The sequence below is a fragment of the Erwinia sp. PPS120 genome, assembly GCF_047918655.1.
Classification (GTDB): Bacteria; Pseudomonadota; Gammaproteobacteria; order Enterobacterales; family Enterobacteriaceae; genus Erwinia; species Erwinia tasmaniensis_A.
The window spans coordinates 1-57,671 of the sequence record NZ_JBLREF010000001.1; the positions used below are offsets into that span (position 1 = coordinate 1).

At 53.9% G+C, this 57,671-nt stretch carries 52 protein-coding genes (1 of these 52 running past the window's edge); 21 read left to right on the top strand and 31 right to left on the bottom strand.

Annotated elements, in window-relative coordinates:
• Positions 1–555: 555 nt before the first annotated feature.
• The 13 genes from lpxP to acuI form a co-directional block, all read right to left on the bottom strand.
• Positions 556–1,476: a kdo(2)-lipid IV(A) palmitoleoyltransferase gene (gene lpxP, locus ACLRGG_RS00005; RefSeq protein ID WP_416247834.1), complete on the bottom strand. Its 921-nt coding sequence runs from the start codon at positions 1,474–1,476 to the stop codon at positions 556–558.
• Positions 1,477–1,674: 198 nt separating this feature from the next.
• Positions 1,675–1,971, bottom strand: coding sequence for a DNA-binding transcriptional regulator Fis (gene fis, locus ACLRGG_RS00010; protein WP_000462905.1), 297 nt, complete (start codon positions 1,969–1,971; stop codon positions 1,675–1,677).
• A gap of 24 nt (positions 1,972–1,995) precedes the next feature.
• Positions 1,996–2,961 carry a tRNA dihydrouridine synthase DusB gene (dusB, locus tag ACLRGG_RS00015; RefSeq protein WP_067710254.1) on the bottom strand — a complete coding sequence of 322 codons (966 nt, stop codon included), beginning with the start codon at positions 2,959–2,961 and terminating at the stop codon, positions 1,996–1,998.
• 304 nt (positions 2,962–3,265) lie between these two features.
• Entirely contained in the window at positions 3,266–4,048 is a 783-nt protein-coding gene (locus ACLRGG_RS00020; protein ID WP_416247835.1) for a carbonic anhydrase, read from the bottom strand.
• A 79-nt stretch (positions 4,049–4,127) separates the two neighbouring features.
• Positions 4,128–5,018 carry a 50S ribosomal protein L11 methyltransferase gene (prmA, locus tag ACLRGG_RS00025; protein WP_416247836.1) on the bottom strand — a complete coding sequence of 297 codons (891 nt, stop codon included), beginning with the start codon at positions 5,016–5,018 and terminating at the stop codon, positions 4,128–4,130.
• Between the two features lie 11 nt (positions 5,019–5,029).
• Positions 5,030–6,484 (bottom strand): sodium/pantothenate symporter, encoded by a 1,455-nt coding sequence (gene panF / locus ACLRGG_RS00030; protein ID WP_416247837.1) that lies wholly within the window; start codon positions 6,482–6,484, stop codon positions 5,030–5,032.
• Positions 6,474–6,716 (bottom strand): YhdT family protein, encoded by a 243-nt coding sequence (locus ACLRGG_RS00035; RefSeq protein ID WP_416247838.1) that lies wholly within the window; start codon positions 6,714–6,716, stop codon positions 6,474–6,476. The genes panF and ACLRGG_RS00035 overlap by 11 nt, the downstream gene beginning before the upstream one ends.
• A gap of 79 nt (positions 6,717–6,795) precedes the next feature.
• Positions 6,796–8,145 carry an acetyl-CoA carboxylase biotin carboxylase subunit gene (gene accC / locus ACLRGG_RS00040; RefSeq protein WP_416247839.1) on the bottom strand — a complete coding sequence of 450 codons (1,350 nt, stop codon included), beginning with the start codon at positions 8,143–8,145 and terminating at the stop codon, positions 6,796–6,798.
• Between the two features lie 11 nt (positions 8,146–8,156).
• Positions 8,157–8,627 (bottom strand): acetyl-CoA carboxylase biotin carboxyl carrier protein, encoded by a 471-nt coding sequence (gene accB / locus ACLRGG_RS00045; protein WP_067710217.1) that lies wholly within the window; start codon positions 8,625–8,627, stop codon positions 8,157–8,159.
• A 21-nt stretch (positions 8,628–8,648) separates the two neighbouring features.
• Positions 8,649–9,101: a type II 3-dehydroquinate dehydratase gene (gene aroQ, locus ACLRGG_RS00050; RefSeq protein ID WP_416247840.1), complete on the bottom strand. Its 453-nt coding sequence runs from the start codon at positions 9,099–9,101 to the stop codon at positions 8,649–8,651.
• Between the two features lie 238 nt (positions 9,102–9,339).
• Positions 9,340–9,942 (bottom strand): protein-methionine-sulfoxide reductase heme-binding subunit MsrQ, encoded by a 603-nt coding sequence (gene msrQ / locus ACLRGG_RS00055; protein WP_416247841.1) that lies wholly within the window; start codon positions 9,940–9,942, stop codon positions 9,340–9,342.
• Complete coding sequence (gene msrP, locus ACLRGG_RS00060) at positions 9,942–10,946, bottom strand: protein-methionine-sulfoxide reductase catalytic subunit MsrP (RefSeq protein WP_416247842.1); 1,005 nt, start codon at positions 10,944–10,946, stop codon at positions 9,942–9,944. The genes msrQ and msrP overlap by 1 nt, the downstream gene beginning before the upstream one ends.
• A 114-nt stretch (positions 10,947–11,060) precedes the next feature.
• The gene (acuI, locus tag ACLRGG_RS00065; protein ID WP_416247843.1) at positions 11,061–12,038 is read right to left on the bottom strand and encodes an acrylyl-CoA reductase (NADPH); all 978 of its coding nucleotides are present in this window, start codon (positions 12,036–12,038) and stop codon (positions 11,061–11,063) included.
• A gap of 222 nt (positions 12,039–12,260) precedes the next feature.
• Here acuI and csrD point away from each other — a divergent pair, with 222 nt between their 5' ends.
• The 8 genes from csrD (at position 12,261) to tldD (ending at position 24,760) form a co-directional block, all read left to right on the top strand.
• A complete protein-coding gene (gene csrD / locus ACLRGG_RS00070) occupies positions 12,261–14,210 on the top strand; it encodes an RNase E specificity factor CsrD (protein ID WP_416247844.1) in 1,950 nt (649 codons plus the stop codon).
• 310 nt (positions 14,211–14,520) lie between these two features.
• Entirely contained in the window at positions 14,521–15,564 is a 1,044-nt protein-coding gene (gene mreB, locus ACLRGG_RS00075) for a rod shape-determining protein MreB (RefSeq protein ID WP_067710229.1), read from the top strand.
• A gap of 66 nt (positions 15,565–15,630) precedes the next feature.
• Complete coding sequence (mreC, locus tag ACLRGG_RS00080; RefSeq protein ID WP_416247846.1) at positions 15,631–16,719, top strand: rod shape-determining protein MreC; 1,089 nt, start codon at positions 15,631–15,633, stop codon at positions 16,717–16,719.
• A complete protein-coding gene (mreD, locus tag ACLRGG_RS00085; RefSeq protein ID WP_067710233.1) occupies positions 16,716–17,204 on the top strand; it encodes a rod shape-determining protein MreD in 489 nt (162 codons plus the stop codon). The genes mreC and mreD overlap by 4 nt, the downstream gene beginning before the upstream one ends.
• Positions 17,205–17,212: 8 nt before the next feature.
• On the top strand, positions 17,213–17,806 hold the full coding sequence (locus ACLRGG_RS00090; RefSeq protein ID WP_416247847.1) for a Maf family protein: 594 nt from the start codon (positions 17,213–17,215) through the stop codon (positions 17,804–17,806).
• The gene (gene rng, locus ACLRGG_RS00095) at positions 17,796–19,265 is read left to right on the top strand and encodes a ribonuclease G (protein ID WP_416247848.1); all 1,470 of its coding nucleotides are present in this window, start codon (positions 17,796–17,798) and stop codon (positions 19,263–19,265) included. Before ACLRGG_RS00090 ends, rng begins: the two co-directional genes overlap by 11 nt.
• Positions 19,266–19,424: 159 nt before the next feature.
• On the top strand, positions 19,425–23,231 hold the full coding sequence (yhdP, locus tag ACLRGG_RS00100; protein WP_416247849.1) for an AsmA2 domain-containing protein YhdP: 3,807 nt from the start codon (positions 19,425–19,427) through the stop codon (positions 23,229–23,231).
• Positions 23,232–23,314: 83 nt separating this feature from the next.
• The gene (gene tldD / locus ACLRGG_RS00105; RefSeq protein WP_416247850.1) at positions 23,315–24,760 is read left to right on the top strand and encodes a metalloprotease TldD; all 1,446 of its coding nucleotides are present in this window, start codon (positions 23,315–23,317) and stop codon (positions 24,758–24,760) included.
• Positions 24,761–24,800: 40 nt separating this feature from the next.
• Here tldD and aaeR read toward each other — a convergent pair whose 3' ends face one another.
• Positions 24,801–25,718 (bottom strand): HTH-type transcriptional activator AaeR, encoded by a 918-nt coding sequence (gene aaeR / locus ACLRGG_RS00110; protein ID WP_416247851.1) that lies wholly within the window; start codon positions 25,716–25,718, stop codon positions 24,801–24,803.
• 278 nt (positions 25,719–25,996) lie between these two features.
• On the opposite strand from aaeR, the gene aaeX reads away from it, so the two are divergent.
• Genes aaeX through ACLRGG_RS00135 form a run of 5 tightly spaced genes read left to right on the top strand, consistent with a single transcriptional unit; the run spans position 25,997 to position 30,841 of the window.
• The gene (gene aaeX, locus ACLRGG_RS00115) at positions 25,997–26,200 is read left to right on the top strand and encodes a p-hydroxybenzoic acid efflux pump operon protein AaeX (protein WP_013204079.1); all 204 of its coding nucleotides are present in this window, start codon (positions 25,997–25,999) and stop codon (positions 26,198–26,200) included.
• A 7-nt stretch (positions 26,201–26,207) separates the two neighbouring features.
• Positions 26,208–27,140 (top strand): p-hydroxybenzoic acid efflux pump subunit AaeA, encoded by a 933-nt coding sequence (gene aaeA, locus ACLRGG_RS00120; protein WP_416247852.1) that lies wholly within the window; start codon positions 26,208–26,210, stop codon positions 27,138–27,140.
• A 13-nt stretch (positions 27,141–27,153) separates the two neighbouring features.
• Complete coding sequence (gene aaeB, locus ACLRGG_RS00125) at positions 27,154–29,112, top strand: p-hydroxybenzoic acid efflux pump subunit AaeB (protein WP_416247853.1); 1,959 nt, start codon at positions 27,154–27,156, stop codon at positions 29,110–29,112.
• A 26-nt stretch (positions 29,113–29,138) separates the two neighbouring features.
• Positions 29,139–29,351 (top strand): hypothetical protein, encoded by a 213-nt coding sequence (locus ACLRGG_RS00130; protein WP_416247854.1) that lies wholly within the window; start codon positions 29,139–29,141, stop codon positions 29,349–29,351.
• A gap of 35 nt (positions 29,352–29,386) precedes the next feature.
• Positions 29,387–30,841, top strand: coding sequence for an NAD-dependent succinate-semialdehyde dehydrogenase (locus ACLRGG_RS00135; RefSeq protein ID WP_416247855.1), 1,455 nt, complete (start codon positions 29,387–29,389; stop codon positions 30,839–30,841).
• A gap of 223 nt (positions 30,842–31,064) precedes the next feature.
• Here ACLRGG_RS00135 and yhcN (ACLRGG_RS00140) read toward each other — a convergent pair whose 3' ends face one another.
• The 3 genes from yhcN (ACLRGG_RS00140) to argR form a co-directional block, all read right to left on the bottom strand.
• Positions 31,065–31,334 carry a peroxide/acid stress response protein YhcN gene (yhcN, locus tag ACLRGG_RS00140; protein ID WP_416247856.1) on the bottom strand — a complete coding sequence of 90 codons (270 nt, stop codon included), beginning with the start codon at positions 31,332–31,334 and terminating at the stop codon, positions 31,065–31,067.
• Positions 31,335–31,533: 199 nt separating this feature from the next.
• The gene (gene yhcN, locus ACLRGG_RS00145) at positions 31,534–31,797 is read right to left on the bottom strand and encodes a peroxide/acid stress response protein YhcN (RefSeq protein ID WP_416247857.1); all 264 of its coding nucleotides are present in this window, start codon (positions 31,795–31,797) and stop codon (positions 31,534–31,536) included.
• Positions 31,798–32,243: 446 nt separating this feature from the next.
• Entirely contained in the window at positions 32,244–32,714 is a 471-nt protein-coding gene (argR, locus tag ACLRGG_RS00150) for a transcriptional regulator ArgR (protein ID WP_067705916.1), read from the bottom strand.
• 443 nt (positions 32,715–33,157) lie between these two features.
• Here argR and mdh point away from each other — a divergent pair, with 443 nt between their 5' ends.
• Entirely contained in the window at positions 33,158–34,096 is a 939-nt protein-coding gene (mdh, locus tag ACLRGG_RS00155) for a malate dehydrogenase (RefSeq protein WP_416247858.1), read from the top strand.
• 51 nt (positions 34,097–34,147) lie between these two features.
• Here mdh and degS read toward each other — a convergent pair whose 3' ends face one another.
• From degS to zapG, 3 genes are all read right to left on the bottom strand, one after another.
• Positions 34,148–35,206, bottom strand: coding sequence for an outer membrane-stress sensor serine endopeptidase DegS (gene degS, locus ACLRGG_RS00160; protein ID WP_416248022.1), 1,059 nt, complete (start codon positions 35,204–35,206; stop codon positions 34,148–34,150).
• Between the two features lie 77 nt (positions 35,207–35,283).
• Positions 35,284–36,660 carry a serine endoprotease DegQ gene (gene degQ, locus ACLRGG_RS00165; protein WP_416247859.1) on the bottom strand — a complete coding sequence of 459 codons (1,377 nt, stop codon included), beginning with the start codon at positions 36,658–36,660 and terminating at the stop codon, positions 35,284–35,286.
• Positions 36,661–36,778: 118 nt separating this feature from the next.
• Positions 36,779–37,183: a Z-ring associated protein ZapG gene (zapG, locus tag ACLRGG_RS00170; RefSeq protein WP_416247860.1), complete on the bottom strand. Its 405-nt coding sequence runs from the start codon at positions 37,181–37,183 to the stop codon at positions 36,779–36,781.
• A 186-nt stretch (positions 37,184–37,369) separates the two neighbouring features.
• Between zapG and zapE the strand changes: the two genes are divergently transcribed.
• From zapE to sspB, 5 genes are all read left to right on the top strand, one after another.
• Positions 37,370–38,494 carry a cell division protein ZapE gene (gene zapE, locus ACLRGG_RS00175; RefSeq protein WP_416247861.1) on the top strand — a complete coding sequence of 375 codons (1,125 nt, stop codon included), beginning with the start codon at positions 37,370–37,372 and terminating at the stop codon, positions 38,492–38,494.
• A 232-nt stretch (positions 38,495–38,726) separates the two neighbouring features.
• Entirely contained in the window at positions 38,727–39,155 is a 429-nt protein-coding gene (gene rplM, locus ACLRGG_RS00180; RefSeq protein ID WP_416247862.1) for a 50S ribosomal protein L13, read from the top strand.
• 15 nt (positions 39,156–39,170) lie between these two features.
• Complete coding sequence (gene rpsI / locus ACLRGG_RS00185; RefSeq protein WP_067705931.1) at positions 39,171–39,563, top strand: 30S ribosomal protein S9; 393 nt, start codon at positions 39,171–39,173, stop codon at positions 39,561–39,563.
• 318 nt (positions 39,564–39,881) lie between these two features.
• Entirely contained in the window at positions 39,882–40,523 is a 642-nt protein-coding gene (gene sspA, locus ACLRGG_RS00190; RefSeq protein ID WP_345829164.1) for a stringent starvation protein SspA, read from the top strand.
• 5 nt (positions 40,524–40,528) lie between these two features.
• Positions 40,529–41,029, top strand: a complete 501-nt coding sequence (sspB, locus tag ACLRGG_RS00195; protein WP_416247863.1) for a ClpXP protease specificity-enhancing factor — start codon at positions 40,529–40,531, stop codon at positions 41,027–41,029.
• Between the two features lie 63 nt (positions 41,030–41,092).
• Here the strand turns inward: sspB and ACLRGG_RS00200 are convergent, their stop codons facing one another.
• Both ACLRGG_RS00200 and gltB read right to left on the bottom strand, forming a co-directional pair.
• Complete coding sequence (locus ACLRGG_RS00200; protein WP_416247864.1) at positions 41,093–42,511, bottom strand: glutamate synthase small subunit; 1,419 nt, start codon at positions 42,509–42,511, stop codon at positions 41,093–41,095.
• Positions 42,512–42,520: 9 nt separating this feature from the next.
• Positions 42,521–46,981: a glutamate synthase large subunit gene (gltB, locus tag ACLRGG_RS00205; RefSeq protein WP_416247865.1), complete on the bottom strand. Its 4,461-nt coding sequence runs from the start codon at positions 46,979–46,981 to the stop codon at positions 42,521–42,523.
• 930 nt (positions 46,982–47,911) lie between these two features.
• On the opposite strand from gltB, the gene arcB reads away from it, so the two are divergent.
• Together arcB and mtgA are read left to right on the top strand one after the other, a co-directional pair.
• A complete protein-coding gene (gene arcB / locus ACLRGG_RS00210; protein WP_416247866.1) occupies positions 47,912–50,254 on the top strand; it encodes an aerobic respiration two-component sensor histidine kinase ArcB in 2,343 nt (780 codons plus the stop codon).
• Between the two features lie 918 nt (positions 50,255–51,172).
• Positions 51,173–51,889 (top strand): monofunctional biosynthetic peptidoglycan transglycosylase, encoded by a 717-nt coding sequence (gene mtgA / locus ACLRGG_RS00215; protein ID WP_416247867.1) that lies wholly within the window; start codon positions 51,173–51,175, stop codon positions 51,887–51,889.
• 65 nt (positions 51,890–51,954) lie between these two features.
• Here the strand turns inward: mtgA and npr are convergent, their stop codons facing one another.
• The 9 genes from npr to kdsC form a co-directional block, all read right to left on the bottom strand.
• Positions 51,955–52,227, bottom strand: coding sequence for a PTS phosphocarrier protein NPr (gene npr / locus ACLRGG_RS00220; protein ID WP_416247868.1), 273 nt, complete (start codon positions 52,225–52,227; stop codon positions 51,955–51,957).
• Entirely contained in the window at positions 52,224–53,078 is an 855-nt protein-coding gene (rapZ, locus tag ACLRGG_RS00225; protein WP_416247869.1) for an RNase adapter RapZ, read from the bottom strand. The genes npr and rapZ overlap by 4 nt, the downstream gene beginning before the upstream one ends.
• Before the next feature lie 116 nt (positions 53,079–53,194).
• On the bottom strand, positions 53,195–53,674 hold the full coding sequence (gene ptsN / locus ACLRGG_RS00230; protein WP_416247870.1) for a PTS IIA-like nitrogen regulatory protein PtsN: 480 nt from the start codon (positions 53,672–53,674) through the stop codon (positions 53,195–53,197).
• A 220-nt stretch (positions 53,675–53,894) separates the two neighbouring features.
• Positions 53,895–54,182 (bottom strand): ribosome hibernation promoting factor, encoded by a 288-nt coding sequence (gene hpf, locus ACLRGG_RS00235; protein WP_416247871.1) that lies wholly within the window; start codon positions 54,180–54,182, stop codon positions 53,895–53,897.
• Between the two features lie 22 nt (positions 54,183–54,204).
• Entirely contained in the window at positions 54,205–55,635 is a 1,431-nt protein-coding gene (rpoN, locus tag ACLRGG_RS00240) for an RNA polymerase factor sigma-54 (RefSeq protein ID WP_416247872.1), read from the bottom strand.
• Positions 55,636–55,683: 48 nt separating this feature from the next.
• A complete protein-coding gene (gene lptB, locus ACLRGG_RS00245; RefSeq protein ID WP_416247873.1) occupies positions 55,684–56,409 on the bottom strand; it encodes an LPS export ABC transporter ATP-binding protein in 726 nt (241 codons plus the stop codon).
• On the bottom strand, positions 56,409–56,957 hold the full coding sequence (gene lptA, locus ACLRGG_RS00250; protein WP_416247874.1) for a lipopolysaccharide ABC transporter substrate-binding protein LptA: 549 nt from the start codon (positions 56,955–56,957) through the stop codon (positions 56,409–56,411). The genes lptB and lptA overlap by 1 nt, the downstream gene beginning before the upstream one ends.
• The gene (lptC, locus tag ACLRGG_RS00255) at positions 56,929–57,504 is read right to left on the bottom strand and encodes an LPS export ABC transporter periplasmic protein LptC (RefSeq protein WP_416247875.1); all 576 of its coding nucleotides are present in this window, start codon (positions 57,502–57,504) and stop codon (positions 56,929–56,931) included. Before lptC ends, lptA begins: the two co-directional genes overlap by 29 nt.
• On the bottom strand, positions 57,501–57,671 hold the 3' portion of the coding sequence (gene kdsC / locus ACLRGG_RS00260) for a 3-deoxy-manno-octulosonate-8-phosphatase KdsC (protein WP_416247876.1). It continues 396 nt past the right edge of the window; 171 of the gene's 567 nt are visible here — the last part of the coding sequence; the start codon falls outside the window, past its right edge — the gene reads right to left on this strand; its stop codon occupies positions 57,501–57,503. The genes lptC and kdsC overlap by 4 nt, the downstream gene beginning before the upstream one ends.

The window sequence follows — 57,671 nt, forward strand, 5'->3', positions numbered from 1 at the left end:
CCTTCTTCAAAAAAAAAAACGACACACTAGATATGAGAACCAGTCTCGTGGGCTCGGAGATGTGTATAAGAGACAGGCCCCACGGGCAGGCCTGTTACATTCAGAGCCAGCTCAGCTGACTGCGGTCGCTGGAGATAATCTTATCAATCCTGTACGAACAAAACCCATTTTATGCATGCCACACAACAGGACGATATCGTCCTCAGCCAGCTTAAACATCGTATACGAGACATCATCTATCCAAGAACGAACTTCTTTGTCATGAAACCGGCTGAGCTGCGAGCATGTATGCCGGACATCTGCCATAAGCTGATTATCTCTGACGTCTCTTCTTCAGATGGTGTAAGACATACGTTGAGTTTTAAGGTATCAAGCTGAAGCAGTACGAGCCCATAGAGAGACTGTCCAGATAACAACAAGCGCATTATCAAGTGACGGTAAACCTCTACAGATTAGAACGTGGTACAGAGTAGGAGAGAAGTAAAGGGCAGGAGATGATAAAGAGAGGAGGGATATTAAGCCAGCTAAGCAGCTGGCTCGGGTCATAGAGAAAAATCAGTACAGCGAAGTGGTTCCGGCTGGGCGCGTTTTGAAACGGCGATGTAGCCACATGTACTGATCAGGAGCACGCATAATTTCGCGCTCAATGACCTTGTTCATATAAGCAGCGGAGCGCTGCTCATCATCAATCGGGTAATCCTTGAGCTCCGGTTGGATTACCAGCTCATAGCCGCCACCGTCTTCATTACGAATGAGTACCACGGTTATCATCGCGGGCTTTGCCATACGGGCTATCATCCAGGTACCACTGGTCGTTGCGGCTTCAGGCACGGCAAACAGCGGAGCAAATACGCTGCCTTTGGGGCCATAATCCTGGTCTGGCGCAAACCAGACGGCTTCTCCCTGCTTAAGTGCATGCACCATGCCTCGCAGGTCACGACGGTTGATCATCGCCTTATTTGAGCGCATGCGTCCTTTGGTTTGGACCCACTCCATCAACTTGTTATTGTGAGGGCGATACATTGCCATCATCGGCTGACACAGGCCCATTGCCCGGCCACCCAGCTCAAGTGACATAAAATGTACGCCGATAATCAGAGCGCCACGCCCATTCTGCTGAGCCTCGCGAAGATTATGCAGGCCGTTGACTTTAAACCAGCGTCGAACGCGGCGATCGGACCAGAACCAGGCCATACCCGTCTCCAGCAAACCCATACCGAGTGATTCGAAGTTCTTCACGATACGTCTTTCAAGCTGATCCGCAGGCATATCAGGGAAACAAAGTTCCAGATTACGTCGGGTAATACGAATACGGCGCTTAAGAAAGCGCATAGAGGTCCGGCCCATCCACGTACCCAGCTTCTCGAGGAAAGGGAAGGGCAACTGAACAAGTACAAACAGCAGTCCCAGTCCAATCCACGTAACAAAATAACGGGGATGCATCAGGCCTAAGGTAAAACGAGGTGAAACCTTCATATTTCTCTCTTTTAGCGTACAAGGGGAGGTAGCGCCAAAAGATATACATCACCAGCGATACATGAATTTTGACAACTGTATCGTCAGGAAGTTAGTTCGGCAAACGGCACTTTACACAAACAAGACAATTCTGAGGAAGAATAACCTGTAAAAAAGGCGCTAACAGTACGGTAGCGCCTTGATGACAATAAACCCGAGTTAGTTCATGCCGTATTTTTTCAGTTTTTTACGCAGCGTACCGCGGTTGATACCCATCATCAGGGCTGCACGTGTCTGGTTGCCACGGGTGTATTGCATCACCATGTCCAACAGTGGCTGTTCAACTTCAGCCAATACCAGCTCATACAGGTCATTCACATCCTGACCATTCAGTTGAGCAAAATAGTTCTTCAGTGCCTGTTTGACCGAATCACGAAGTGGCTTTTGAGTCACCTGATCCTGTGAGTTCACGGTGGAAACGGTCAGTACGTCAGAATTTACGCGTTGTTCGAACATAGTTCTGTCAGCTCTTTATTTCTATTACGCAAGATTTTCGAAGTATGCCTCCAACGCCTCCAGCTGTTCGCTGGCATCCTCAATGGCGTTGAATGTGCGCCGAAACTGGTCGTTTGGGGCATGCTCCTGGAGATACCAGGAGACGTGCTTTCGGGCAATACGATATCCTTTGCGTTGACCATAAAAATCATGCAGTTCCCGTAGGTGCCCGATAAGCAAGCGCTTAACTTCAGCCAGTGGCATCGGTGCCAGCAGCTCCCCAGTGTCCAGATAGTGCTGGATTTCCCGGAAGATCCAAGGTCTCCCCTGAGCCGCTCGTCCTATCATCAGGGCATCAGCCCCCGTATAATCAAGAACGGCTCTGGCTTTATGCGGGTCAGTAATGTCCCCATTCGCGATAACGGGAATGGAAACGTTCTGCTTAACTGTCCGAATGCTGTCGTATTCAGCGTTGCCGTTGAACATACAGGCACGAGTACGGCCATGTATGGTCAAAGCCTGAATGCCACAGCGCTCAGCCAATTGGGCAATCTCTACACAGTTGCGGTTGTCTGTGTCCCAGCCGGTGCGAATTTTCAGCGTAACAGGAATATCTACCGCGTTCACCACCGCAGAGAGGATAGACTTCACCAGTTCCGGATGCTGTAACAGGGCGGATCCCGCCATCTTACGATTCACTTTTTTGGCCGGACAACCCATATTAATGTCGATAACCTGCGCGCCAGATGCAGCATTAACGCGTGCGGCTTCAGCCATATCTACCGGGTCACAACCGGCAATTTGCACGGTACGAATACCGGGCTCGTCACTGTGTACCATGCGCAGCCGTGATTTATCGCTTGCCCAAACTTCAGGGTTTGACGACAGCATCTCGGATACGGTCATACCAGCACCCATTGCATAACAAAGAGTCCGGAAAGGCCTGTCGGTAATCCCGGCCATTGGTGCTGCAATCAGACGATTGCGAAGCTGGTGATTTCCTATGCGCATGAAAAAAAAGTGACCATTGTGTGTCCGCAAGGCGGCGTATATTACGCATTTTTTCAGTAAGATGAAAGGCCAAACTTTGAACAATTGTCTTTAACCAAGCGTGGTCAGAACAGAGTGACCGGAAAATTGACATTTTAGCCATATATATCAATACATTAAAAATATATGGTTAAAATATCATCATATTATTTCTTTTTGTATGTATGCCGATCCGCATAAAAAGCATCACATCTGCCTTTTACCGGCAGATGTGATGATAGAAAGCGTGAAAAGCAGTGGATCCCACCAGGAATGGGCGAAACTGTTAATGAATAACGACCCGGCCGTTGAGCGGTTGTACTGGACGACTGTTTTTCTGTGCCAGCGCCGCCTCAAACGCAGCGATTTGTGCTTTAGAAGCATATACCGGGTCTTTCATCACCAGCCAGCGAACGCCTTCAGTGCAGGGCGGGGTGGTGAGAGATCCGCTAAAGCGGTAATAGTGTTTGTCGCCCGGCATTAAGTTCGCGAGTGCAAGCGGTTTACTCAGCTTCTGCGCCTGATTAATCCGCGCAGGAATATTATTCAAAATATCAGCGATGACGGGGTTCTCCTGCCCTTCATCAATCATTACGCCGATCACCGCCAGCTCCCCCTGGGGACTGCTGTTCACAAAGTGAACTTCAAGCGGGTAGGTCCGCCCATCAATAAGATTTTCAGACGGCGTGTGGAAATGAAACTGTTTCAGGGTAAAAGTAGTGCCATCTACCACTAAATGATCGCCATCATTGACGTCGATCTGGATAGTATGCCCATTATTAATAATGGATTTATCCTTAGCGTTGAAGGACATAGACAGGGGGGGGAGCTCACCTTTAATGGTTTTCTGTATATCAATCGGTGACTGATTAAACCCCTTCTCACAGGTGGCAAAGGCATGGTTAAGCGTACCCCATTTGTCTGGTGCACTTTCCCCGGAGTATGACCATTTGCCGTGAGCGTCAGCATGAACGAACGGGGCAGTAAGAAGTGCTAAAACTAACGTGCAGGAGTTGATTTTAAATTTCATAGTAACTATCCAAAAAAAGCCGCGAACAACGACGTTCACGGCGGGATTGGGATGCTAATAACTCATTGTTACTATTTCAATATGTATATTACTAAAGCGTAACCATGTTTGATTTTGATCAATTTTTAGACACTGTGGTGCCCGTTATTCTGCACCATTCCTCTTTTTCTGCCACAGGATCCAGGATAAACGCCTGTTCATAAGCTTTACATACGCTTTCTGCCTGACTCGCCAGTATCCCTGAAAGACCCAGATGACCCCCTGCTTTTGGCAGCACGCTAATCAGGGGCGCAAGTTCACGGAGTGGACCAGCAAGAATATTTGCGACCACCACATCGGCACTGAGGTTATCAGGCTGTTCATGCGGCAGATAAAGCGTCAGGTTATCTGAAACGCCGTTACGTTGCGCATTATCCCGACTGGCCTGAATCGCCTGGGGATCGATATCAATCCCAATCGCCTTCGCGGCCCCCAGCTTTAATGCTGCGATTGCCAGGATCCCGGAGCCGCAGCCAAAGTCGATCACCGTTTTGCCCGCCAGATCCAGACCATCAAGCCAGGAGAGACAAAGCGCCGTGGTAGGATGGGTACCCGTACCGAATGCCAGGCCTGGGTCCAGCATCACATTCACCGCGCTGGGATCGGGAACATCTCGCCAGCTTGGGCAGATCCACAGGCGTTGGCCAAAGCGCATAGGATGGAAATTTGCCATCCATTCACGTTCCCAGTCTTTATCTTCAATCTGTTCAATTCTATGCAAAAAGTTTGCGCCCAATAGCGGAAGCTGTGATAAGCCCGTAATCACGTTCTGCATCTCGGTTTCGGCATCAAACAGACCAATGACGTCTGTATCACCCCACAGACGGGTTTCCCCGGGAAGGGGTTCAAATACCGGGTTATCATGAGTATCCTGAAAGGTTACTGATACGGCGCCATTCTCGAGCAGCGCATCGCCCATCTCTTCAGCCTGAGCGCCGGTGGTGTTGATTTTCATTTGTATCCAGGGCATTGCATTTCTCTTTATTTAAACGGGGTTGACGCCACCGCGGATGACGTGTCGGTATGACCAAAGCGGTTTCCAATGACGAATGCGGTCAGGCTTATCAGCAGTGACGGCACGATAGGATGAAAGCCCCAGGGCTGAAGCGACAGGCTGGCAAGCAGCGTGTAGCAGCCTGCGCCGGAGATCATACTGCTCAGGGCGCCTGCTGCATTGGCTTTCTCCCAGTAAAGACCGAGCACCAGTGGCCACAGGAAGACGGCTTCCAGGCCGCCAAACGCCAGCAGGTTAAGCCAGATAATCATCTCAGGTGGCTTCCACGCTGCACCCAGCAGCAGCAGGCCCAGCACAAGGGTAATGATGCTGGACATCCGCTTCATTAGCCGCTCATTATCCATCTGCTGCGGGCGAACCCGCAAATAAAGATCTTTTACGATCGTTGCAGAAGATTGCAGAAGCTGGGCATTGATGGTCGACATAATGGCGGCCATCGGCGCGGCGAGAAAGATCCCCGCCGCCAGCGGCGGCAGCACATGGATCATTAGCGTGGGGATCACACTATCGGGGATCGTCAGGTCAGGCATCACGGCCCGGCCCAGCGCGCCAGCAAGGTGCATGCCGAACATCAACACGGCTACCACGAGAGTGCCGAGGATCATTCCCCGATGCACGGCCTTACTGTCTTTATAGGAGATGCAGCGCACCGCCGTGTGCGGTAGCCCCACGACGCCGAAACAGACCAGCACGGAAAACGAGGCGAGAAACGTTGGGCTAAGGATATTATCCACGCCGCCCGGGGAGAGTAGCTGAGGATCAATCTGCTGAAGCTTATTAACGGCGCTATGGAGGCCGCCAGCGGCATGAATCACCGCAAAAAGCAGCAGGAAAGTGCCAGCCAGCATCACTACACCCTGCATGGCATCATTCAGTACGCTGGCGCGAAAGCCGCCAAACGCGGTATAGAGCGCGATCGCGCCGCCAAAGATAAGCAGCCCCGTATCGTAGGGAATACCAGCCGCCGTCTCCAGCAGGCGTGCGCCGCCAATGAACTGGACGGTCATCGCGCCTATAAACGCAATCAGCAGGCTCAGGCTGGCAAACCAGACCAGCAGCGGACTGCGATAGCGTCCATACAGCATATCGTTCAGGGTTACCGCATTATAGCGTCGCGCAAGAATGGCAAATTTCTTGCCGAGAATGCCCAGCGACAGCCAGACGGCGGGTACCTGTACCATCGACAGCAATACCCAGCCCAGGCCATATTTATAGGCCGCCCCTGGTCCACCGATAAACGAGCTGGCGCTAATGTAGGTGGTGGTCAGCGTCATTGCCAGCACGAAACCGCCCATTGACCGGCTTCCCAGGAAATATTCCGTCAGAAAATTACCGTTCTGGCGCTTACGCATGGCATAGACAGAAAGCCCGGCTACCAGCAGCAGATAGGCGATAAGCGGCAGAATGATCTCAAGTCTCACTCTTGTCCTCCAGAGGAATGTCACGAAAGACCAGCCTGACCATCAGCCAGCACAGGAGTATAAATACGCCGGGAACCAGCATGCAGGCCATTTCAAACCAGTGTGGCAACCCGGTGAAGCCGGATTTACTGTCGGGAAGCCAGGCCATCAGTGACCAGGCTATTATATAGCCGACGGCCAGCCAGAGGGACCAGCGGGCCTCGCGATGAGCCTGAACAAAGCGTTTGTCCATGTCGATACCTCACCTGGTACTTTTATACGTAAAGAAAAAGGCCGGTCAGACCGGCCTTTTTGGCGAAACATCAGGCTAATCAGGTTTCCTGAAGACCAAGCTTCTTCTCCAGGTAGTGGATGTTGGTTCCACCCTGCTGGAAGTTTTCGTCGCTCATAATCTTCATCTGTAGCTCAACGTTAACTTTGATGCCGTCGATGATAAGCTCGGCCAGCGCATTCTTCATGCGAGCAATAGCCACCTCACGGGTTTCACCGTAGGTGATAAGCTTGCCGATCATGGAGTCGTAATACGGCGGCACGGTATATCCAGCATAGATATGCGACTCCCAGCGAACGCCAAAACCACCTGGCGCATGGAAGCGGGTGATTTTACCCGGGCTGGGCAGGAAGGTATTCGGATCTTCTGCGTTGATACGGCATTCAACCGCATGACCGCGAATAATCACGTCTTCCTGTTTGATCGACAGTGGCTGACCGGCAGCAATCCGCAGCTGCTCTTTGATCAGATCCACACCGGTGATCATCTCCGTTACCGGGTGTTCAACCTGAATACGGGTGTTCATCTCAATAAAGTAGAACTCACCGTTTTCAAACAGGAACTCAAAGGTACCCGCACCGCGATAGCCGATGTCGATACAGGCTTTTGAACAGCGCTCACCGATAAAGCGGCGCATCTCTTCGGTGATGCCTGGCGCTGGCGCCTCCTCAACCACTTTCTGATGGCGACGCTGCATTGAGCAGTCGCGCTCGGCGAGATAGATAGCGTTGCCCTGACCGTCTGCCAGTACCTGAATCTCGATATGGCGAGGGTTTTCCAGGTACTTCTCCATATAGACCATGTCGTTGTTGAAAGCCGCTTTCGCTTCCGCACGGGTCATATTAATGGACTGTTCAAGGTCTTTATCGTGACGAACGACACGCATACCGCGACCGCCGCCGCCGCCGGAGGCCTTAATGATCACCGGATAACCGATACGCTTCGCAAAGGCACGGTTTTTATCCATATCATCGTTCAGCGAACCGTCTGAACCGGGTACGCACGGAACACCAGCTTTTTTCATCGCGTTGATGGCGGAGACTTTGTCACCCATCAGACGGATAGTTTCAGCTTTAGGACCGATAAAGATAAAGCCTGAACGCTCAACCTGTTCGGCAAAGTCCGCATTTTCGGACAGGAAGCCATAGCCGGGGTGAATCGCCACGGCGCCGGTGATCTCCGCTGCGGAGATCAGTGCAGGGATATTCAGGTAACTTTTAACGGACGGTGCCGGGCCGATACATACGGTTTCGTCCGCCAGCAGTACATGTTTTAAATCGCGGTCAGCGCTTGAGTGTACGGCAACGGTTTTGATGCCCAGCTCTTTACAGGCGCGCAGGATGCGCAGTGCAATTTCACCGCGGTTAGCAATTACAATTTTTTCCAGCATGGTTCGCCTCGTTATTCGATGACTACCAGCGGCTCGTCAAATTCAACGGGTTGGCCGCTTTCGACCAGGATCGCTTTCACTACGCCGGATTTATCGGCTTCGATCTGGTTCATCATTTTCATCGCTTCAACGATGCACAGCGTGTCGCCAGCGTTAACTTTTTGACCCACTTCCACAAATGCTTTGGCATCCGGGCTTGGTGTACGGTAGAAGGTACCGACCATTGGTGAACGTACGATATGACCACTGATCTCAGCAGCAGCAGGCGCTTCCATCGCCGGAGAGGTTGCAGGTGCAACGGCTGTTGCCAGGGCGGGCTGCTGCATCATTGGCGCTGCATAAGCCTGCTGCATCATTGGGTAGCCCGTATTCACAGGCGCACGACTGATGCGAACGGACTCTTCCCCTTCAGAAATTTCCAATTCAGCAATGCCTGATTCTTCAACCAGTTCGATCAGTTTTTTAATCTTACGAATATCCATGAGTGTGGTTCCGTACTCTGTTTAATGAGATTGTGACAGGCGTTTGACCGCCGTCTGTAAAGCCCAGGTATAACCGTCGACACCAAGTCCACAAATTACGCCGGCAGCAATATCAGAAAGATAAGAATGGTGGCGAAACGGTTCGCGAGCATGCACGTTAGAGAGATGCACTTCAATAAACGGGATGCTGACTGCAAGCAGGGCATCACGAAGTGCAACGCTGGTGTGCGTGAAGGCGGCCGGATTAATGACGATATAATCAGTATTGCCTCTGGCCTCATGAATACGGTCAATCAGAGCGTATTCTGCATTCGACTGAAGATGGCTTAGCTTCACCTGAAGCGCGTCAGCCTGCGAAGTTAATTCGCTGACGATCTCTGCCAGAGTGGTTGTACCGTACTTCTCAGGTTCACGCGTACCGAGAAGGTTAAGGTTGGGACCGTTCAAAAGCAGTATGTGAAACTTATCGGCCATCTTGCTGCTATCTCCTGCGATAAATAGGGCATCGGACAAAATACATCGGCAAAAGCCATTTGTCACCTATAAGGATGAAAATTGGCACGCACGCAGGTTTAAAGCCGGGCATTATAACGATTTCGGGGCAATTAGCAGCTAAATACTGGTCGTATCAGCGAAGATTATCAACTGCCCTTCTGAAATCAGGGGCAGTTAATTTTACATTATGCGGGATCGGACACACTCCTGACGGGCGCTAGCGCAGCCACTGGCGGAACTTTTTATAGCGTAGTGCCAGCAGGATCGCGGCAATAAACGCATAAATCCATGGCTGCGGAGAAAAGGTTTTGACCGACCACAGATAGTGCACGGGTGCCAGCACGGCCACAAGGTAGATGAAATTATGCAGAGTTTGCCAGCGCTTACCCAATTTTCGCTGCGCTTTCTGCCACGAGGTTGCAGCCAGCGCCGTCAGTATTATCCAGCTGATAATCCCCAGCGTCAGGTAAGGACGGGAAATCAGCTCCGAACCTAACATGCCCAGATTACTGATACCCAGCTCCAGCACCGAATAGCTCACCAGATGCAGCGTCGCCCATGCAAAACACCACAGGCCCAGCAGGCGACGTACGCGAATAAGCAACGGCTGCCTGGCATAGCGGGCCAGCGGCGTTACCAGCAGCGAGGCCAGCAGGAATTTTAGTGCCATCCGGCCGGTAAAGTGCTGAATGTCTTTGGCCGGATCGGCACTGAGCCAGCCCTGATCGATCGATAAAAACAACCACAGCAGCGGAAGAAATCCTGCCAGGTGCAGCAGCACTTTAAACGCCGTTATCTGCCTGAGCGTCAGACGCTTCACTAAAAATTCTCCCGCAGATCAAGGCCATGGTAGAGCGAGGCCACCTGACTGGCATAGCCGTTGAACAGCAGTGTCGGCTGGCGTTTCACGTCCAGAATACCGCCCGACCCAATAAAGCGCTCGGTGGCCTGCGACCAGCGAGGATGATCGACATGCGGATTCACATTGCCATAGAAACCGTATTCATTAGATGCCAGCTGATTCCAGGTGGTGGGGGGCATATCTCTTACCAGAGTGATTTTAACAATCGACTTAATGCCTTTAAAACCATATTTCCAGGGTACCGTCAGGCGGATCGGCGCGCCATTTTGCGGTGGAAGGGCTTTACCATACACGCCGGTCGTTAACAGGGTCAGGGGATGCATTGCCTCATCAAGTCTGAGCCCCTCCACGTAGGGGTAGTCGATGCCCCCGCCGATAAAGCGATCCTTCTGGCCGGGCATTTCATCGGGTGCATAGAGGGTCTGGAACGCCACATAGCGGGCGTTACTGGTCGGCTCTGCCGCCCGCAGTAGCTTACCCAGTTCAAAACCAACCCACGGCACAACCATCGACCAGGCTTCCACGCAGCGCATGCGATAAATGCGCTGCTCAAGAGGGAAGCGTTTGAAGATGTCGTCCATGTTCAGCGTCAGGGGTTTTGCCACCTCGCCGCCAATTTCAATTTTCCAGTCGGTGGTTTTAAGCGTACCCGCATTGGCGGCAGGATCGGCTTTGTCCAGGCCAAACTCGTAGAAATTATTGTAACCGGTCACTTTGTCTTCAGGCGTGAGGGGCAGGGCCGTCTGGTAACGCTCAGGTTTGCTAAAGTCCAGCGCTTTGCCTGGGGGCGCTTTAGGGCGATCGTTGCCTTTGAACCACGAAAGAACGTCAGCCTGCGCAGCAGGGGGGATAGAGAGAGCTGCGGCACTAATTCCCAGCGTTTTCAGCAGCTGGCGGCGCTGAGCGTTGAACACGCTTTCTGGTGTGACGTCATTTTCAGTAAGTTTATCAACATGTTTCATCGGGCGCGCTCCACTGGCGAATAGTTCTACAATACCTATCATGCGCAAAGATTTCGGAAACTGCGAGTCTGGCCGCAAAAATGTGTCATTGCGATCTGTCGCCTCCGTCCCCGCTTAGCGAATTTTTACCAGCGTGCGCCCGGTAAGGCCGTTATTGAGCAGTTTTGCTGCGCTTTCTGCCGCTTCATGCAGGGTGATTTCGCGCGCCGCCTGCTGGTAAAAGGCTGCAGGAAGGGTTTTCACTACTCTTCGCCAGGCGTCGGTGCGACGGGCGAAAGGGGTATTAACGGAGTCGATGCCCTGAAGGCGAATATTCCGCAGAATGAAAGGCATCACCGTGGTGTTCAGTCCGAAGCCGCCCGCAAGCCCACAGGCTGCCACCACACCGCCATAATTTGTCTGCGCCAGTATGCTGGCCAGCGTACGGTCTCCTGCCGTATCGACGGCCCCCGCCCAGCGCTGTTTTTCAAGCGGCCGCGTCTCTTTATCAACATCAGCGCGTGAGAGGATCTCTGTTGCGCCCAGCTGGCGCAGGTAATCATGCGTCGATGCCCGTCCACTGACTGCCGTTACCCGATAGCCCAGCGCGCTCAGCAGCGCCACTGCTGTGCTTCCCACGCCGCCGCTGGCACCGGTCACCAGGATATCTCCCTGACCGGGCAGCACGCCACCCTCCTCAATGGCCATCACGCAAAGCATTGCGGTCAGACCCGCCGTACCGACTATCATCGCTTTTCTGCCATCCAACCCTTCAGGCATGGGCACCAGCCAGTCACCCTTCACCCGGGCCTGCTCTGCAAGTCCGCCCCAGTGATTCTCGCCGACGCCCCAGCCGGTCAGGAGAACGTCTTGTCCCGTGTGAAAGCGGGGATCTTCGCTGTGATGAACCCTACCGGCGAAATCTATGCCGGGCACCATCGGAAACTTACGCACAATTTTCCCTTTGCCCGTTATCGCCAACGCGTCTTTATAATTCAGCGATGACCAGTCGATATCTACGGTGACCTCTCCTGCGGGAAGCGCGTCCGGCGAAAGGGGCCTCACGATAGCAGTGGTACGGCCTTCTGACTGTTCAAGAACCAGAGCCTGCATAGGAATCTCCTGAATTAACGTTAGGTAAGGATAAAAAAAGCACGCTGCCAGCCTACTTTACGTAATAACCACTATTCTGATATCAGGCAAACAACTATCTGACGGAGCAGGTACTTCCATGCGAAAACCCGTAATCTGACGTATTGTTGGCCCCACAGCCATTCTATACGCTGACAGAACGGATATGGCATATCTTTAACTGCGGTAAATATGGGCACAGGGATGCGATTAACGACCAGACTTTCTGCAATTTTCACCCTTCTAAGCATACTGGCAATGCTTCTTATGCTGGTGGGGTGCGTACTGAGCTTTTTCTATCTTAGCAATCTCCGGGCAGAGCACCGGCTACAGGAGCTGGCAGGTGAGGTGGACAGTGCGCTACTCACTCAGTCACCCGACCACATTGCGGCCTGGATGCAGCCAATGATGGGGCCCCTGCAAATCACCCGGATTGAGTTAACGGAGGCGAGTGGATCTCGTTTTAATCTACAGCGTCATCAAAATGCAGTACTCCACGATGAGCCCAACAAAATTCGTCATAGCGTATTCCCGCTGCCTCTTCACCCCCACAGTTCGCTGAATCTTTGGTGGGTGGACTCGACAAAAACCTGGCTAAATTCATTTATAGGCAGTTTTATCCTGACGGTTATTGCCACTATCGTCGTGGTCATGACGATAGCGCTGCTGCTTTTTCACCGCTGGCTTTACCGGCAGTTGAAAGGGATGGAGCGGCTTGAGCTACGCGCAGGTGACGTGCTGAAGGGCGAACGTAATCGGGTCAGTCGGGGGTCGATACATGAATGGCCCCCTAAGGCGAGTTCGGCTATTGATATGCTGCTGGCCGATCTTTATGTTGCGAGCGAGCAGCGTAACCGTATAGACACGCTGATCCGCGCTTTTGCCGCGAAAGATGCGAAAACGGGGCTCAATAACCGGCTTTTTTTTGACAATCAGCTGGCGACCATGCTGGACGATTCTGAAACGGCAAGTGCGCACGGCATGGTCATGATGATCCGGCTGCCTGACTTTGACGCCCTGCGCGAAAGCTGGGGACATACGCAGACTCAGGATTATCTTTATGCAATGATTAATTTGTTGTCCACCTTTGTGCTTCGCTATCCGGGAGCCCTGCTGGCGCGCTATTTCCGCAGCGATTTTGCCGTGCTTCTGCCTCACCGCAGCCTGAAAGATGCAGACAGCATGGCCTCACAGCTGATCACCGCCGTCGACGCTCTTCCTCCCACCCCCATGCTGAATCGCGAAGATATGATTCATATTGGTATCAGCGGCTGGCACAGCGGCCAGACTACCCAGCAGGTAATGGAAAGTGTTGAGATGGCGACACGTAACGCGGTGCTGCTAGGGGGGAATGGCTGGTCAGTGGGGGAGGCGCCCACGCAAGAGCTGGCGCGCGGCAGCGTGAAATGGCGGACGCTGCTGGAGAATACGATTGCACGGGGCGGGCCGCGCCTGTATCAAAAGCCCGCCGTGCTGAGCGATGGCACTGTGCACCACCGGGAGTTGATGCCAAGAATTTTCGACGGTGACAAAGAGCTGCTCGCCGCAGAGTATTTGCCGCTGGTGCAGCAAATGGGGATGGCAGAGATATACGACCACCAGCTGGTCACCCGCATTCTCGCGCTGCTGCCGCTCTGGCCGGATGAGACGCTGACGATCCCCCTGACGGTGGATGCGTTATTACAACAATCTTTTCAGCACTGGCTGCGCGATATGCTGCTGCAATGCATTAAATCGCAAAGAAATCAGATTTTATTTGAACTTGCAGAAGCAGATGTGTGTCAACACATCAATCGTCTGCGGCCTGCGCTTCGCTTACTTAAGGGGTTTGGCTGTCGACTTGCCATCAACCAGGCCGGCTTAACAGTGGTCAGTACGTTCTACATTCAGCAGTTTGCTGTTGAGCTGATAAAACTGCATCCGGGTCTGGTACGTAGCATTGATCGCCGCACCGAGAATCAACTTTTGGTGCAAAGTCTGCTTGAGGGCTGTAAAGGGACGGCGACGCGTGTTTTCGCCGCTGGCGTACGTACGCGTGAAGAGTGGCAAACCCTTACTGAACTGGGTGTTGAAGGCGGACAGGGCGATCTGTTTGCCCCTTCTGAACCTCTTAGCAGCAATGTGAAAAAATATTCGAAAAGATATCGAGTTTAGCCTGCCGTTAAGCAGGATTTCACGTAGAATAGCCGCGCGGCTGTGGTGCCGGCAAAGGGTGCCCCTGACAGTCCGGGCACCGTTAAATGTAAAGTTTCATGTACGTTATGTCCGCTTACCAACGTTGAAATAGGGCGAGAAGCTCGCAGACAGGCGCTCTGTTTGCCCCTGGTTTTTCGGGTTGTGACGCAGGTGTGAGATAGCGTTTTTTTCACCGGAGCAGACTGTTTTTGCGCCTTGTCGCTGCTTCGCGTGGTTGGTAAAGTAAGCGGATTTTTTCCGCCCCCAGCTTGCAGGATTATCCTTTAGTATGTTTAAAAAATTCCGTGGCATGTTTTCCAACGACTTGTCCATCGACCTGGGTACCGCCAATACCCTGATTTACGTGAAAGGACAGGGTATCGTTCTGAATGAGCCCTCTGTTGTTGCTATACGTCAGGATCGTGCCGGTTCTCCTAAGAGCGTTGCGGCAGTGGGTCATGGCGCTAAACAGATGCTGGGGCGTACCCCCGGTAATATCGCCGCTATCCGGCCAATGAAAGATGGCGTTATCGCCGATTTCTTTGTGACCGAGAAGATGTTGCAGCACTTTATCAAACAGGTTCACAGCAACAGCTTTATGCGCCCAAGCCCGCGCGTACTGGTATGCGTACCCGTGGGTGCAACTCAGGTTGAACGTCGCGCTATTCGCGAGTCGGCGCAGGGCGCTGGCGCACGTGAGGTGTTCCTGATAGAGGAGCCTATGGCAGCCGCAATCGGTGCCGGCCTGCCGGTGTCAGAAGCGACCGGCTCCATGGTGGTTGACATCGGTGGCGGTACGACAGAAGTAGCGGTGATTTCCCTCAACGGCGTGGTCTACTCCTCCTCCGTACGCATCGGCGGCGACCGTTTTGATGAAGCCATTATTAATTATGTGCGCCGTAACTATGGCTCGCTGATTGGTGAAGCGACCGCTGAACGTATCAAGCACGAAATTGGCTCGGCCTATCCTGGCGATGGCGTTCTCGAAATTGAAGTGCGTGGACGTAACCTTGCTGAAGGCGTACCGCGCGGCTTTACGCTTAACTCCAATGAAATCCTGGAAGCACTGCAGGAGCCTCTGACCGGTATCGTTAGCGCCGTGATGGTTGCCCTGGAACAGTGCCCGCCAGAGCTGGCGTCTGATATATCAGAACGCGGTATGGTATTGACCGGCGGGGGCGCACTGCTGCGTAATCTTGATCGCCTGCTGATGGAAGAGACCGGCATTCCGGTTGTGGTTGCTGAAGATCCGCTGACCTGCGTTGCTCGTGGAGGCGGTAAAGCACTGGAAATGATCGACATGCACGGCGGCGATTTGTTCAGCGAAGAATAATTTGCCTGAAGGGGTGTGGGATTTCCTACACTCCTTTTTCATGTTGTCGAGGAAAACGCCGAGTTTATGAAGCCGATCTTCAGCAGGGGACCATCCCTGCAGTTACGCTTATTTTTAGCGGTACTGGTAGCGATAGGTGTGATTATCGCCGACAGCCGCATGGGCGCTTTTACCCAGATACGTACCTATATGGATACTGCGGTCAGCCCCTTCTATTTTCTGGCCAATGGGCCACGTCAAATTCTGGACAACGTTTCTGAAACGTTGGCCTCCCGCCAGCAGCTTGAGCTGGAAAACAAAGCGCTGCAACGTGAGTTGATGATCAAAAACAGCGAACTGCTGATGCTGGGACAGTACAAGCAGGAAAACGCACGTCTGCGTGAACTGCTTGGCTCACCGCTGCGTCAGGACGAGCAGAAGATGGTCACTCAGGTGATTTCCACCGGCACCGATCCCTATACCGACCAGGTCGTGATCGATAAGGGCAGCGTCAATGGCGTTTACGAAGGCCAGCCGGTTATCAGCGACAAAGGTGTGGTCGGCCAGGTGGTTGCCGTCGGCAAAATTACCAGCCGCGTGATGCTGATCTGCGACTCGTCGCACGCGCTGCCCATTCAGGTGCTCCGCAACGATATCCGCGTGATTGCTGCGGGTAACGGCTGTACCGAGGATTTGCAACTGGAACACCTGCCGGGCAACACCGACATCCGTCCCGGCGACGTACTGGTTACTTCCGGTCTGGGTGGACGTTTCCCGGAAGGCTATCCGGTCGGTGTGGTATCCAGTGTTAAGCTCGATACGCAGCGCGCCTATACCGTTATTCAGGCCCGGCCTACTGCGGGGCTGCAACGCCTGCGCTACCTGCTTTTACTGTGGGGAGCCGATCGTAACGGCACTATGCCGATGGCACCGGACGAGGTTCACCGGGTTGCTAACGAGCGTCTGATGCAGATGATGCCGCAGGTGCTACCCGCCGCCGGTGAGATCACTGGGCCACCAGCACCGGGTGCCTCCCATGACGGCAGCGGGACGTCTTCGGCCACTCAGCCTGGCACCGCCACTCAGTCTGGCACTCCTGCCGCCAGTCAGTCCGGTGCGTCTGCAGCCCAACCGGCCGGGGTATCGCCCTCAGCCCCGCGACGGAGTCAGCCTTGAGTAGCTATCGTGGCCATGGAAGGTGGGTAATCTGGCTGTCATTTCTGCTCGCGCTGGTTCTGCAAATTATGCCCTGGCCGGAACAGCTCTATATGTTCCGGCCATCCTGGCTGCTTCTGATTTTAATCTACTGGGTGCTGGCACTGCCACACCGGGTGAATGTCGGTACGGGCTTTGTGATGGGATCTATAATGGATCTTATCTCTGGCTCGACGCTGGGCGTTCGTGCGCTGGCGTTGAGTATCATTGCGTACCTGGTGGCGTTCAAATTCCAGCTGTTCCGCAACCTTGCGCTTTGGCAGCAGGCACTGATGGTAATGGTGCTGTCGCTGGCAATGGACGTCATTGTATTCTGGGCTGAATTTTTAGTGATAAACGTCTCGTTCCGACCAGAGATTTTCTGGAACAGCGTAATAGACGGTATCCTCTGGCCCTGGCTGTTTTTACTGATGAGAAAAATACGCCGCCAGTTCGCCGTACAATAAGGAAGATTATGGTATCCCTTTATCTGGCCTCTGGTTCCCCGCGCCGTCGTGAGCTGCTGACGCAGCTTGGCCTGCGGTTTGAGCGTCTCTCCACGCAGGTTGAAGAGCAAAAATACCCTGCCGAAACCGCCGAAGCCTATGCCCGCCGTCTTGCGGGTGAAAAAGCACGGGCAGGTGTCGCCGTTGCGGAAAGCGATCTGCCCGTGCTGGGCGCGGATACTATCGTCGTTCTGCATAATGAGGTGTTGGAAAAGCCGGCTGACGAGGCCGCCGCCGCCGCGATGCTGACGAAGCTTTCAGGGCAAACCCACCGGGTGATCACCGCTATTGCCCTGGCCGATCGCCGCCAGCAGCTGGACTGTCTGGTAGAGACCGAGGTAACGTTCCGCATTCTTACCCCTGAAGATATCGCGGCTTACATTGCCAGCGGTGAACCGATGGATAAAGCGGGTGCCTACGGCATTCAGGGGTTGGGTGGAAATTTTGTGCGGAAAATCAACGGCAGCTATCATGCCGTCGTGGGATTACCGCTGGTAGAAACTGCGGAGCTGTTCAGCAATTTCACCGCGATGCGTGAGGCAAAAGCAAACAATGACGGCTGAACTGCTGGTAAATATTACCCCATCGGAAACGCGCGTTGCCTATATTGACGGCGGGATCCTGCAGGAGATCCACATTGAGCGTGAGGCGCGTCGGGGCATCGTCGGCAATATTTATAAGGGCCGCGTCAGCCGGGTATTACCGGGGATGCAGGCAGCCTTTGTCGATATCGGTCTGGAAAAGGCCGCTTTTCTGCATGCGTCTGACATTATGCCGCACACGGAGTGCGTAGCCGGGGAGGAGCAGAAAAACTTCTCGGTGCGCGATATCTCCGAGCTGGTCCGTCAGGGGCAGGATCTGATGGTTCAGGTGGTGAAAGATCCGCTGGGCACAAAAGGGGCGCGTCTGACTACCGATATCACGCTGCCCTCACGCTATCTGGTGTTTATGCCTGGCGCATCGCACGTTGGCGTTTCACAGCGTATTGAAAGCGAAGCGGAACGCAACCGGCTCAAGGCCGTCGTCTCCTCCTACTGTGACGATCTGGGCGGCTATATTATCCGTACGGCGGCAGAAGGGGTGGGCGAAGTTGAGCTGGCGTCCGATGCGGCGTTTCTTAAGCGTCTGTGGACCAAGGTGATTGAGCGTAAAAAGCGCAATCAGACCCGCTATCGCCTGTATGGTGAGGTTGCGCTCTCGCAGCGCATTCTGCGCGATTTTGCCGGTGCGGCGCTCGATCGTGTACGGATTGATTCGCGGCTGAGCTATGAACAGCTGGTGGAGTTTACCGGGGAATATATCCCGGAAATGACCGCTAAGCTTGAGCTGTATACCGGTAACCAGCCCATTTTCGATCTCTTTGATGTGGAAAATGAGATCCAACGCTCGCTCGATCGTAAGGTAGAGCTAAAGTCAGGCGGCTATCTGATTATCGATCAGACCGAAGCGATGACCACTATTGATATCAATACTGGCGCCTTTGTGGGTCACCGCAATCTTGATGAAACCATTTTCAATACCAACATTGAAGCCACTCAGGCGATCGCCCGCCAGCTCCGCCTGCGCAATCTGGGCGGCATTATCATTATTGATTTTATTGATATGAGTAACGACGACCATCGGCGTCGCGTGCTGCATTCGCTGGAACAGGCGTTAAGCAAAGACCGGGTTAAAACCGGGATCAATGGCTTTTCTCAGCTTGGGCTGGTGGAAATGACCCGCAAGCGCACTCGTGAAAGCATTGAGCACGTCCTGTGCCAGGACTGTCCGGTGTGTAAAGGGCGCGGTACGCTAAAAACCGTCGAAACCGTCTGCTATGAAATTATGCGCGAAATTGTTCGTGTACATCATGCCTATGATTCCGATCGCTTTCTGGTCTATGTTTCCCCTTCGGTGGGTGAAGCGCTGAAAACCGACGAGTCACATGCCCTGGCGGAAGTCGAAATATTCGTCGGCAAGCAGGTGAAAGTGCAGATAGAACCGCTCTATACTCAGGAGCAATTTGACGTGGTAATGATGTAACGTTGCGGGAGGGTTTCCACCCTCCTGCTTCGCCTGCTGATAAATCGACTTCGTTTGGGTAAACTACAGCCTGTGCACCCTAATCCATTTCGTTCGCTGGAAGGATATGACGAGGGTGCGTGATGACTTTCCGCTCTCGCGGAAGACAAGGAGAGGTGTGTGAGGCAATTGCCGAAGATTCTGCTGCTAACCGGCGCAATAGTTGTAGTCATTGTTGCGCTGCTTACCAGCGGGCTACGACTGGTTATGCCCCACATGAATAGCTGGCGTGAGCCCCTGCTGGAAAAGGTCTCGTCCGTCATCGGGATGCCGGTACAGGCAAGTGCGCTTAGCGGTCAGTGGCAGAACTTTGGCCCGGTGCTGGAAGTAAAGCAGATTCAGATTGGCCTGAAGGATGGCGGCGAACTGAGGGTCGATCGCATTTCACTGGCGCTGGACGTCTGGCAGTCGTTGCTGCATCTGCGCTGGCAGTTTCGCAACCTCACCTTTTATCATCTCAGACTCACCACCAACACGCCGCTGACCAGCGGAAACAGCGATAAAATGCAGCTGGAGCCGGGGCAGTTCAGCGATCTCTTCCTGCGCCAGTTTGACCATTTCGACCTGCGCGATAGCCAGATTAGCTTTCTCACGCCCTCCGGCCAGCGCGCCCGCCTGGATATTCCACAGCTCACCTGGCTGAATGAAAAAAACCGCCATCGGGCAGAAGGACTGGTAAACCTCTCAAGCTTCACCGGTCAGCACGGCGAGGTTCAGGTACGACTGGATCTGAGCGACAGTAACGGCTATCTCGACACCGGTCGGGTCTGGATGCAGGCCGATGACGTGGACGTCAGGCCCTGGCTCGGACAGTGGATGCACGATAATACCAGCCTGGAAAGCGCGCGTTTCAGCCTGGCGGCGTGGATGAGCCTGAAGGACGGGCAAATTTATGACGGAGACGTACTGCTTAAAAAGGGCGGCGCAGGCTGGCAGGGCGAGAGGCAGGCTCACCGGCTCACCGTCGATAACGTTACCGCCCATATTGCCCGTTATAACAATGGCTGGCGCATACATCTGCCGCAAACCAATCTGGTCACTGACGGCAAGCCCTGGCCGAAAGGGCAGTTATCCCTGCTCTGGCTGCCAGAAGACAGTAAGCTGCCGGGCCCCGATCGTCAGGACGAAATTCGCGTGCGCGCGAACAACCTGGATATCGAACGTATTGATCCGCTGATCCCCCTGTTTGCCAAACTGTCGCCGCGGCTGCTCAATAACTGGCGTGCACTGCAGCCACGCGGACGTTTTAACGTGCTGGCGGTGGATGTGCCGCTCGCGCAGCCCGATCGGAGCCGCTTTCAGGCCAGCTGGCAGGATCTGAGCTGGCAGCACTGGCAGCTCCTTCCCGGGATGAAACACTTTAGCGGCAGCGTGTCGGGCGCCGTCGCCAACGGGCAGCTGAAATTTAACGTACGTGATGCCAGCCTGCCGTATGGCTCGATGTTCCGCGCGCCGCTGGAGATTGAGCAGGCCACGGGCGGGATCCGCTGGCAGTACAGTCACGATCGGTTGATGCTGGCTGGCGACCAGCTGGATATCAAGGCCCGATCTCTGTGGGCCAGGGGTGATTTTAGCTATACACAGTCTGAAGGACAGGCGCCACAGCTGGATATCCTGGCGGGAATCAATGTCACCCAGGCCGGGGATGCCTGGCGTTATTTCCCGGAGCCGCTGATGGGTACCTCGCTGGTTAATTATCTTAGCGGGGCGATCAAAGGCGGTCAGGCGCATAACGCCTCGCTGATCTTCCACGGTAATCCCCACCTGTTCCCCTTTAAACACAATGACGGCATGTTTGAGGTGTGGGTTCCGCTGAGGCAGGCGACCTATCAGTTCCAGCCAGGCTGGCCCGCGCTTGAAAATCTCGATATAAATCTCGACTTTATCAACGACGGGCTGTGGATGAAGGCTCAGGAGACGAAGCTTGGCGACGTGCAGGGCAGGAACATTTCGGCCGTCATCCCTGATTATGTTAAGGAAAAGCTGATTATCGACGGCGATATCAGTGGGTCAGGGAAAGAGGTGGGTAATTATTTTAATCTCTCCCCGCTGAAATCATCCCTGGGCGCGGCGCTGAACCAGCTACAAATAGGTGGTGATGTAAGTGGTCACTTACACCTGGATATTCCGCTGGACGGCGAGGAGGTGCATGCCACCGGCAATGTGAACCTCAGAAATAATACGCTTTTTATTAAACCGCTGGACAGCACGCTGCATACGCTTAACGGTCGCTTTACCTATGATAACGGCAATCTTCAAAGCGGGCCGCTTACCGCCAGCTGGTTTGGTCAGCCAGTAGACGTCAGCTTTTCTACCCGCGACGAAGCGAAAGGCTTCGATATTGGTATTGATATGAAAGGCGACTGGCAGCCGGCAAAAATAGACCTCATTCCCGACGGCCTGCGAAAAAAACTCAGCGGCAGCGCCAGCTGGCAGAGCAATATTCTGATTAATTTACCCCACAAGGGGGGGGCTGAGTATCAGATCGCCCTTGACGGAGATCTGAAAAATGTGAGTAGTCACTTACCTGACCCGCTTGATAAAGCATCAGGTGTAGCGATGCCGGTCAGAGTTAATGCTAAAGGAAATCTGGCCGCTTTCACCCTGAACGGGGCGCTGGGAGAACGTAACCGTTTTAACAGCAGATGGCTGCTGGGCAAACAGCTCAGGGTCGAGCGTGGCATATGGGAAAACAATGCCACTGCGACGCCGCCGCTGCCAGACAAGAGCGGGATGGTGCTTAATCTGCCGCCGCTGGACGGTGCCGCCTGGCTGGGCCTGTTCAGCGCAGACAGCACGGCAGGCCGTGGGTTGGAAGCCCGTAATAAGAGTAGCATTCCCGGCAATATTACCCTGCATACGCCTCAGCTCACTCTTGCGGGCCAGCAGTGGCACGATCTGAACGTAACGCTCAGCCAGAGCGTATCGGGCGATCCCCGCGTAGAGGTTAAGGGGCGTGAAATTACAGGCGCGCTGGATATGAATCAGCATTCGCCCTGGGTGGGTCATCTGAACTACCTTTATTACAACCCGGAGTGGGAGACGCAGAAAAGCGCATCGCCGCTGCCGGAGGATACCCGGGGGATCAATTTCAGCCGCTGGCCAGCGCTAAATATCGTCTGTGACCAGTGCTGGCTAAGGGGGCAGAAGTTTGGCCGGATGCAGGCTAACCTCTCTCATACCAGTGATACGCTGACGCTGCGTAACGGGTTGATTGATACGGGTAGCGCCCGGCTTACGGTGAACGGCGAGTGGGTCAACCGTCCTGGCGCCCAGCGTACCGCGCTGAAAGGCGTGCTGAGTGGCCGGAAGGTCAATGATGCCACCAACTGGTTTGGCGTGAACTCGCCGCTGCGCGACTCGCCCTTTACGATTAACTACGATCTTCACTGGCAGTCGGCACCCTGGCAGCCGTCGGAGGCCACGCTAAGCGGCGTGCTGAAAAGCCACTTTGGCGCGGGTCAGATAGCCGACGTCAATACGGGCCGCGCCGGACAGCTGCTGCGTCTGGTGAGCTTCGATGCGCTACTGCGCAAGCTGCGCCTTGATTTCAGCGATACCTTCGATCGCGGTTTTTTCTACGACTCCATTAACGGCACTGCCTGGATTGATAAAGGCACGCTGCATACCGATAACCTGCTGGTTGACGGGCTGGAGGCGGATATTGCCATGAAGGGTAAAATGGACCTGGTGAAACGACAGATTGATATGGAAGCGGTAGTCACGCCGGAAATCTCCGCTACGGTGGGCGTAGCTACTGCCTTTGCAGTAAACCCGGTGATTGGGGCGGCGGTATTTGCGGCCAGCAAAGTGCTGGGCCCGCTCTGGAACAAGATATCGGTGCTGCGCTACCATATTTCCGGGCCGATTGATAAACCCCAGATTGACGAAGTGTTGCGAAAGCCGCGCGATAACAGCGCGAAGTGAATTTGACGTGACCGGGGAATTGCCTCAGGCTATAGAAATGCGATGCCAGCGGTTACTGGCTCATCCACACAGAGCGAGAATACATGAGTCTGAATCTGGTAAGTGAGCAGTTACTAACTGCGAATAATATAAATCAACAGGATCTCTTTACTCTGCTTGGTCAGCTTTCTGAACGCAAGCTCGACTATGCGGATCTCTATTTTCAGTCCAGCTTTCACGAGTCCTGGGTGCTGGAAGACCGCATCATTAAGGATGGCTCCTGGAACATTGACCAGGGCGTCGGCGTCCGTGCGGTCAGCGGCGAAAAAACCGGCTTTGCCTATGCCGATCAGATTACGCTAAACGCCCTGACGCAAAGCGCCATGGCTGCACGCAGCATTGTGCGTGAGCAGGGCAACGGTATCTCCCGCACGCTGGGCGCGGTAATGAACCGTCCCCTTTATCCGGCAGTTGATCCTCTGCAAAGCCTCAGCCGTGAAGAAAAAATCGCCCTGCTGCATCGGGTTGACAGTACCGCGCGTGCGGCGGATAAGCGGGTACAGGAAGTCAGCGCCAGCCTGAGCGGCGTCTATGAACTGATTCTGGTGGCGGCAACCGACGGCACACTCGCGACAGACGTCCGACCGCTGGTTCGCCTCTCCGTCAGCGTTCAGGTGGAAGAAAACGGTAAGCGCGAACGTGGTTCAAGCGGCGGCGGCGGCCGTTTCGGCTACGAGTTCTTCCTGGCTGACGAAGCGGGTGAAGTTCGCGCTGATGCCTGGGCGCGCGAAGCGGTGCGGATGGCGTTAGTGAATCTTAACGCCGTGGCGGCCCCTGCCGGGACCATCCCGGTGGTGCTGGGCGCGGGCTGGCCGGGTGTTCTGCTGCATGAAGCGGTGGGGCACGGACTGGAAGGTGACTTCAACCGGCGGGGAACCTCGGTATTTAGCGGCCAGATGGGCCAGATGGTGGCATCAGAGCTGTGCACCGTCGTGGATGATGGCACCATTGACGGGCTGCGCGGCTCGCTGGCCGTGGATGATGAAGGCGTGCCAGGTCAGTACAATGTATTGATCGAAAACGGCATCCTCAAGGGCTATATGCAGGATAAGCTCAACGCGCGCCTGATGGGAGTCAAGCCAACCGGTAACGGGCGACGTGAATCCTATGCACATCTGCCGATGCCGCGCATGACCAATACCTACATGCTGGACGGTAAATCCACGCCACAGGAAATTATCGAAAGCGTGGATTACGGCCTGTATGCGCCAAACTTTGGCGGCGGGCAGGTGGATATCACCTCCGGCAAGTTTGTGTTCTCAACCTCAGAGGCCTATCTGATTGAGCGGGGCAAGGTCACAAAAGCCGTGAAAGGGGCGACGCTCATCGGCTCCGGCATTGAGGCCATGCAGCAAATTTCGATGGTAGGCAACGATCTGGCGCTGGATAAAGGCGTCGGCGTCTGCGGCAAAGAGGGGCAGAGTCTTCCGGTAGGCGTTGGTCAGCCGACCCTGAAGCTGGATAAACTGACCGTAGGCGGAACCGCCTGACTGAATAATGCCGCCTGCCCGGGCGGCGTTTTTTTATTCCTTACTCCCCGCGGAACTCCTGATAAACATCCGCTACCCGGTCAAAATACGCCGTCAGAGAATCAATACAGAGCTGAACCTTCAGCGGCAGCTTATCTTTCTGGGTATAGACCGCATAAACCGGGCGTGGTACCGACTGGTAGTGCGGAAACAGAATGTCCACTTTACCGGCGTTGATCTCATCAATGACCCACATCAACGGTACCCAGGCAATCCCGGAACCTGCACCCAGCCACTTAATCAGCGTCTGTGAATCATTGGTGGCGAAGCGGCCCTGCGGCGAGAGGCGGATCGAAACGCCCTCCGGCGAGGTCAGTTCAAGATCGTTATCGGGCCGGACACTGTATTGCAACCAGGAAAAATTGCTGATGTCCGTCGGTTTTTCGGGCACGCCATGCGTGGCCAGATAACTTCTGGCAGCGCAGACCACCATCGGCATTGAGCCGAGTCGTTTAGAAAACAGGTTTGAGTCCTGGAGCGCACCCACCCGGATCACCAGGTCCAGGCCATCAGCAATCAGGTCGGGTGCCGGGCTGCCGGTGACCAGATTCACGGTCAGGCCCGGATACTTTTTCAGCATCTCTGCGCTCATCGTTGCCAGTACATTCTGCGCCATGGTCGAAGAGCTACCAATGCGCAGCGCACCGACCGGGGTGTTGTTGAAGGCATAAAGCTGCTCGTGCACCTGCTGTGCCTCAGCCATCATTCGCCGACAGCCCTGAAAATAAATTTTTCCCGCTTCGGTCAGGCCGAGGCTGCGCGTACTGCGGTTGAGCAGCTTGATCTGCAATTCGTCCTCAAGCTTCGCGACGATTTGGCTGACGGCAGACACGCTCATCTGCATTTGATGGGCGGCAGCGGTGAAGGAGCCCAGTTCCACGACCCGTGCAAACACGGTCATGCCTTTCAGTCTTTCCATTATTAACTCTGGCTTAAAAGTGATTTAGATCACATTAGGTAGAAAACACATAGTCAGCCGCGTTACTATAGCACTGCCGGGTTACTCCTCTGTAACTCAACTCGCCGAAATGCTGGCTCCTGGATACGCTATTATTCATTGAGCGCCGGTTATGATTATCTGACAGTATGCAAGCAGGACTGTCATCATCAACCTGTAAAACAGCAGCCGCCCTGAGCAAGGGAGGTGGTTTTTGTATGGCAAATGCGAGCCCGGTTAAGTACTGACAAGGATAAGAGATGAGTATGCTTCCGGTTATTGTAATATTTGGGCTCTCCTTTCCGCCCATATTCTTTGAAATCATAGTGTCACTGATGCTGTTCTGGCTGGTGCGTCGTCTGCTTACGCCAACCGGGATCTACGATTTGGTCTGGCATCCCGCACTGTTTAATACAGCACTCTACTGCTGCCTGTTCTATCTGGTTTCCCGATTGTTTGTCTGAGGTCTGAGTGAAAGCGCTAACAAGAAAAATTTCCCGGTTTGCCATTACCCTTATTCTGGTCATCGTAGCCGTCATTGTCATCTTCCGCGCCTGGGTGTTCTACACCGAGTCGCCCTGGACGCGTGATGCCAAATTTACTGCTGATATTGTGGCGATAGCCCCGGACGTCAGCGGTCTGATCACCGACGTTCGCGTACACGACAACCAGCTGGTGAAAAAAGATCAGGTGCTGTTTGTTGTCGATCAGCCGCGTTATCAGCAGGCGCTGGATCAGGCCGAGGCCGACGTTGCCTATTATCAGACGCTGGTCAGTGAAAAACGACGTGAGGCTGCCCGCCGTAATCAGCTGGGCGTCTCTGCGATGTCGCGTGAAGCGATCGACCAGGCGAACAATGAATACCAGACTACCGAGCATCAGCTGGCAAAGGCCACGGCAACCCGTGATACCGCGCAGCTCGATTTGGCCCGTACCCTAGTGAAAGCCCCTGCCGATGGCTGGGTAACTAACCTTAACGTCTACCGTGGTGAATTTATTACCCGGGGATCGACGGCGGTGGCGCTGGTACAGGCGCATACCTTCTACATCCTCGCCTATATGGAAGAGACCAAGCTGGAGGGCGTCCGGCCGGGTTATCGCGTAGAGATTACGCCGCTGGGCAGTAATCGTGTGCTGCACGGCACCGTTGACAGTATTGCGGCTGGTGTGACCAACAGCAGCAGTACGATAGACAGTAAAGGCATGGCCACCATCGACTCAAACCTTGAGTGGGTGCGTCTTGCACAGCGTGTGCCCGTCCGTATCCGTCTGGATCAGCAGCAGGGTAATATCTATCCTTCCGGCACGACTGCAACGGTGGTAATAACCGGGGCGCGCGATCGCCAAACCAGCGATATGTCACCCATGATGAAACTGATGCATCGCCTGCGTGAGTTTGGCTAAGCAGGGAGCAGTTATGCAGTGGTATCGTCTGCGATTTCCGATCAAACTCACCTTTGCCATCGTGCTGGCTCTGGTGATTGGCTTTCATTTTAATCTGCAAACGCCGCGCTGGGCCGTCATGACGGCCTGTATCGTTGCGGGCGGCACGGCATTTGCGGCCGGCGGCGATCCCTTCTCCGGCGCGCTACGTCACCGTGGCATGTTGCGTATTATCGGCACCTTTATCGGCTGCATCGCCTCGTTGGTGATCATGATCGCCACTATCCGTGCGCCGGTCGTTATGCTGCTATTGTGCTGCCTGTGGGCAGGATTCTGCGTCTGGCTCTCCTCCCTGATTAAGGTTGAGAACTCCTATGCGTTGGGTCTGGCCGGCTATACCGCGCTGATTATCGTGGTAAGTTTGAACGCCAATGGTTCGGTGCTGGTGGCACCGCAGTTTGCCGTTGAACGCTGTAGCGAAATCATCATTGGGATCGTCTGCGCTATCCTCGCCGATATGTTGTTCTCTCCCCGTTCCATTAAGCAGGATGTCGATCGTGAAGTGGATGCGCTGCTGGTAGATCACTATCATCTGATGCAGCTCTGCGTCGCGCCTGCACCGAAAGAGGAGGTCGATAATGCCCTGACCGGGCTGGTACGTCGCACCACCGCCGTAAACGGCATGCGTAGCCATCTGATGATGGAGTCGGGAAGGTGGCATAACATCGATCGACGCCTGCGCGCTTTAAACACGCTTTCGTTGACGCTGATTACCCAGGCGGCTGAGGCCTTTGTTATCCAGGACACACGTGAGGCGTATCTGCCGCCGCAGTTTCATATATTGTTTGAAAAACCGGCCACTACGGTGGCCGACGTCCATAAGCAGATGAAGGTGCTGCGTAGGGTTATCAGCGCCAGCGGCAGTAAAAATACTCCCGTCACTATCGCAAACTGGGTGGGTGCCGCAACCCGCTATCTGCTTCTTATTAAGGGCATTCATACCAACGCCCGAATCAGCCGTATGGAAGAAGAAGTTCTGAACGGCGAGCCGGTAGTGAAAATGCGTTCCGCGGAAACCCGACACGCGCTGGTCAACGGTATCCGTACCTTTGTTGCCACCGCTGTCGGCTCGCTGTTCTGGCTCTGGTCAGGCTGGTCGTCGGGGAGTGGTGCCATGGTTATGCTGGCAGTCGTTACCGCGCTGGCTATGCGCATGCCCAATCCGCTGATGATGGCGAAAGACTTCCTCTACGGGATGATCGTTGCCATTCCGCTTGGTTCGCTGTACTACATGTTCATTATGCCCTCAACACAACAGAGTATGCTGTTGTTGTGCATCGCGATGGGGGTAATGGCCTTTGTCGCAGGCATTCTTATCCAGCGTCGGCAGATTGGCACGCTGGGCGCGCTGGTTGGCACGGTTAACGTTCTGACGTTGGATAACCCGATGACCTTCAACGTGAGTGCCTTCCTGGATAACGCTCTGGGACAGGCCATTGGCTGTTTTCTTGCGCTGCTGGTGATCCTGCTTATCCGCGATACGTCAAAAGACCGCATTGGCCGCACGCTGCTTAACCGCTTTATGTATTCCGCGGTTTCGGCTCTGACCACTAATCAACTCAGGCGGCGCGAAAACCACCTCCCCGCGCTCTATCAGCAGCTGTTTATGCTGCTCAATATGTTCCCGGGGGACATTAACAAATATCGCATCGCCCTGACGCTGATAATCAGCCATCAGCGGCTGCGTGAGGCAGAGATACCGGTCAATGCCGATCTGTCGGCCTACCATAAACAGCTGCGCCACACTGCTGACCGGGTGGTGGCCTCCGGCAGCGATACGAAGCGTCGGCGTAATTTCGAGCAGCTGCTGGCGGAGCTGGGTATTTACCAGGATAAACTCCGGCAGTATGACGCGCCACTCAGCGCAACGGAACCGGTGCAGCGCCTGCGGGAGATGCTGAAAAAGTACCAAAGCACGCTGATCCAAATTTAACCTCAGAGCAGGGTGCAGGCAAATTATTGACCTGCATCCGCATCCGCATCCGCACCTGTATCTGCACCCGCACCCGCACCCGCACCCTTACCCTTACCCGCACCCGCACCCTTACCCTTACCCGCATTCGCACCCTTACCCGTACCCGTACCCGTACCCGTACCGCATCCGGCTCCGCAACTACCCTGGGCGTAGTGCTGTCCGTTTCCTGCGGGGGTAAAGCACGCCATCTATACTGATCCATCAGGATGGTAAACCCTTACAGGAGCAGATTATGAACCTATCATTCCTTCAGGATAACGATCTCTTTCAGACAGGCTATCTCGCGGACGGACGGTGGCAGCGCTGCGCGGCTACCTTTGATGTGTTGAATCCGGCCACGGGCGAGGTTATAGCCCAGGTGGCACGTGCGGGTAAAAGTGAAACAGAACAGGCCATTGCCGCAGCCGAAAAAGCCTTTCCTGCCTGGCGGCAGAAAGCGGCAAAAGCGCGCAGCGAGATCCTGAATCGCTGGTATCAGCTGATTATCGACAATAAAACCTGGCTCGGTAAGCTGATGACGGCGGAGCAGGGCAAGCCGGTAAAAGAAGCGGAGGGCGAAGTCGAGTATGCCGCCAGCTTTATCCAGTGGTTTGCCGAGCAGGCAAAACGAGCCAATGGGGAGATCATCCCTCCTGCTAAATCCGGCTCACGGATTCTGGCCACCCGCGAGCCGATCGGCGTGGTCGCAGCGATAACGCCCTGGAACTTCCCGATGGCGATGCTAACCCGCAAGCTTGGTCCCGCCCTGGCCGCAGGCTGCACCGGGGTGATTAAACCGGCCAACAATACGCCGCTCTCGGCCTTTGCGCTGCTGGCGCTGGCAAAAAAAGCCGGTGTGCCGGATGGGGTTGTCAACGCCGTTGCGGGTGATACGCATGCCATCAGCGATGCAATAATGGCCAGTACAGCCGTCAGGAAAATCTCCTTTACCGGTTCAACGCAGGTTGGCAAGCTGCTGATGCGTAATGCCGCCGAAACGATGAAAAAAGTGTCGATGGAACTCGGCGGTAATGCGCCCTACATTGTTTTCGAGGATGCGGATATTGCTGCCGCGGTGAAAGGGGCGATCGCGAATAAGTTCCGCAACGCCGGACAGGTGTGCGTCAGCGTTAACCGCTTTTACATCCAGAGTGCCGTTTACGACAAATTTGTGCACCAGCTTGCCGATGAGGTCAGTAAGCTTAAGGTAGGCAACGGCATGGATGATGGCGTGATCGTGGGGCCGCTGATTGAATCCGCAGCGATAGCAAAGGTTGAAGAACACGTTAATGATGCGATTGCGAAGGGTGGGCAGATCCTCACTGGCGGCGCACGCCATGCGCTGGGCGGAAATTTCTGGCAGCCCACGGTAATCGCCGAAGCCAGTGAAAATATGCAGCTGGCAAAGGAAGAGACCTTTGGGCCGGTGGCTGCCTGCTTTCGTTTTGATAACGAAGATGAAGTGATACGCCGGGCAAACGACACTGAGTTTGGTCTGGCGGCCTATTTCTACACGCAGAATTTACAACGGGTATTTCGGGTATCACAGGCGCTGGAAAGCGGCATGGTTGGAGTTAATGAGTGCGCGGTATCAACGGAGGTGGCTCCGTTCGGTGGAATAAAAGAGTCCGGGCTGGGTCGTGAAGGATCGGTACTGGGGCTGGAAGAGTATCTGGAAGTAAAGGCCGTGCATATCGGTGGATTGTAGCTAAAAAAAGGCCCCGGGCAACCGGGGCTAAAAGATTCGTCATGATGACGAGGAATATCATGCCGCGTGAAGCCGCGGCGAGCCGCTGAGGCCGGCTAACTTAACACTCATCCACGCCGCAAAGAAAGAAAATTGCTCTTATATTCCGGCGGTACGATATAAATGGTCGGGTAATTAAAGCAGAACTCGGGCTGGAAAATTATCGCACCCGGAACCCGTTGGGTTATTTATAAAGCTCGGCGGTAATGTGGTAATTATCCTCATTACGGGCTTCAATAACACGATATGACGAGGCTCCCTGCTCCTCGGCCTTCTGAGATAGCTGCTGACGGATATCGGTCGGTACACCATCAATGCCGCTTATGCTTACGGTGCCCATAGATTGCATATTTTGACTGTCTGCCTGCTCCTGAGTAACCAGGCTGGCGGCGTTCGCACCGAATGAGAGAACAGCTGCCAGACTTATCATGCTGAGAGTTAATTTATTTTTCATGATCATGCTCCATACGCGACTCATTGGTAACCGGGCAGGATAATAAGCGATGATATGCTGGGTTACCGTCTTTTACGATATGGGTATCAGCGGTGTTTCATCTGGCGAAAATTTATGGCGCTATCCTGCAGCGGAATAGCTGTTCCAAATGGTGCGACCGCTTACCCACTATGACGTGAAGTGATTCAGCCACGCTGGCTTATTTATAAATTTCCGCCGTGGCGTGATAGGTATTGTTTATATTTGCTTCAATGACGCGATAGGCAGAGGCGCCCTGATCATTTGCTTTCTGATTAAGCTGCTGGCGAATATCCATTGGTGTGCCTGCAACACCGCTTACGGTAATTGTCCCCACCGCCTGTAAGTTTTGTGCCTGCTCGGAGTTGATTAGCTCAGCGGCGCTGGCACCGTAAGAGAAAGCGGATAACAGGGTCAGGGCAACAATTGCTTTGGTGATTTTCATGGTTTATTCCTCGTTACTGTTTTTATTTTTCGTTTGCTGTGATTTGCATCACGAAGACAAGTATAGAACTAATAACGTAAAAAATTAATAGCACGCTAATAATAAAATCGCGTTTAAACCGGGGGTGGAGGCAGGTTTTAATAACTTAAGGTTATAACCAGTGCGTATAATTCCGCCGGTTCCTGTTAAATTCATGTAAAAACATGGTGATATGTGAATTTATCTTTTTGTGCGTTTATTTGGGGTGGATCACACTATGAGACAGCCGTTGCAGAGTATATCGCGTGGCATAACGGGCAATAAGGCAGTTGATCATAGCGATGAGGGTAAGAATAAAGCATGATGGGACGATGGTCGTTTTAAAGAAGATAAGCCAGCGGAGGCTGACTTATCTGGTAAGGGGCACAGGGAACTTAAGCATGTTGAGGTAACCCTGCCAAACCTGCTTATAACTCCTGCTCAAAGAGCATGAGGATTGCCTGGTAGAGCTGTTTGACGGTGAATGCGCGGGCAGGCGTAACGAATATGGTGTCATCGCCGGCGATAGTGCCGAGGATGCCCTCGGCCTTACCCAGTGAATCCAGCAGGCGTGCAATTAGCTGAGCTGCGCCAGGGCTGGTGTGAATGACCACCAGCGCATCGTTATAGTCGATGTCCAGCACCAGATTCTTCAGTGGGCTGGTAGTCGTAGGAACGCCCAGTTCGGCAGGCAGGCAGTAGACCATCTCCATCTTCGCATTGCGGGTACGCACCGCACCGAATTTGGTCAGCATGCGGGAAACTTTAGACTGGTTAATATTGTCGAAACCTTCTTCCTGAAGGGCGGCAACAATTTCGCTCTGTGAGCTAAATTTCTCTTCTTTAAGCAAGGCTTTGAATGCCTTGATAAGATCTTCTTGTTTTGATGGATTACGCATAAGATTCCGCAAAAAATTCAGAGGTCAGGGCCATTCCCGCCGCTATATAGCATTACTATGCATATATATGAATATTTATGCAAGCTAAGGCAGGGCGGCTAGTGTTGGCAATGCCCCGGGATCGGGAGTCTGGCAAACTTTTTAGCAGAAAACAATCGCTCATCCGTGACGGCAGCCCGCCTAAAAAGTAAACGATTTGTTATCAGATTGATGTTGTTCTGATGGGCTTTATGGGTGTAATGTAACGCCGAATAAGGTCTTACATACTGCTGTTAGCAATTGACCGACGTCGGAAGTATACAAGTCAAATTATCCATTCAACCTGGTATGAGCGCCTGAGCCCAAATTAGACTGAAAAAGATCGTTATCCTCTCGCATGTCGTTTATGTTCATTACCGGATGGAATAACAGCACTTTACGTTCACAATAATAAGGAGTTTAAGATGAAAGTTGCAGTTCTCGGCGCAGCTGGCGGTATTGGCCAGGCTCTCGCACTTCTGCTTAAAACCCAGCTACCAGCAGGTTCAGAACTCTCTCTGTACGATATTGCTCCTGTTACCCCCGGTGTGGCAGTCGACCTCAGTCACATCCCTACTGCCGTCAGTATCAAAGGCTTCAGTGGTGAAGACGCCACGCCTGCGCTGCAGGGAGCAAACGTCGTGCTCATTTCCGCAGGCGTGGCCCGCAAGCCCGGTATGGATCGTTCGGATCTGTTTAACGTTAACGCAGGTATCGTGCGTAATCTGATTGAACAGGTTGCCAGCACCTGCCCACAGGCATTAATCGGCATTATCACTAACCCGGTAAACACTACCGTTGCCATTGCGGCCAGCGTGCTTAAAAAAGCGGGCGTATACGATAAAAATAAACTCTTTGGGGTCACCACCCTGGATGTTATCCGCGCCAATACTTTTGTTGCCGAACTGAAAGGTAAAAATCCTGCTGACATTAACGTGCCGGTGGTAGGCGGCCATTCAGGCGTCACGATTTTACCTCTGCTGTCGCAAATTCCGGGCGTGACGTTCTCTGAGCAGGAGGTTATCGATCTGACCAAACGCATTCAGAATGCCGGTACGGAAGTGGTTGAGGCTAAAGCGGGTGGCGGATCGGCGACGCTTTCTATGGGGCAGGCGGCCGCGCGTTTCGGCCTGTCGCTGGTCCGTGCGCTGAACGGTGAAAGCAACGTGGTTGAATGTGCCTACGTAGAAGGCGACGGAGAACATGCCCGTTTCTTCTCTCAGCCTCTGCTGCTGGGCAAAAACGGCATTGCGGAGCGTAAGCCCATTGGTACGCTAAGCGCCTTTGAGCAGCAGGCGCTTAGCGGCATGCTGGATACGCTGAAAAGCGATATCGCGCAGGGCGAAGCGTTCGTTAAGTCATAAGCTGAGCGGGCCAGCCGAGGCTGGCCCCTGACCTGATTCAGCTCGTTTTCGTTAACTTCCCGGATATTCCATCACGGTGACCGGCAGATTTATTTTTTTGCCGTCGCGCAGAATTTCGATGTTAATCACCGTGCCCGGACGAATTTCAGCGACCTGATCCATTGTCTCCAGCGGTGACAGTGCTGGCTGGTGATTAACGCTGATAATGACGTCACCTCCCGTCATTCCCGCTTTCGCAGCCGGTCCACCTGCTGCAACTTCGGTCACCCAGATCCCCTGAATATGAGCCAGGCTGTTATCGGATCCGCGAGGCTGTGGCCTGTCCCGCACGGTAATGCCAATAAAGCCCCGTATCACCCTGCCATCGCGGATCAGCTTACCCATGATCTTTACGGCCAGGGCCGTGGGAATGGCAAATCCTATCCCTTCGGGCGTTTCACCGTCGTTACTTTTATCGAAGGAGAGCGTGTTAATTCCCATCAGCTCACCCAGCGAGTTGATCAGTGCGCCACCCGAATTACCCCGGTTAATAGAGGCGTCGGTTTGGAGGAAATTTTGATAGCGAGAAGGGCTCAGGCCCACGCGACCGGTTGCGCTGATAATCCCCTGCGTCACCGTCTGGCCAATGTTATAGGGATTGCCAATTGCCATCACCAGATCGCCCACGTAGGCAGTGCGTTTAGGATTGATGGGGATGACGGGTAAGCCTGGCGCGGTAATTTTTAGTACGGCAAGATCGGTAGGGCTGTCTGAACCTACCAGCTGGGCTTCGTAAAAGTGTCCATCCTGCAGGGCGACGATGATTTGCTCAGCATCATTAATCACGTGCTTGTTGGTCATAATGTAGCCACGCGGGTCCATGATGACCCCCGAGCCGAGCGTTCGGACGCCCATATTTCCGCTGGTCGTATTTGCGCTGCGATTATAGACATTCACCACCGCAGGGGCTGCGCGGCGGACGGCCATATTGTAGCTGACCGGGGCCTGATCGGCGCTGTCGTCTTTTTGCGAGATAAGGTTGCTGCCAATTCTCAACGCCGGTACGGCTGCCAGTAGAAGGCCAGCCACCACCAGACCGAGAAGCACCGAACGTAAGAGTTTAGGAAACATGGATTTAACAGTTGAGTGATTGAACGTGCGGCAGAATAGCACGACTTGAGCGGACACGCAGGTGTCCGCATCATGATTTAACGCAGCAGCAGATAGATATTTTCACCGCCTCTGATGACGTTCAGTGCCAGCAGAGGGGGTTTGGCTTCAAGCTGCTTACGCAGTTCGGCAAGATTCTGTACCCTGGCGCGGTTTACGCCCACGATAACGTCATCTTTTTGCAGGCCTGACTGTTCCGCCGGGCTGGCCTTAGTGACGGCGCTGACGCTTACCCCTTTGGTGCCATCTTTGGCGGCGCCATCGATCAGCGTCGCACCTTCCAGGGCGGGCGTCATCTGTTCTGCATGCGTCACCGGCTGGCTGCTGGTTTCCAGCTTCACGGTGAGGGTAAGTGGCTTACCTTCGCGCACAAGGCCGACCTTAACCTCTTTGCCCGGCGGGGTCGTGCCAATTTTAACCCGCAGAGCGGCAAAGCTCTCTACCGCCTTATCATCGAGGTTAACGATGATATCGCCAGCCTTGATGCCCGCTTTGGCGGCGGCAGAATTGGGCAGCACTTCATTCACGAAGGCGCCACGCTGAATATCAACCTTGAAGGCCTGCGCCATGTCGGCGGTCATTTCAGTGCCTTTAATTCCGAGCTGCCCGCGCTTCACTTCACCAAACTCGATCAGCTGCTGAGCCAGGCCCATCGCCATATTGCCGGGAATGGCAAAGCCAATACCGATGTTGCCGCCGGCAGAGGAGAGAATGGCGGTATTTAAACCAATCAGCTCGCCGTTCAGGTTGACCAGTGCGCCTCCGGAGTTACCCCGGTTAATGGCGGCATCGGTCTGGATAAAGTTCTCCAGTCCTTCAAGGTTAAGACCGCTACGGCCTAGCGCAGATACAATCCCTGAAGTCGCGGTCTGTCCCAGCCCAAAGGGATTTCCGATGGCCACCGCAAAATCACCCACTTTCAGCTGATCCGAATCGGCCACTTTTATCTGGGTTAAGCCTTTTGCGCCCGCAATCTGGATAAGCGCGATATCGGTTTGCTCATCGCGCCCAATCAGCTTTGCATCAAATTCCCGACCGTCGCTGAGCTGAACGCTGATTTTATCCGCGCCGCTGACCACATGATTGTTAGTAAGTATGTAGCCTTTATCAGCATTGATCACCACGCCGGAAGCCAGCCCCTCAAAGGGCTGAGCCGGGTTGTCATTGCCCTGTCCATTTTGCTCGCCCTGGCCGAAAAAGCGCCTGAGCGGCTCAGGAACCGCCTGAGCCTGCGTTTGTGTCCCCTCCACATGTACGCTAACCACTGCGGGCAAGACCTTCTCAAGCATTGGCGCCAGGCTTGGCAGCGGCTGTCCCGCTATCTGTGCAGGCAGCGTCGCCGATGCCGGTGCGGCAACGGTCAGGCTCATGACAGTTAATGCCAGTGCGCTTAACAGTAAGGATTTCTTCTTCATCGCTACGACGCTCTCGCTGGAAGTAAAGTGGGAAGATAGATGTAAACAGGGCGGTGAATGCGTTCGTCAGTATTGCCGACGGTTAAAACAGGGCGCTGAAGGGCGCCCCTGCTGAAGCTTACTTGTTCTGTGCCGGGCGCTCGCCGCGCAGTAATCCGGTAGCGCTGTCAGGATAGTCACGTGGCATCTGCACCGGAGCCTGATCGTTATCGGCTTCGGATTCCGTCAGCTGATAAGCGAAAGGATTTTTTTCACCCGGCAGATTCGGCAGCAGATCGTTAGAGCCTTTTGCCATATGCTGATAAAGCTGACGGTAATCGCGTGCCATGTTATCCAGCAGCTCGGCACTTTGGGCAAAATGGCTGGTTAACTCTTCGCGGTAGTCAGACAGCTCGGCCTTAGTTTTCTCCAGCTCGTACTGCGTACTCCGTTGTTCACGCAGTTTTCTATTACCAAAACGCATTGCTACCGCGCCGATAATCAGTCCAACCACCAATCCGATAAGCGCGTATTCCCAGGTCATAATCACTCCCATATTGTCTTCGTTGTTCCGTAGAATCGTCTGGCTGTTACCAGCTCGTTACCTGCCACTATAACCGCTAATGTAATGGAAGTGGAATCCTGAGGCTGCATCGCTTAGTGTAGGACGGGTTTTTTTTCGCTGACCGATGGCCTGACGCAGTAAATTATTCCGGGATATGAACAAATTATGCAAACGATGTCTCCTCTGGCGTTGTACCAGCAGGCGCTGGAAAACGGCGAATATCAGCCTGATGACGTGCAGCGTAAAGCCGTTACCCGTCTGGACGCTATCTGTCAGGCTTTAGGGGCGAGTTTCCCTTCTCCAGCCCCGGCTGGCGGGCTGTTCGGCAAGCTTAATAAACTGATGGGAAAGGGGAAAAAGCCCCCTCAGCCCCCGGTTCAGGGCTTGTATATGTGGGGGGGCGTGGGGCGTGGAAAGACCTGGCTGATGGATATGTTTTTTCAGGCAATTCCTGGTGAGCGTAAGCAGCGTCTTCACTTTCATCGCTTTATGCTGCGGGTCCATGAGGAGCTTACCGATCTTCAGGGTACAAGCGACCCGCTGGAAATCGTGGCTGACCGTTTTAAGAGCGAAACGGATTTACTCTGCTTCGACGAGTTTTTCGTGTCCGACATTACCGACGCGATGCTGCTGGGGACGCTGATGGAGGCACTGTTTGCCCGGGGTATAACTCTGGTCGCCACCTCCAATATTCCGCCGGATGACCTCTACCGTAATGGATTACAGCGCAGCCGTTTTCTGCCCGCCATCGAGATGATTAAACAGCACTGTGAGGTGATGAACGTCGACGCCGGGATTGATTACCGCCTGCGCACGCTCACCGCGGCGCATCTCTGGATGGCACCGCTCAACGAAGCCACCACGCAGGCCATGGATCGGATGTTTGTTGCGCTGGCCGGAAGCGACAGGAGGGAATGCCCGGTGCTGGAGATTAACCACCGTGCCTTGCCGACGCAGGGCGTGGCGGGAGGCGTCGTGGCAATGGATTTCCATACGCTGTGTGGGGAAGGGCGCAGCCAGCACGATTACATTGAGCTTTCACGCCGCTTCCACAGCGTACTGTTGTTTAACGTTCCGGTAATGATCTATAAAACCGAAGATCAGGCGCGACGTTTTCTGGCGCTGGTGGATGAGTTTTATGAACGGCATGTTAAGCTGGTCGTGTCGGCTGAGACATCGCTTTTTGAGATCTATCAGGGCAGTCGACTGAAGTTTGAATATCAGCGCTGTATGTCGCGCCTGCAGGAGATGCAGAGCGAAGAGTATCTGCGCCTGACCCATCTTCCCTAAGGCGAGATCACCGTACATTTGTTGTAAAAAAGGTTCGCACTTTTGAGGGGACTTCTCTATAATCTTGCGACCCCACGTTACAGCAAAGGTTTTTTTCCCAAAACTCTTTGTGTTCCAGTAACTCTATCCGAAGGGGTGGGCTTGCTGGTCGAGATGGTCGTGTGAGCCTCAACCGTTTATTCAAGCGTTTGGGATTTCACCAACGTGTAACTTAATTTGGGTAAGCTTTTAGATGAAAACTTTTACAGCTAAGCCAGAAACCGTCCAACGTGACTGGTATGTTGTCGACGCAACAGGCAAAACTTTAGGTCGTTTAGCGACTGAACTGGCTCGTCGTCTGCGCGGTAAGCATAAAGCGGAATATACTCCGCACGTCGATACCGGTGATTATATTATCGTTCTGAACGCTGAGAAAGTTGCCGTAACCGGTAACAAGCGTAACGATAAGATTTATTACCATCACACCGGCCACATCGGTGGTATCAAGCAAGCGACCTTCGAAGAGATGATTGCTCGCCGTCCTGAGCGTGTGATTGAAATCGCGGTTAAAGGTATGCTGCCTAAAGGCCCGCTGGGCCGTGCTATGCACCGTAAACTAAAAGTTTACGCGGGCAACGAGCACAACCATGCGGCACAGCAACCGCAAGTTCTTGACATTTAATCGGGATTACAGGCAATGGCTGAGAATCAAAACTACGGCACTGGTCGCCGCAAAAGCTCTTCCGCTCGCGTCTTTATCAAGCCGGGTAGCGGTAACATCGTAATTAACCAGCGTTCACTGGAACAGTACTTCGGTCGCGAAACTGCCCGCATGGTAGTTCGTCAACCGCTGGAACTGGTCGAAATGACAGGTAAATTCGATTTGTACATCACCGTTAAAGGTGGTGGTATCTCCGGTCAGGCTGGTGCGATCCGTCACGGTATCACCCGCGCTCTGATGGAGTATGACGAGTCACTGCGTGGCGAACTGCGTAAAGCAGGCTTCGTTACCCGTGATGCTCGTGAGGTTGAACGTAAGAAAGTCGGTCTGCGTAAAGCACGTCGTCGTCCTCAGTTCTCCAAACGTTAATTTTTTCTGCTTCGGCAGAATCAGTTATCGAAAAACCCGGTGCACGCACCGGGTTTTTTCTTTTCCCGCATCCGCAAAAAGTGTTAAAACGCGATAAGGCTAGCCCTTTTCCCGTCAAATCCTCATTCCTGCCACCACAAGCTGTCTAAAATCTGGTAAACTAGGTGTCACTTTGCGCCCATAGCAGGGCATTGATGTATGAAGTCCTCAGTGGATGCCGGTTCGGCTTCAGATGGTGCTAAGGGTCATTAATTAAGCAGGTTAGTCGCCATGTGGTGGCCTTGCGTAGTAATTTTCTGGATAAACTTGGAGGTTTACATGGCTGTCGCTGCCAACAAACGTTCGGTAATGACGCTGTTTTCTGGTCCGACTGACATTTTTAGCCATCAGGTACGTATTGTCCTGGCGGAAAAGGGTGTCAGCGTAGAGATCGAGCAGGTAGAAATGGATAGCCTGCCCCAGGATCTGATTGACCTCAATCCTTACCGCACCGTCCCTACGCTGGTCGATCGCGAACTGACGCTGTATGAGTCCCGCATTATCATGGAATACCTTGATGAGCGCTTCCCGCATCCTCCGCTGATGCCGGTATATCCGGTAGCGCGCGGTGAAAGCCGTCTGATGATGCACCGCGTGGAGCAGGACTGGTACAGCCTGATGCGTAAGGTGGAAAACGGTACGGCACAGGAAGCGGAAGCCGCGCGTAAGCAGCTGCGTGAAGAGCTGCTGGCGATTGCCCCCCTGTTTGCCCGCACGCCGTTCTTTATGAGCGAAGAATTCAGCCTGGTCGACTGCTATCTGGCACCGCTGCTGTGGCGATTACCGCAGTTGGGTATCGAACTGATCGGTGCGGGTTCTAAGGAGCTTAAAGGCTACATGACACGCGTATTTGAGCGTGACTCATTCCTGGCTTCCCTGACGGAACCAGAACGTGAAATGCGCCTGCATACGCGGGGATAAGTACGATGGAAATGACGCAACTAACCGCACGCCGTCCGTATCTGCTGCGCGCATTTTATGACTGGCTGCTGGATAACCAGCTGACGCCACACCTGGTGGTGGATATCAATCTGCCGGGGGTTATGGTGCCGCTGGAATATGCGCGGGACGGTCAGATCGTACTGAATATTGCGCCGCGCGCCGTAGGCAACCTTGAGCTGGGTAATGATGAAGTGACGTTCAATGCCCGATTCGGCGGTGTCCCTCGTCAGGTTACGGTGCCAATGGCTGCCGTGCTGGCGGTTTACGCGCGTGAAAACGGGGCAGGCACCATGTTTGAGCCTGAACCGGTCTACGAGGAAGCGGGCGAATATAATCCGTCGTCTGCTCAGGATGAAACCCCGGAAACGGTGATGTCCGTTATCGACGGCGATCGTCCGGATAACAGCCTGCAAAACGATGATGAAAACCCTGAGGACGATCCGCCGCCGCGCGGTGGACGCCCGGCGCTTCGCGTCGTTAAGTAGCCGTCAGCGTTACCTGTGAAAAGGGCTCATCGAATGATGAGCCCTTTTTTATGATGCCACAGCCTACACTTCAAGCCAGTCCATGATGCCCTCGGCCGCTTTACGGCCCTCGGCAATGGCGGTCACTACCAGATCCGAACCGCGCACGGCATCGCCCCCGGCGAAGATTTTAGGATTGCTGGTCTGGAATGCATTATCACTGCCTTCTGGCGCAATGATGCGGCCCTGTGAGTCCAGCTCCACGCTGTGCTGCTCCAGCCATGACATGGCGTGAGGGCGAAAGCCGAAGGCGATCACCACCGCGTCAGCAGGCAGAACGTGCTCGGAACCCGGCACAATCTCAGCACGGCGACGGCCATGGGCATCCGGCTGGCCCATCTCGGTGCGGGCCATCCTGACACCGCAGACGCGGCCATTACTGTTGATCTCGATGCCCAGCGGCTGGATGTTAAACTGGAACTCGACGCCCTCTTCACGGGCGTTTTTCACCTCGCGCCTTGAACCCGGCATATTTTCCTCGTCGCGCCGGTAGGCGCATACCACGTGAGTGGCACCCTGGCGAATCGAAGTACGTACGCAGTCCATGGCGGTGTCGCCGCCGCCCAGTACCACGACGCGTTTCGCATTCATGTTGACCCAGGGCGCTTCCTCCGTATGGCTGAAGCCCATGGTATTTTTGGTATTGGCGATCAGATACGGCAGGGCATCATAGACACCTTCCGCTTCCTCATTTTCCAGCCCGCCCTTCATCGACTGATAGGTGCCGACGCCCAGGAACACGGCGTCGTAATCGGCCAGCAGATCGCTCATCTGTACGTCCCGGCCAACTTCGGTATTCAGACTGAACTCAATGCCCATGCCGCTGAAAATTTCACGGCGTCGGGTCATGACCTCCTTTTCCAGCTTAAAGGCCGGGATACCGAAGGTCAGCAGGCCGCCGATTTCGGGATGACGATCGAAGACCACGGCCTTCACGCCATTGCGCGCCAGCACGTCGGCGCAGGCCAGTCCAGCGGGACCGGCGCCAATAATGGCTACGCGCTTACCGGTAGGCTTAATGCCGTCCATATTGGGCTTCCAGCCCATCTCCAGCGCTTTGTCATTGATATAGCGCTCAATGTTGCCGATGGTAACCGCACCAAACTCATCGTTTAACGTGCAGGCCCCTTCGCACAGCCGATCCTGCGGACACACGCGGCCACACACTTCTGGCAGACTATTGGTCTGATGCGAAAGCTCGGCTGCCTCGATAATGCGTCCCTCATTAGCCAGCTTAAGCCAGTCAGGAATGTAGTTATGCACCGGGCACTTCCACTCGCAGTAGGGGTTGCCGCAGGACAGGCAGCGATCGGCCTGCGCCTGCGCCTGGCTTTCAGAAAACGGCTCGTAAATCTCCACAAATTCAATTTTGCGGATTTTAAGCGGTTTCTTCGGCGGATCGACGCGCTGTAGGTCGATAAATTGATAGACGTTTTGACTCATGGTGACCTCTTACTGCGCCTGCACGCGCAGCTCCGCTGCGGAACGACTGCGGTGACCTAACAATGCCTTCACGTCACTGGATTTTGGTTTAACCAGTGAGAACTTAGACGACCAGGCTGGCCAGTTAGCCAGAATTTCTTCGCCGCGGGACGAGCCGGTATGCTGAACATGCTCGGTGATCAGGCCACGCAGGTGCTCCTCGTGAATCGCCAGATCGTCCACGCTTAACACTTCAACCAGTTCCGGGTTGACGCGTTTGCGGAACTCGCCGTCCTCATCCAGAACGTAAGCGAAGCCGCCGGTCATCCCCGCGCCGAAGTTCACCCCGGTGCGGCCCAACACGCAGACAATACCGCCGGTCATATATTCACATCCGTTGTCACCGATACCTTCTACCACGGTAATGGCGCCAGAGTTACGTACGGCGAAACGCTCACCGGCGCGACCAGCCGCAAACAGCTTGCCGCCGGTTGCACCGTACAGGCAGGTATTACCAATGATGGTCGCTTCAAAGCTGCGGAAGGCTGAGCCCATCGGCGGACGCACGGCCAGCATTCCCCCTGCCATGCCTTTGCCCACGTAGTCATTAGCGTCCCCGGTCAGGGTCAGCTCGACGCCACCGGCATTCCATACGCCAAAACTCTGACCTGCCGTACCGCTGAAGTGCGCCCGAATCGGATCGGAAGCCAGCCCCTGATCGCCGTGAAGAAGCGCAATCGCACCTGACAGCGTCGCACCGACGGAACGATCGGTATTGCGAATATCGAACCAGAAGGTTTTGGACTGTTTCGCTTCCACAAACGGCATGGCGCAGTCGAGTAGCGCCTTGTTAAGCGCGCCGTTGTCGAACGGCGGATTGCTGCCGGTACAAAACACATCTTTGCCGGGCATCGGCTTAGCGGTGGCCAGCAGAGCGGAGAGATCCAGATTCTGCTGCCTGGCGGTAAAGCCTTCCAGCTCGGTCAGCAAATCGGTCCGGCCAATCAAATCCACCAGACGCTTCACGCCAAGCTCCGCCATCAGCTCGCGGGTTTCACGCGCGATAAACTCAAAGTAGTTGGTCACGCGGAAAGGCAGGCCATGATAATGATTCTGGCGTAGCTTTTCGTCCTGGGTTGCCACGCCCGTTGCGCAGTTGTTCAGGTGGCAGATACGCAGGTATTTACATCCCAGCGCCACCATCGGGCCAGTACCGAAACCGAAACTCTCAGCGCCCAGAATAGCCGCTTTGATGATGTCGCGCCCCGTCTTCAGACCACCATCGACCTGCAGGCGGATCTTGTGGCGCAGGCCGTTTGCCACCAGCGCCTGCTGGGTTTCCACCAGGCCCAGCTCCCAGGGGCAGCCGGCATATTTCACCGAGCTGAGCGGGCTGGCACCGGTGCCGCCGTCGTAGCCCGCGATGGTGATCAGATCGGCATAGGCTTTGGCCACGCCGGTCGCAATGGTGCCAACGCCCGGTTCAGAGACCAGCTTGACCGAAATCATCGCTTTCGGATTGACCTGCTTGAGATCGAAAATCAGCTGGGCCAGATCCTCAATCGAGTAGATATCGTGGTGAGGCGGCGGTGAAATCAGCGTCACGCCGGGCACCGAATAGCGCAGTCTGGCGATGTATGGCGTCACCTTATCACCAGGCAGCTGGCCGCCTTCGCCTGGCTTCGCGCCCTGTGCCACTTTGATTTGAATCACGTCTGCATTGACCAGATAGGCTGGCGTCACGCCAAAGCGTCCTGAGGCTACCTGTTTAATACGCGAGACTTTATTGGTGCCGTAGCGCGCCGGATCTTCACCGCCCTCACCGGAGTTAGAGTAGCCACCCAGGCTGTTCATGGCCTCGGCCAGCGATTCGTGGGCTTCCGGGCTAAGTGCGCCGATAGACATCGCCGCGGTGTCAAAGCGCTTGTACAGCTCGCTGGCGGGTTCCACCTCATCAACGCTGATAGCGGTGCTGTTGCCGGCATTTACCGCCAGCAGGTCGCGCAGGGCGGCCACAGGACGCTCATTTACCAGCTTCGCATACTGCTGATAATCGCCGTATTCACCGCTCTGCACGGCTTTTTGCAGCGTGGCCACCACGTCAGGGTTGTAAGCGTGATATTCACCACCGTGGACATATTTCAGCAGCCCGCCCTGATCCAGCGGTTTGCGCTTAAGCCATGCACGTTTGGATAGATTAAGTAAATCCTGCTGGAAATCGGCAAAGGTCGCGCCGCTGATTCGGCTGACCACGCCCTGGAAGCAGAGGTCGCAAATATCACCGTGCAGACCCACGGCCTCAAACAGCTTAGAACAGCGGTAGGAGGCGATGGTTGAGATGCCCATTTTGGACATGATTTTATACAGCCCTTTGTTGATGCCGTTACGGTAGTTCAGCATCAGGGTGCGGTAGTCTTTATTAATGACGCCGCTGTCCGCCATCTTCGCCAGAGATTCATAGGCGAGATAAGGGTAAATCGCGGTCGCGCCAAAGCCGAGCAGGACAGCGAAGTGGTGCGGGTCGCGCGCGCTGGCGGTTTCAACAATGATGTTGGCATCGCAACGCAGGCTTTTATCGACCAGCCGGGTCTGAATCGCTCCGACTATCATAGGCACCGGCACCGGCAGGCGTGTTTCACTGATGCCGCGATCGGAGAGGATCAGCAGCACTGTGCCATTTTTGACTAACGCTTCCGCCCGGTCGCACAGCGCCAGGATCGTCTCCTTCAGCGACGCCTCGGCCGGAACGAAGGTGCAGTCAAGCTTGTCGGCGCGATAATGCTCCTCCTCCTGACTGATTAACTGGGTAAAGTCGGAATAGAGCAGGATCGGTGATTTAAAGCTCAGGCGGTGTGCCTGGCCTTCCGCTTCACAAAACACGTTCATCTCACGACCGATACTGGTGGCCAGTGACATCACGTGCGCTTCACGCAGCGGATCGATAGGCGGATTGGTAACCTGAGCAAACTGCTGGCGGAAGTAATCGTAAATCACGCGGGGGCGGCTGGACAGAACGGCGAAAGGCGTATCATCACCCATGGAGCCGACGGCTTCCTGCCCATTTTCGCCCAGTACGCGGACAATGGCATCCAGCTCTTCACCGCTGTAACCAAACTGCTTCTGAAAGGTGGCCAGCAGATCGTCATCCAGCAGACGCTTGCCCACCTGATCGTCAGGCAGGTTTTCAAAGGGCACCAGGCGACGAACGTTTTTCTCCATCCACTCTTTGTAAGGGTGGCGGCTTTTCAGATCGTTATCAGTTTCGGCAGAGTGCAGGATACGCCCCGCACGGGTGTCAATGACCATCAGTTCGCCCGGGCCGACGCGTCCTTTTTCAATCACCTCATCCGGCTGATAGTCCCAGATCCCTACTTCTGAAGCGCAGGTGATCAGTTTATCTTTGGTAATAACGTAGCGCGCCGGGCGCAGGCCGTTGCGGTCAAGATTACAAGCCGCATAGCGCCCGTCGGACATAACGATACCTGCCGGGCCGTCCCAGGGTTCCATATGCATGGAGTTGAAATCGAAGAAGTCCCGCAGCTCAGGATCCATATCCGGGTTGTTCTGCCAGGCCGGTGGCACCAGCAGCCGCATTGCGCGAATAAGATCCATCCCTCCACTCAGGAACAGCTCCAGCATGTTATCCATGGAGCTGGAATCCGAGCCGGTTTCATTGACAAAGGGGGCGGCATCCTGCAGATCGGGGATCAGCGGGGTTTTAAATTTATAGGCGCGTGCTTTTGCCCACTGCCGGTTACCGGCAATGGTATTGATTTCACCGTTGTGCGCCATATAGCGGAACGGCTGAGCCAGCGGCCAGCGCGGCACGGTATTGGTCGAGAAGCGCTGGTGAAACAGGCAGATGGCCGACTCCAGTCGCAGATCGGCAAGATCCAGATAGAAGCGAGGGAGATCCGTCGGCATGCACAGGCCTTTATAAATATTGACCTGGTTAGAGAAGCTGCAAACGTAAAACTCTTTGTCTTCGATGCGCTTTTCAATACGGCGGCGCGCCATAAAGAGGCGGCGCTCCATATCACGCGGGCGCCAACCGGCGGGCGCATTGATAAACAGCTGCTCGATACGCGGCTTGGAGGAGAGGGCAATTTCGCCCAGCACTCCCTCATTCACGGGGACCTCACGCCAGCCAACAATCGACAGCGTTTCGCGCAGAACTTCTTCTTCAACAATGCGGCGGCTTTCACGAGCCAGCTCATCATCACGATTCAGAAACAGCATGCCAACCGCATAGTTTTTCGCCAGGCGCCAGCCACGTTCTTCGGCCACAACGCGAAAGAAACGATCGGGTTTCTGTAGTAACAGGCCACAGCCATCGCCGGTCTTGCCGTCAGCAAGTATCGCGCCACGGTGTTGCATACGGGCCAGTGCGTGGATAGCGGTACGCACTACCTTATGGCTAGGTTCGCCTTCTATGTGGGCGATCAGGCCGAAACCACAGTTATCCTTTTCAAGGGTTTTATCGTACAACATAATAGTGAACCTCCCCAGGCTCTGCGGGATTCCCTGCGCCGACGATGGGCAGACGTAGAAAGGGCATGGCGACAGGTTTTACGAGCTACGCTCACCCTTTTTGTCGCCCCTCTATATCTTTCCGTTAGCATCGGTGTTGCAAGCGTTGAGAACTTGCTTCAGAGGGAGTCTCTATAACTGCATAAGTATGACGGGTTGAATACCCATCCAGTAAGCTTCCAGCGGATTTCCAACTTATCGGGAAAGCGAACTCAGGTCAACAAGGCGGCTTACAGGCGGCTTTACCCCGCTTGTCTCAAGTAAGATTATGATAATTAAGTTTTTTATTCATGTTTTTCTCCCACTCTTACTCGTGGGCACAGGGGATGAAATGTGAACTGTATCACTGTAGTGCAGGGGGGAAATCTCTGCCCCATGCTGGGGCCATGACTATTGTTAGCAGAAAATGCTGGTAAAGCACACTTAAGCCTTGGAACACACTGTTTTTAACGCTGACGCATATTTGAAGAAAACAGGCGATTTGGATTAACAAAATTAATTGGCCTGGATTGAATATTTAAATAATTTTCTTGCATTTTTATTCCTGCGGCAGCTCATCTCTTTTTGCTCCTTTCACGCCGTGGCGCTATGATTTCGCCTCTCAGGAAAAAAATGTCCATGCTTTTTCCGTCTCAATTATGCATTTCACTGATTCCTGACCCTGCAGCAGGATCTTCGCCATCAGGGATATCGTTAAGCTTAAATTCTTTATATCGGTGGCCGAATCAGGTATTGCCAGGTGAAGCCCGGCGGGTGCTTCAGGAAGGGTCGCTGCCTCCTCGACAGCCATCGGGCTGCACCAACAGAGTGCGCAGACCTTCTGCTGCCCGGCCCTACGTATCTGACACTTTTACGGTATGATTATCGCCTTCGATCTGGAAGGGATCTTTTATGAAACAAATTCGTTTATTGGCCCAGTACTACGTTGACCTGATGGTGAAACTGGGACTGGTGCGCTTCTCGCTGCTGTTGGCATCTGCGCTGGTGGTGCTGGCAATGATCGTGCAGATGGCGGTCACGATGGTGCTGCGCGGGCATGTGGAAAGCATAGATATTGTCCGCTCAGTCTTTTTTGGCCTGCTGATCACCCCCTGGGCGGTCTATTTTCTTTCCGTTGTGGTGGAACAGCTGGAGGAGTCGCGGCAGCGTCTTTCCCGCCTGGTGGATAAGCTGGAGGAGATGCGCCACCGCGATTTGGAACTCAATCAGCAGATGAAAGAGAACATCAGCCAGCTTAATCATGAAATAGCGGATCGCATTAAGGCCGAAGAGGCTCGTCTGCTGGTGGTTGATCGGCTAAAAGAAGAGATGGCCCGGCGTGAACAGGCGCAAATTGAACTTGAGCAACAATCCTCCTTCCTGCGCTCATTCCTTGATGCTTCTCCTGATTTGGTCTTCTATCGCAATATCGATCAGCAATTTTCTGGCTGTAACCGTGCAATGGAACTGCTAACCGGCATGAGTGAGAAGCTGCTAATCGGCCTTTCGCCACGCGACGTGTATGACGATGATGCGGCCAGTAAGGTGCTGGAAACGGACGAGAAAGTCTTCCGCCATAACGTTTCACTGACCTATGAGCAGTGGCTGCAATATCCCGATGGGCGCAAGGCCTGCTTTGAAATTCGCAAGGTCCCCTATTATGATCGCGTGGGCAAACGCAGCGGGCTAATGGGCTTTGGACGCGATATAACCGAGCGTAAGCGCTATCAGGACGCGTTAGAGAACGCCAGCAGGGAAAAGACCACTTTTATCTCTACGATCAGCCACGAGCTTCGTACGCCGCTTAATGGCATCGTCGGTCTGAGCCGAATTCTTCTGGATACCGGGCTTAACCCTGAACAGCTTAACTACCTCAAAACTATCCACGTCTCGGCCATCACCCTGGGCAACATTTTCAATGACGTGATTGAGATGGATAAAATTGAGCGGCGTAAAGTGCAGCTGGACAACCAGCCGGTGGATTTCACCGGTTTCCTCGCCGATCTCGAAAACCTCTCAGGCCTGCTGGTACAGCCTAAAGGCCTCCAGTTCTTACTGGAGCCTGAGCTGCCGCTGCCGCAAAAAATCGTGACCGACGGCACCCGACTACGGCAGATTTTATGGAACCTGATTGGCAACGCGGTGAAATTCACTCAGCAGGGCAGTATTGTTGTGCGGGTTTCCTGCCCAGGTGAAACCTGCCTGCGGTTTGAGGTGGAAGATTCGGGGATGGGGATCCCGCAGGACGAGCAGGATAAAATCTTCGCCATGTACTACCAGGTAAAGGATCAGCACGGCGGCAAACCGGCAACGGGCACCGGCATTGGTCTGGCGGTCTCGCGGCGTCTGGCGCAAAGCATGGGGGGAGACATTACCGTTCGCAGCGCCCCCGGAGCGGGCTCCTGCTTTACCCTGACCGTTAACGCGCCGCGCATAGCTGAACAGGTTTCCCAACAGCAGGCGTCTGATGATATGCCGCTACCGGCGCTGCATGTGCTGCTGGTTGAGGATATTGAACTGAATGTGGTCGTGGCACGGTCGGTGCTGGAAAAGCTCGGTAACAGCGTTGAGGTGGCAATGACCGGTGAAGCCGCGCTGGCGATGTTCGATCCCGATGAATTTGACCTGGTACTGCTGGATATCCAGCTCCCTGATATGACCGGGCTGGATGTTGCACGTCATATCCAACAGCGTTTTGCCGGTCAGCGTCTGCCTCCGCTGGTGGCCCTGACCGCCAATGTGCTCAAGGACAAAAAAGATTACCTGGATGCGGGTATGGATGACGTATTGAGTAAACCGCTGGCCGTGCCTGCCCTGACGGCCATCATTCAAAAATACTGGGATTCTCAGCAGCAGACGGCTGACGAAGACCGACAGGAGAGTGCCGTGGACGAGAAAAAGCTGGCTTTGCTGGATATCGATATGCTGCAACAATACATTGAACTGGTAGGTCCGCAGCTTATTGTTCAAAGCCTTGAGATGTTCGAGCAAATGATGCCGGGCTATCTGGCGGTACTGGACTCAAACATGATGGCGCGGGATCAAAAAGGCATTGCGGAAGAAGGACATAAAATCAAAGGCGCTGCGGGATCGGTAGGGCTGATTCATTTACAGCATATCGCCAAACAGATCCAAAGCCCGGAACTGCCCGCCTGGTGGGACAACGTACAGGAGTGGGTGGACGAACTGAAACTTGAGTGGCGTCACGACGTTGAAGTATTACGGGAGTGGGTGACCAGTCTTGAAAAAAAATGACCCCGACCGAAGCCGGGGTGCGCGAATACTGCGCCAACACCAGGGAAAAGGGTTACCTGCGCAATTCTAAAAGTAAGAGTATTAAGCACAGGCGCGGTATTGGTAAAAACGCTACGTTACAACGGTTCGTTACTGGTATAACTAAATCTCGCATCATACTTAGTAACTACTGTAGCAAATCCTACATCACATGTTACCAGATTCATTAAAATCTGTGAAGTGGAACGGCGTTTGCAGACAGGAAACATTAATTTGATGATACAGTCAAGCCTGGAATGAAATTTAACGCCTTATTGGTGGAAAAGTGAACGTTTGTGGCATTTTTTGTGTGGAATTAATTTACATTCTGTCTTCCAGACTCTGTCCAGACGCTAGCACTATAGCTAAAAAAAAATTCATCGCCTGATAAATATTTAACTGGCTGTAAAACTTATTTTTTATGAGATTCAGGTCTCGGGCTCTTAGCCGAAGAGCAGGAAACTTTTCAAAACTTAAGAGTAATATTTTATCGATTAAATACCGGCCAGCAGTCGGATTATCTTAACAAAATGGGCCGGGCGCTGCCACCGCGACAACGGGGCAATTGTTAACGCTTATGCCCGATGCGGGTAAGGATTAGCACGATTTGGCTAAGCTCAACGCAAGAAATGATAATAAAAGCTAATGTTTTATTTTCTGGCATAAGGCATGCTAATTTCGATTTTGAGCAGCACAGGATGCACAATTCTGACGCATGGAACCGATTCCTTTTATTCGGAAGTGGTTGAAGCCGTTAGGGCATTTTCGGATAAAGTTCTAAAAAGAGGTAAATTAAGATGCAGAAATTCGGCGGTAATTTTATGTGCCTTACGCTATCGCGTTACGCCCTGATCAACGTTTTTTAACTAAAATAGATAAGAGAGAAATGGAGTTATTTTTATGAGCCAGAGGAAAAAATCGCTCGCTCAGCGCATCAGGTTTTGGCTTACCAGCATTGTATTAACTGTTTTTGGCATCTGGATAGCGGGAATTTTGTTGTTTTCTTTTTTACCCGTCCCCTTTTCTGCCGTTATGACAGAGCGGCAGGTTGGCGCGTGGCTGAGTGGTGACTTTAGCTATGTTGCCCATTCCGATTGGGTTTCCAGAAATGAAATCTCGTCCTGGATGCCGCTGGCGGTGATTGCCTCTGAGGATCAAACCTTTCCCACCCACTGGGGCTTCGATGTACAGGCCATTCAGTCCGTGTTGGACAGTGAAAGTGGTCAAATGAGAGGCGCATCCACTCTGTCTCAGCAAACGGCAAAGAATGTCTTCCTGTGGGCGGGGCGCAGCTGGGTGCGTAAGGGATTAGAGGCGATGCTCACCGTTGGCATTGAAACGGTCTGGTCGAAAAAAAGAATTATTACGGTCTATCTTAACGTAGCTGAGTTTGGCGAGGGCATTTTTGGTGTCGAAGCGGCGTCCCAGCGTTACTTTCACAAACCGGCAAGCCGTCTGACCATGTCAGAAGCGGCGCTGCTTGCCGCCGTTTTGCCTAATCCTGTCCGCTTTCGGGCCGATCGGCCGTCGGGGTATATCCTTCAGCGGCAGCAGTGGATCCTGCGACAGATGCGTCAGTTAGGGGGAGAAGGTTTTATCCGACAGCATAAGCTGTAACGGCCTCAGATCTTTATGGGCGTGACGGGACGTTGACGCCCATAATGATGACTCTGTTAAAAGCATCAATCTTCGTCAAAACCGGCGTTAAAAAGCTCAATAACCGCCGCCAGTGCCTGTACCTCCTGCGGGCCGGTAGCTTCGATTTCAATCTGCCGTCCCTTGGCGGAGTCCAGCATCAGCAGGGCGATAACGCTGCTTGCTTCGGCTTCGGTGCCCGTTTCGTTACGCAGAAGCACCTCCGCATCAAAGCTTTGTACCAGTTCAAAGAGCTTCATCGCCGGGCGGGCATGCATCCCCAGCTTATTTTTAATTTCAACGGTTTGTCTGACGGTCATGATTTACGTTTTTCCAGCGTGCGATGGCGTGACTGAACGTTTTTGCCGCGCGAGCGGAAATAATCCGCCAGCTGTTCGGCAATATAGACCGAGCGATGCTTACCGCCGGTACAGCCAATCGCCACGGTCAGATAGCTGCGGTTATTGGTTTCCAGCATTGGTAGCCACAGCTCAAGATAGCTGCGCGTTTGGTAGATAAAGTTATGCACTTCGGTATGGCGGTCAAGAAACGCCGCAACCGGGCGATCCAGGCCGGTCATTGGGCGCAGTTTGGGATCCCAGTGCGGATTGGGCAGAAAGCGCACGTCAAAAACATAGTCGGCATCAATCGGAATGCCATGCTTGAAGCCGAAAGATTCAAATACCATGGTCAGCTCACGTTCACGCTTGCCCAGCAGGCGCGTACGCAGCATCTCTGCCAGCTCATGCACCGACATCTCCGAGGTGTCCACAATCAGGTCTGCGCGTGAGCGCAGCGGTTCAAGCAGGTCGCTCTCTTCGTCTATGGCGCTCTCCAGGGAGAGGTTCTTACTGGAGAGGGGGTGCAGCCGTCGTGTATCGCTGTAGCGGCGAATTAACGTATTGCGATCGGCATCCAGAAACAGCAGCTGAGGCGAAAAGCACTCGGGCAGGCTGGTTAACGCCTTTTCGAACACCTCCGGCGATTCAGGCATATTGCGGACATCGATACTGACCGCCGCTGACATATTGCGGTCAGCAAGAGACCTTGCCAGCTCCGGTAGCAGGACAACGGGGAGATTATCCACGCAGTAAAAACCCATATCTTCCAGCGCGCGCAGCGCGACAGACTTACCGGAACCGGATCGACCGCTGACAATCATCAGCACCATGACGTTTTCTCCTGATTTGCCGCTGACTGAAAGAGAGGAATCGCGCAGGACATCCGGCTCCTTTCAGCCCTCACAACATTCATCTAACCAGCCGACGGAAATCAGCTGCATGCACGCTAGGTCTCTTCATGGCCCTCTGCCATGATCTCATACAGCTCTTCGTCAGTCTGAGCCGCACGAAGTCGGCGGCATATCGTTTTATCCGCCAGACGCCGGGCCACCAGAGAAAGCGTGTGCAGATGTGTTTTACACTGGTCGGCTGGGACAAGCAGGGCAAAAAGCAGGTCCACTGGCTGATTATCAATGGCATCAAAGGCGATGGGCTGGTCGAGCCGGATAAAGACGCCGACCGCGCGCAGGGTGTCTTCCACCAGCTTGCCGTGCGGAATGGCGAGGCCGTTGCCAATCCCGGTACTGCCCATACGTTCACGCGTAAGGATAGCTTCAAAGATGGTCTGGTGCGGGAGGTTAAGCTGCTTAGCAGCCAGCTCGCTGATAATCTCCAGCGCCCGCTTTTTACTCTGACAGTGTACGCCGCTTCGGGTGCAGGAGAGGCTTAGTACCGTGCTCAGTTCCAGTGTTAAGTCATTGTTCATAATGGGTTCACTTACTTGTTCACTTCCGCCTGGCAAAAGGTGTCATCTTTTGCATCACTGAGCACAGGTTAGCGATGTATCGAAAACGCCCGACCGACTGCAGCATGCCTTAATGATCAAACAGCCCGTACGCCATAATCAGAGTACGGGCCGGTCAATCTCACGTCACGTTCTTACTCTACATAAGGGTGGCGAAAAAAGAATCAATGCCTGAGTGAGTTTAGTGTTGTTTTAACTTATCTTTATGTTTATTGAGTTGGCGAGTGAGCTTATCTACTAAGCCATCAATCGCCGCGTACATATCTTTTTCTTCCGAGGTGGCATGCAACTCGCCGCCGTTCACATGCAGGGTCGCATCGGCTATCTGCGTGACTTTTTCGACTTTGAGAACAATATAAACCTGATTGATTCGGTCGAAAAACTGCTCCAGCTTAGCAAATTTAGTGGTGACAAATTCGCGCAGAGGATCGGTAATTTCAACATTTTGCCCAGTGATATTGAGTTGCATACTTTCTTCCTTATCTGTTCGTTCAGACCAGCTGCTTACGCTGATTCGAAGGCGGGATGGATAAAGACTCTCGGTACTTCGCGACGGTGCGGCGGGCCACCATGATGCCCTGATCGGAGAGCAGGGTGGTCAGCTTACTGTCGCTAAGCGGCTTGACGGGATTCTCCGTCGAGATTAATTTCTTCACCAGTGCGCGGATTGCCGTAGAAGAGGCCTCGCCTCCGCCTTCGGTATTCACATGGCTGGAGAAAAAATATTTCAGTTCAAAGATGCCACGTGGGCTGTGCAGATACTTCTGCGTGGTCACGCGTGAAATGGTTGATTCATGCATATCGACGGCGGTGGCGATATCTGCCAGCACCATCGGACGCATAAACTCTTCGCCCTGTTCAAAAAAAGCCTGCTGCTGCTCGACAATACAGCGGGTGACCTTCAGCAGCGTATCATTACGGCTCTCAAGACTTTTGATCAGCCATTTCGCTTCCTGAAGATTGCTGCGAATAAACTGGCTGTCGCTGTCGCTGCGAGTAGCGCTGCCCAGCGAGGCATAGTGTTGATTGATTTTAAGGCGCGGAACGCTATCTGCGTTGAGCTCCACCCTCCAGCGCTGACCGACTTTACGCACCAGCACGTCAGGAATCACGTACTCGGATTCGCCGGTATTAATCGACTGCCCCGGACGCGGATCGAGAGACTGAATCAGCTGCATCGCATTTTTCAGCACCTCTTCCTTGAGCCGGGTGATGCGCATCAGGCTGCGAAAATCGTGATTAGCGAGCAGGTCGAGATGTTCACTGACGATCAGGCGGGCTTCCTTCAGGAAGGGCGTATCGGGAAACTGGGAAAGCTGAACCAGCAGGCAGTCGCGAAGATCGCGTGCGCAGACGCCAACGGGATCGAAGCGCTGTACCCGTTTCAATACGGCTTCGACCTCTTCCATGGCGACATCGTCGTTGCCCATGCTTTCCTGAATGTCATCCAGCGTGACCGTCAGATATCCGGTGGGATCTACCGCATCAATAATCGAAGTGGCAATGGCGCGATCGGTTTCGCTAAAGGGCGTCAGTTCAACCTGCCACATCAGGTAATCCTGAAGCGACTGGGTCGTTTCCCCCTGATAGACCGGCAGTTCATCATCATGATAATCGGACCCGGTGCCAGAGGGGGTGCCTGCAGTGTAGATCTCATCCCAGGTGGCATCGAGCGGAAGCTCCTCTGGCATATCCTTCTGCTCAAGTGCCTCCCGTGTGTCCAGCGCTTCTTTCTCCTGATACTCCCGAGCGTCAACTTCCTCATGAATGTCGGTTTGCTCAAGCAACGGATTACTTTCCAGCGCCAGCTGTATTTCCTGCTGTAGTTCAAGCGTAGAGAGCTGCAGCAGACGAATGGCCTGTTGCAGCTGTGGCGTCATGGCAAGCTGTTGGCTAAGCCTGAGTTGCAAACCTTGCTTCATATTCAGGATAGTAATTCCTCAAAAATTTTACCCGGTCTGGACACCTTATCAGAGTCTGAACTCTTCTCCCAAATAGACGCGTTTAACCTGTTCATCTGCCAGGATTTCTTCCGGGGAACCGTGAGCAATCAGATGGCCCTGACTGACAATATACGCGCGTTCACAAACGGCCAGCGTTTCACGAACGTTGTGGTCAGTGATCAGCACGCCCAGACCGCTGTCGCGCAGATGTTCGATGATCTTTTTAATATCAATAACGGAAATGGGATCGACGCCGGCAAAGGGCTCATCCAGCAGAATGAACTTTGGATTGGCTGCCAGTGCGCGGGCGATTTCCACACGGCGGCGTTCACCACCGGACAGCGCCTGGCCGATGTTGTTGCGCAGGTGTTCAATGTGGAATTCATTCATCAGCTCGTTGGCGCGATCTTCACGCTGTTCCGTGGTCAGATCGTCACGAATTTGCAGCACCGCCATCAGGTTGTCATACACGCTCAGACGGCGAAAGATGGAGGCTTCCTGAGGCAGGTAGCCTATCCCGCGCCGCGCGCGCGCGTGCAGGGGCAGGATACTGATATCCTCATCATCAATGACGATGCGGCCCGCATCGCGAGGGACAATGCCGACCACCATATAGAAGGTGGTGGTCTTACCCGCGCCGTTCGGACCCAGCAGGCCCACAATTTCGCCTGACTTAACCTGCAGGCTGACATCTTCCACCACGCGACGGCCTTTGTAGGCCTTCGCCAGGTTTTCCGCAATTAAAGTAGCCATTAATTACTCTTTTTCTGTCCGGTTGACGGAGTGCCTTTATCCTGAAGCTGTGACGGTACCAGTACGGTAGTTACGCGTTTACCGGTGCTGCCGTAGGCCTGCATTTTCTGTTCTTTAACCAGATAAGTAATGCGATCGCCTTTGATATTGCTGTCAAGCTGCTCAAGATAGGCATTGTCGGTCAGCTCAACGAAGTCTTTCGCCAGCTCATAATGCATTTTCTGAGCGTGGCCCTTCACCGGCTTGCCGCTATCCTGCATCTGGTAGAAGGTCGCCGGATTGCCCCAGGCATCAACGATGGTTTTTTTACTGTCGCCGCCGGGACGGGTCACCACAACCTTGTCCGCAGTAATTTTAATGGTTCCCTGAGTGACAACCACATTACCGGTAAAGGTCGTGACGTTGCTTTGCATATCCAGCGACTGGTTTTCGGAAGAGACGTTAACCGGCTGACTGGAGTCACCCGTCAGGGCAAACGCCGGCAGGCTTGCAGCCAGCAGCAAGCTGAGCGTGATGAACTTAAGGTTGTTTTTCATTTTGAATTTCATAGGAGGTTTTGACCTTTTCAATCAACTCGGCAGTTTTATTCCGTAAATTCCCACGCATCTTCATGCCTGATGAGTTAAAGCTACTGCCATAAAGCGTTACCTGATCCTCTGACGTAACATCCTGCGTTACGAGGTTGACCACGGCATTATCGGTCTTGATGCGCTGGAGCTGAGCATCTTTCGTCAGGCTGTTAACCTCAACGTGACCATACAGATACAGCATCCGGTCATTTGTCAGTTTGGCTTTATCCGCTCTGACGGACCAGGTAGGAACCTTATTTTCGTCATAGGTGGTCATAAGCGGATTATCAAACCAGCTCACGCCATCCTGCGAAAAGTAAGTCACCTTATCGGAAACCAGCTTATAGCTCAGCGCCCCCAGGGGGTTATAAACCACCGTATTTGAGGTCTCACTGGTATAGGTTGGCTCCAGCCCGTTTGCCGCCGCCGGGGCATTGCCCTTGTCGTTATCGGCCATATTCCAGCCGATCAGCACGATAGCCACCAGGGCCAGCAGCAGCGTAATCCAACGCCTTGTTTTACTCATACAGACTGTCCTTTGGCCTCATCAAATCTGTCCTGGGCGATTAAAATCAGATCGCAAATTTCTCGTACCGCCCCGCGCCCACCCGCAAGGCGAGTGACATAATCTGCACGCGGAAGCAGTACCGGATGAGCATCTGCGACGGTTACGCTAAGGCCCACTTCTGCCAT

Bases quoted from the DNA above. Each gene is read 5' to 3' on its own strand.
- lptC (WP_416247875.1), bottom strand. From the start codon at position 57,504: ATGAGTAAAACAAGGCGTTGGATTACGCTGCTGCTGGCCCTGGTGGCT.
- hpf (WP_416247871.1), bottom strand. From the start codon at position 54,182: ATGCAACTCAATATCACTGGGCAAAATGTTGAAATTACCGATCCTCTG.
- ACLRGG_RS00135 (WP_416247855.1), top strand. From the start codon at position 29,387: ATGAACCTATCATTCCTTCAGGATAACGATCTCTTTCAGACAGGCTAT.
- prmA (WP_416247836.1), bottom strand. From the start codon at position 5,018: ATGCCCTGGATACAAATGAAAATCAACACCACCGGCGCTCAGGCTGAA.
- aaeB (WP_416247853.1), top strand. From the start codon at position 27,154: ATGCAGTGGTATCGTCTGCGATTTCCGATCAAACTCACCTTTGCCATC.
- ACLRGG_RS00035 (WP_416247838.1), bottom strand. From the start codon at position 6,716: ATGGACAAACGCTTTGTTCAGGCTCATCGCGAGGCCCGCTGGTCCCTC.
- degS (WP_416248022.1), bottom strand. From the start codon at position 35,206: ATGTTTCCTAAACTCTTACGTTCGGTGCTTCTCGGTCTGGTGGTGGCT.
- zapE (WP_416247861.1), top strand. From the start codon at position 37,370: ATGCAAACGATGTCTCCTCTGGCGTTGTACCAGCAGGCGCTGGAAAAC.
- accB (WP_067710217.1), bottom strand. From the start codon at position 8,627: ATGGATATTCGTAAGATTAAAAAACTGATCGAACTGGTTGAAGAATCA.
- mreC (WP_416247846.1), top strand. From the start codon at position 15,631: ATGAAGCCGATCTTCAGCAGGGGACCATCCCTGCAGTTACGCTTATTT.
- csrD (WP_416247844.1), top strand. From the start codon at position 12,261: ATGCGATTAACGACCAGACTTTCTGCAATTTTCACCCTTCTAAGCATA.
- dusB (WP_067710254.1), bottom strand. From the start codon at position 2,961: ATGCGCATAGGAAATCACCAGCTTCGCAATCGTCTGATTGCAGCACCA.
- sspA (WP_345829164.1), top strand. From the start codon at position 39,882: ATGGCTGTCGCTGCCAACAAACGTTCGGTAATGACGCTGTTTTCTGGT.
- rng (WP_416247848.1), top strand. From the start codon at position 17,796: ATGACGGCTGAACTGCTGGTAAATATTACCCCATCGGAAACGCGCGTT.
- ptsN (WP_416247870.1), bottom strand. From the start codon at position 53,674: ATGAACAATGACTTAACACTGGAACTGAGCACGGTACTAAGCCTCTCC.
- lptA (WP_416247874.1), bottom strand. From the start codon at position 56,957: ATGAAATTCAAAATGAAAAACAACCTTAAGTTCATCACGCTCAGCTTG.
- aaeR (WP_416247851.1), bottom strand. From the start codon at position 25,718: ATGGAAAGACTGAAAGGCATGACCGTGTTTGCACGGGTCGTGGAACTG.
- sspB (WP_416247863.1), top strand. From the start codon at position 40,529: ATGGAAATGACGCAACTAACCGCACGCCGTCCGTATCTGCTGCGCGCA.
- accC (WP_416247839.1), bottom strand. From the start codon at position 8,145: ATGCTGGAAAAAATTGTAATTGCTAACCGCGGTGAAATTGCACTGCGC.
- msrP (WP_416247842.1), bottom strand. From the start codon at position 10,946: ATGAAACATGTTGATAAACTTACTGAAAATGACGTCACACCAGAAAGC.
- yhcN (WP_416247857.1), bottom strand. From the start codon at position 31,797: ATGAAAATCACCAAAGCAATTGTTGCCCTGACCCTGTTATCCGCTTTC.
- yhcN (WP_416247856.1), bottom strand. From the start codon at position 31,334: ATGAAAAATAAATTAACTCTCAGCATGATAAGTCTGGCAGCTGTTCTC.
- rpsI (WP_067705931.1), top strand. From the start codon at position 39,171: ATGGCTGAGAATCAAAACTACGGCACTGGTCGCCGCAAAAGCTCTTCC.
- gltB (WP_416247865.1), bottom strand. From the start codon at position 46,981: ATGTTGTACGATAAAACCCTTGAAAAGGATAACTGTGGTTTCGGCCTG.
- arcB (WP_416247866.1), top strand. From the start codon at position 47,912: ATGAAACAAATTCGTTTATTGGCCCAGTACTACGTTGACCTGATGGTG.
- npr (WP_416247868.1), bottom strand. From the start codon at position 52,227: ATGACCGTCAGACAAACCGTTGAAATTAAAAATAAGCTGGGGATGCAT.
- rapZ (WP_416247869.1), bottom strand. From the start codon at position 53,078: ATGGTGCTGATGATTGTCAGCGGTCGATCCGGTTCCGGTAAGTCTGTC.
- mdh (WP_416247858.1), top strand. From the start codon at position 33,158: ATGAAAGTTGCAGTTCTCGGCGCAGCTGGCGGTATTGGCCAGGCTCTC.
- fis (WP_000462905.1), bottom strand. From the start codon at position 1,971: ATGTTCGAACAACGCGTAAATTCTGACGTACTGACCGTTTCCACCGTG.
- degQ (WP_416247859.1), bottom strand. From the start codon at position 36,660: ATGAAGAAGAAATCCTTACTGTTAAGCGCACTGGCATTAACTGTCATG.
- argR (WP_067705916.1), bottom strand. From the start codon at position 32,714: ATGCGTAATCCATCAAAACAAGAAGATCTTATCAAGGCATTCAAAGCC.
- rpoN (WP_416247872.1), bottom strand. From the start codon at position 55,635: ATGAAGCAAGGTTTGCAACTCAGGCTTAGCCAACAGCTTGCCATGACG.
- mreB (WP_067710229.1), top strand. From the start codon at position 14,521: ATGTTTAAAAAATTCCGTGGCATGTTTTCCAACGACTTGTCCATCGAC.
- ACLRGG_RS00090 (WP_416247847.1), top strand. From the start codon at position 17,213: ATGGTATCCCTTTATCTGGCCTCTGGTTCCCCGCGCCGTCGTGAGCTG.
- aaeX (WP_013204079.1), top strand. From the start codon at position 25,997: ATGAGTATGCTTCCGGTTATTGTAATATTTGGGCTCTCCTTTCCGCCC.
- lptB (WP_416247873.1), bottom strand. From the start codon at position 56,409: ATGGCTACTTTAATTGCGGAAAACCTGGCGAAGGCCTACAAAGGCCGT.
- tldD (WP_416247850.1), top strand. From the start codon at position 23,315: ATGAGTCTGAATCTGGTAAGTGAGCAGTTACTAACTGCGAATAATATA.
- rplM (WP_416247862.1), top strand. From the start codon at position 38,727: ATGAAAACTTTTACAGCTAAGCCAGAAACCGTCCAACGTGACTGGTAT.
- ACLRGG_RS00200 (WP_416247864.1), bottom strand. From the start codon at position 42,511: ATGAGTCAAAACGTCTATCAATTTATCGACCTACAGCGCGTCGATCCG.
- lpxP (WP_416247834.1), bottom strand. From the start codon at position 1,476: ATGAAGGTTTCACCTCGTTTTACCTTAGGCCTGATGCATCCCCGTTAT.
- acuI (WP_416247843.1), bottom strand. From the start codon at position 12,038: ATGCAGGCTCTGGTTCTTGAACAGTCAGAAGGCCGTACCACTGCTATC.
- mtgA (WP_416247867.1), top strand. From the start codon at position 51,173: ATGAGCCAGAGGAAAAAATCGCTCGCTCAGCGCATCAGGTTTTGGCTT.
- zapG (WP_416247860.1), bottom strand. From the start codon at position 37,183: ATGACCTGGGAATACGCGCTTATCGGATTGGTGGTTGGACTGATTATC.
- aroQ (WP_416247840.1), bottom strand. From the start codon at position 9,101: ATGGCCGATAAGTTTCACATACTGCTTTTGAACGGTCCCAACCTTAAC.